Raw genomic sequence first — 57,671 nt, 5'->3', positions numbered from 1 at the left:
GGCCTACCACAGATTCCCACAGCTTCTGCATGCGGCTTTCGGCCATGCAGGACTTGAGCGTTTCCAGCCCGCCCACAATTTCCACCAGCAAAGCATTTTTTTGCATGTTCTGCTTGTAGCTGGCCTCGGCGCTCATGCGCGAACGGTGCTGAAGCAGCAGGCCAATGCCGATCATGATGGGCATTGCCCCAATGGACAGCAGCACCATAGGGCCGCCAATGAAGGCCGTAAGCAGCAGAAAAATAACCAGAAAAGGCAGGTCAATGCAGGCAAGCAGACTTGAGGAACTGAAAAATTCGCGCAACTGCTCAAATTCGCGCAGGTTGTTCACCAGCGCCCCCGTGGATTCGGGCTTGGCATCCAGCCGCATGGAAAGCACCTTTTCCACCAGCGAACTGGAAAGAACGATATCCGCATTGCGGCCCGCCACATCCACAAAATGCGTGCGCAGCGCCGAAAGCAGAAAATTGAACATGTAGATAATGCAGATGCCGCTGGCCAGAACCCACAATGTTTCTATGGCATTGTTGGGAACCACACGGTCATAGACATTCATGACAAACAGCGGGCTGCCCACGGCAATGAGGTTGATGACCACGCTGGCCAGGGCCACGTGCCTGTAGATGGGCGCGTAATACCGCAGCACATCCCAGAACCAGCGCTTGCCTCGGGCAATACTGAGACGTTCGGAACGGTCATCCGGCGCGGCTTCCACTGCTGCAAAGAGCGCATAGCCGGAGTATTCGTCCGTCAATGCCTCTACTGGCACCAACTGCGTGCTTTCGCTGGTTTCGGGAAAAATCACCTCGGCCATGTCGCCGTCAAGGGCTGTGAGCACGCACGAACGGTCGTGGGAGAGCAACAGAATGCACGGCAGCACAAGGCCTGGGATATCTGCGATATCAGGGCGATAGGCGATACGCCCGGCCAGCCCAGCCTTGCGGGCCGCCCGCAGGCAGGCCTGAGGCGTTACCTTGCTGCCCGAAAGCCCGGCCATGAGCACATGCGGCGACACTACCCGCCCGCGCAGGCGCATCAAGACCGAAAGGCTGCGCAACAAGCCGGGCATAAAGTCCACGTCTGAAGGCCGCAACGGCCCCATGGTCGGCGCTGCGCGCGGTACCTGGGTTGAGTTGTGTCCTGCAAGGCTGGAGGCTTGCTCCGGTGCCGTGTCTGCTTTTTTTTGCGGAGCCCGGCTGCCGCCGGATTCCTGTTCAGGTGATGTGAGCTGTGCCTTTTCTTCTGAATCCGCGGAAATTGTATCCATGCATATTCCATTGATGCTGATGGGGATAACTCAGCATCATCCTTTCGTTATCTTCGCGCAGAGCGGCAAATCCCGTCCCCCGAGGGGATTCCCTCTACAGGCCTGGGGCACAAGGCGCGCCGCATGGGTCAGCCAATGATCCCGACCTGGTAAAGAAGGATTTGCGCCCTTTAAAAAGCGCCGCATGCCCCGGCTTAACCGGGGCATGCGGAATGGTTTATCAGTTGAACCAGCCAGGAGCGAACTCCTCGCGGGGATCTTCCGGTTCCTTGGGCGCGCTGTGCCCAAGCGGGCCGGTGTTGATGGACATTTCTGGCAGCATATTGCCCGTGAGCGCCGAAAGCCTGTATGCGCCCACAAGAATATTGCCCCGGGCAGTTTCTGCCTGGGTTGCAGAATTGTACAGCTCACTTTCTGTATCCAGCACGTCCAGAATACTGCGCTTACCAATCTGGAACTGTTCAATATAGGCGGTGCGCGTGTACTTGTTGTACTCTATGGCTTTGGAATAGTGGTTGTACTGTTCCTGGGCAGCAAGATAGTTGACCCAGGTGCTGTCCACATCCAGCTTGAGATCATCAATAAAATTGTACATCACCTGACGCGACTGGCGCATGCGGGCTGAAGCGGCGCGGCGTTCAGCCACGTCTGCCCCACTGTTGAAGATATTCCAGCGCACAACGCCCATGACGTCAAAACTGTACACCCAGCGATCACTTGTGCCGCCAAGATTGGTATAGTTAGGGCCTGCTTCAAGATTGAGCTCGGGAGAAAAGGCCGCATCCGCCAGTTCACGCTCGGCGCGCGAAGCACGGATATCCTGCAAATAGGCGGCGAGTTTGGGATTGCTTTTTTTTGCCTTTTCCAGAACAGCCTGCGATGCGGGGTAAAGCTGGGGCGGCATGGTCACGGTCTGCAAGCGGCTGGCAGCTGGCAAGCCGGTAAGCCGGGTATAGGTTTCCTCGGCCACAAGCAGGGATGCCTTGGCTTCAGAAAGGCTTGAAAGCGCCCGCTGCAAGCGCGACTGCGCCTGGGTTACGTCTGCGGCAGTGTCCGCGCCAAGGCTGGCGCGATCCTGGGCCTGCCCCACAAGAGACTTGTGGTGGACCACGTTTTCTTCGGAAAGCTCGTAGATTTTTCTGCGGCGCAGCAAATCAATATGGGCGATAATCGCATCAAGAGAAAGCGATGTAGCCGTATCGAATACGCGGTATTTTTGGGATTCGAGAGTGGATTTGGCAGTGCGAACGCGCGAACGGGTGGCAAAACCATCCCATATGGGTTGCACAAGCTGGGCGCTATAGCCCACCTTGCCCCACATCTGCGAATCAAGATTCTGGCTGCGGGTGCTTGAATCGCTCAAGACGCTGCCGCCAGCCTGCCCTGTAACGTCAACGCGGGGGCCAAAGCCAGCCTGAGCGCGCGTTACCTCATGATCCAGCACCTCACGGTTTTCGATCATGCCCCGCAGATTGTGGTGATTACGCAGCACTCCATAGATGGAGTCCTCGACCGAAAGCGGCTTCCCCGCTGGCGGGGGTGGGGGATAACCGGTTTCAGCCGCAGTGGCCGCCGTTGCCAAAAGCAGGGAAAAAAGTGCTCCCCAGATAATCTGTTTCACGGTTGACTCCTCAGCTTGAAAAATGCACCGTCCGCATTCTCCCGCTTGTGGGCATATCGACCAGTATGGACCACATTACACAGATGGCAGAGTCCCTTCCCCACCCATATAACGACACGCCTTGTACTAGCTGTAACCAGTTAGTCCCAGTCCTGCAAGATATTTAGATACCTTTCAAATGGCCGGAAACAGCAAAAGACAACTGCCCCAACTATATTTACACGCAAAAACTTTGCATAGTAGATATTTGATTACTTTTCAAATCCAACAAGGCACGCATTAGCCATGCTGCCGCTCAACGGTGACGGCTCTGCGTCAGAAGCATGCCGCTTCGCAAAAAAAGCACCAGACCCAAAAGGCCTGGCGCTTGTGGTCGACGCAGTTCGACTGATACCTGTAGACAATAATTCAAGATAGTTACGGGGAAGACGTCATCTCGTCCGGTGAGTGCCTTTGGCACGCATCCCGTGCTGTCAGCAGCATTGTGCAAACGGGCAAGACAAAATCTCCCGGAGCCAATGCCGCCTAGAACGTGTAGTTAAGCTCTGCAAAGTAGGCCTTGGGATGCGCGCACGCGGGGCACATCTCGGGAGCGTGATCGCCCTCCACAAGACAGCCGCAGTTCAGGCAACGCCATACCGTGGGCTTGGTACGCATGAACATGCGCCCTTCCTTGATATCCTTGGCAAGCGTAAGAAAACGCTTTTCATGGTAGGCCTCGGCAACGGCAATCTGGCGCATGACTGCAGCGACCTCGGAAAAGCCTTCCTTGTCAGCCATAGCCGCAAATTCAGGATACATGACGGTGTGCTCGTGGTTTTCGCCACTGGCGGCTGCGATAAGATTGGCTTCGCTGTCAGCGATTACCCCGGCGGGGTACGCCGCCGTGATTTCTACATCCCCGCCTTCAAGAAATTTGAACAGGCGCTTGGCGTGTTCTTTTTCCTGCAAGGCAGTTTCTACAAAAATTTCCTGCACCAGCACAAATCCGTCATTCTTGGCCCGCCCGGCAAAGTAGTCGTAGCGGTTACGCGCCTGAGATTCACCAGCAAAGGCTGTAAGAATATTTTTTTCCGTCTGGCTGCCTTTCAGCGATTTCATAGCGTCTTCTCCTTGGAATGATTGGTGGCTGCGCGCCTATTGGCGCAACGGCAAAAAAGGGCACGAGCAACAGCGCCCCTCTTGTTGAATCACTCTAATTAGGAATAATTCCTATGTCAAGCAGAAGTCGACTCCGCTTCAGCAAGTTGTGCTTCAAGAGCTGCAATCTGCGACTCGAGCGACTGGATTTTGCTTTCCACCGCCGCGCTGGTGGCGCTGCCCGCGTGGCTGGCCAGGCTGGAAAGCTGGCTCTTTAAGGCCGCAATCTGCTTCTTGATCTTCTCGGCAGGATCGGAAGAACTGTCGTTACCGCCACCGCCGCCAGCGCCACCGGCCTTGGTTGCCCCCCCGCCACCGGCCTCGCCGGTTTCACCATCGGCAGTTTCGGCAGAAGTATCGCCCTTGTTTTCCGCAGATTGCGACGTCGCAGTCGTGGACGAACCCTTGTCATACATGTGGATCTTTTCAGAAAAGAGCTTCTTGGCTTCATCAGATATATCAACGGTGTCGCCTGAATCGGACGAATCGCTGCGTGTGCGAATGGTATTCGACCCCAGACCCACCTTGTAAACCGCCTCAGCGCTGCTGGAACCCAACAGATTACCAATCCCTGTTGTACTCATATGACGCCCCCCGCAGTAATCTTGGCTGCGAAATACCGCATCATTTTTAATAGTGGCTCCCCCACAAAACCCCTGGGTGCGGCTGCCCAACGGGTTTGCACCCGGCAAAACCTGCCGGATGCACCTTTCCGCAGGTAGTAGAGCAACAACCATGCCGCAGGCAGTCTTTACAGCCTTGGCCGCCTCTGGCAGCGTGGCCGCATGCCTGCCCGCAAAGTCTCTGTCGCCCCCCTGCACGATCTGCCCGCCACGGTAGAATTTACCCTGGCCGATGGCACGCGCCTGACGGCGTCAGTGCGCCTTTCACCCCGTGCGCGCAGGGCAAAACTGTCGCTCACGCCTCGGGGCGACCTTGTGCTGACTATCCCGCTGACCATGGGGCCAGCGCAGCTTCAATCAAGCCTGCCGCTCTTTTTGCCCTGGCTGGAGCGCGCCCGCACAACCCTGCTGCGCAGGGTGCCCGCCCCCCAGTTACCTCCAAGCATCACCCTGCCGCTCACGGGCGAAATTTTTGCCGTCACGCCCAGTGGCGACATGGCGGCAGGCCGCAAAGCCGCCACGGCGCAAACCGCCAAGACCGCCACAGTACAGGTTGCCAACGGCGCACGGCGTTTGCTGCTGGTGGAAAGCGCGGATCAGGTGCGCCTGTATGGCGCCGTAGATGACATATCCCTATGCGCGCAGGCCTTGCGCCAGTGGTGCCGCAAAAAAGCAGCCCGCCTGCTGCCGCCGTATCTGGAACAGCTTGCGGCCATGGAAGGGTTTGCCCTTGCAGGTGTGAGCGTGCGGGACCAGAGCGGGCGCTGGGGCAGTTGCGCCCGCCTGCGTCGGGGCCAACCCCCTCAGCCCGAAGCGCAGCGGTCAAAACTGCCGCAAGGGAATTTGGGTCGCCCCAGATCGCTGGAACAGCTCACCACGCGCATCCGCAACTTTTTTTCCACCCCGCCCCTGCCCGCCACACATGACGCGGCCCCATTCTTTGCCCAAAGCGGCTCATATCTCGCCCCTGCAAATCCTGAGGGACGCATCAGCCTCAACTGGCGCGCCTTGCTTCTGCCAGCCCCGCTGCTGGAGCACTTGTGCTGGCATGAGTTGTGCCACTTGCGCCAGATGGATCATTCCCCGGCTTACAGGGAGGAGCTCGCCCGCTTTTCGCCCCAATGGCCCGCGCATGAGAAGGCGCTTAACGCCGCATGGCGGGGCTTGCCCTGGTGGGCGCTCCCCGGCGAGGACGCCTCCCCCAGTCGCTGATTTTCCCCAAGCCTCGCCCCGCGCACAAGCATGCGCAACCCAGCATACGGCGGACAATATGAGCCACGCCGCACACCAACTACCAAGATGCTCCTAAACGCGCGACAGGTGCAAACCAGCGCGCGATGGCGGGTTATATAAAAAATATCCGGAGCATTCCGCAATGCCGCTTAAATATATTGTGTAAGTCCTCACTAAAAATGCACAATTTTCAATGAACCTCGGTCAAACACAAATGGACAAAGTTTATACTTTGAGCGATAAAAGATAGATAGGCATCCAATCTGCATCATCCCCTCACCACGCGCAGCCATTGCCTTCTGCGCACACCCTCTACTTGCCGCTGTGATGGTAAGGAGCGCGCCAATGCCCATAGACAAGCATGAATGGCCTGTGCTGATTGTTTCTGGTGAATTTGATGCGGCAACAGATGAAGGTTGCAGGCTGCGCGACCTGAAAAAGCAGCTTGTGGAAAACAAGGGCTGCTCTGTTCTCATATCCTTGCGATATGAAGACGCAATAAATATTTTTGCATCTCGCGCCGACCTTGGAACTGTCATAATAGACTGGGATATACAGCGTGAAGACCCCGGAGAACAGGCAACGGCAGCGGAGTTGCTTGAGGGCATCCGCCAGCGCAACAAAACCATCCCGGTCGTGCTGCTCACTGACCATTCCGAACTGGAGAATCTGCCCACGGATGTTCTTTCCAAGGTGGACGACTGCATCTGGAAGATAACAGATACCGTGGATTTTCTGGCCGGACGCATTGAAGTGCTGGTCAGCGATTACCTGCAAACGGTGTATCCGGCCTTTTTCGGCGGCATGGCCCGCTACGCCAATGAATACAAATACGCATGGCACACGCCTGGGCATATGGGCGGCGAGGGATTTCTCAAAAGCCCCGCAGGCGTGGCCATGCACAAATTTTTTGGCGAAAACGTCTTTCGCGCCGACCTTTCCATTTCCGTGCCCGAGCTTGGCTCCCTGCTTGACCACAACGGCCCGGTTGGCGATGCGGAAGAAAATTCCGCCAGAGTCTTTGGGGCGGACATAACTTTTTATGTGCTCAACGGCACCTCCAACGTCAACCAGATCATCTGGCGCAGCCAGGTGCTGCGCGACGACATCGCCTTTGTTGACCGCAACTGTCACAAATCGCTCAACTACGCCATGGTCATTACCGAGGCCTACCCCGTGTATATGACGCCACGGCGCAACCGGCGCGGCATCATCGGGCCGTGCAGGCTTTCCGAATTTTCAGAAAAAAGCATCCACAAAAAAATCGCCGCCAACAAGCTCATTCCTGACGAGCTGAAAAGCTGCCGGGTCAAGATGTCTGCCCTCACCAATTCCACCTATGACGGGCTGTGCTACAACGTAACCAACATCAAGAAGCAGCTCCGCAAGAGCGTGGACAACCTGCATTTTGACGAGGCGTGGTACGCCTACGCCCGATTCAGCCCCATGTATGAGAACCACTACGGCATGACGGATGCCGACAATGTGGCCGATCATCCGCCCATTTTCTGCTCGCAGTCCACCCACAAGCTGCTCACGGCCTTTTCACAGGCCTCCATGCTGCACGTAAAGCACGGCACGCATGTACGGATCAACCGCGATGAACTCAACGAATCCTACATGATGCACGGCTCCACATCGCCGCAATACAGCATGATCGCCTCGCTTGATGTGGCTACCAAAATGATGGACGACGACGGCGAGGTGCTGCTGCGCGACACCATTACCGAGGCCGTTCGCATCCGCCGCAAGATCACCCTCATGGAGCGGGAAATGACCGCCAGGGGCGACTGGTTTTTCAGCATGTGGCAGCCCATAAGGGTTCCTTACCAGAAGGGCATGCATGACTTTCTGGAAGTGCCCGCCGAGTATCTGGCAGAGAACCAGCTCCCCTGGGTGCTGAACAGCGACAACAACTGGCACGGTTTTGACGATATTGAGCCGGATTACGTCATGCTTGACCCCATCAAGCTGACCTTCATCACGCCCGGCCTCGCGGAAGACGGCACAATGGCGGATACGGGCATTCCTGCTGCCATTGTCACCAACTACCTGATCCGGCACCGCGTTGTGTGCGAAAAAACCGACTATTATTCCTTTTTGCTGCTCAACTCCATCGGCACTACCAAGGCCAAGGAAGGGGCGCTCATCTCGGGCCTGCTCAAATTCAAGCAACTCTATGACGCCAATGCCCCGCTGAGCGTGGCTCTGCCCGATCTTTATGCCGCCTTCCCTGAAACATACAAGGGTGTTGGCCTCAGAGACCACAGCAACGCCATCCACCGCCACTTCCGCGAACACAAACTACTGGACAAGATGCAGGCAGCCTTTCAGGGCATACCTGATCAGGTCATGCGGCCTGCGGAAGCCTACCATGAAGTGGTGCGCCACAATGTGGAATATGTGGAACTGGCCGACCTGCGCGGACGCGTTCCGGCTGTCATGATTGTGCCCTACCCACCAGGCATTCCCGTCATGATGGGCGGCGAAATCATGAACGAGGTTGCGGAACCCATATTTGCCTATCTTGAGGCGCGCCAGAACTTTGAAAATGCCTTTCCCGGTTATGAAAGCGACATCCACGGCGTAGAGCGCATAGAGCGCGACGGCAAAAAATACTTCAGCGTATTGTGCATAAAAAAGTAGCCATGTCCGCTGATTCCTGCCCCGGAGCGCCGGAGAGCAATTTTTAACCGCAGCAAAAGGACGGCAGCCATGACCACGCCGGGCACGAAAAAACTTGGTCTTTTCGCCTGCATCACTGTTGTGGCGGGCAACATGATGGGGTCTGGCATTGCTCTTTTGCCCGCAAACCTTGCGGGCATCGGCAGCATATCAGTCATAGGCTGGCTTGTGGCCATTCTGGGAGCCATGGGCCTGGCCTATGTATTTGCCCGGCTGGGCATGGAAGACCCGCAGGAGGGCGGCCCCATTGCCTATGCCAGCGAAATAGGGCCGGAGCTGGGCTATCAGACGGGCCTGCTCTATTATCACGCCAACTGGATAGGCAATCTGGCCGTAGCCATAACCGGCGTGGACTATCTTTCGGTATTCTTTCCCGCGCTGGAGCATCCCCTGTGGGCAGGCTTCGCATCACTGGCCCTTATCTGGATATTCACAGGCGTGAACATTCTGGGCGCGGCCTGGATAGGCAGGCTTGTTTCCATCGGGGTCGTCCTGCTGCTGATCCCCGTATTCATCACAGGCACCGTGGGCTGGCTGTATTTTGACCCTGCGGTGTTTTCCGCCAACTGGCTTGCCGGGGGCAAACCCGCAGGCAGCTCAGTCATGAGCGCCGTTGTGCTTTGCATCTGGAGCTTCATAGGGATTGAAAGCGCCTCGGTGAACACAGCAGTGGTGGAAAACCCCAAGCGCAACATTCCGCTTTCCACCCTCATTGGCACGGCTCTGGCCGGGCTTGTGTACATACTTTCCTGCACGGCCATATCGGGTATGTTTCCCGCAAAGCAGATGGCGGAATCCGGGGCGCCCTTTTCGCTGGCCATGGGCCATATCTGCGCAGGGCTGCCTCTGGCCCATCTGGTGCCGGACATGGTTTCGGCAGTGACCGCCTTTGCCTGCCTGGCCTCACTGGGGTCATGGATAATGCTTGTTTCCAACGCTGGCTGCCGTGCCGCGCAGGACGGCACCCTGCCGCCGATCTTTGGCAGAAAAAACGCCAAGGGCCAACCCGTGTCTGGGCTGGTTCTTTCTGCCTGCATGATGAGCGCCATGCTGCTTTTGATGATGGCTGTCAGCCGCTCCGGCGACACGCAGGATCTGTTCAACAGCATTACCAGCGTGGCAGTGCTGCTGACGCTCCCGGCCTATTATTACTCTGCTCTGGCGCTGCTCAAACGGTATGGCCTGCGCAACCGGGCCGCATGGCTTAAGGTGGCGGCATCGCTCGGCGCATGCATGTTCTGCCTCATCGCCTTTTCCGGCGCGGGAAAAAACGCCCTGTCCGGCGCTGTCATTGTCATGCTGGGCACGTTCATTTTCTATGTGGGCAAACCACGCCCTGCCCGTCAGGGATAAGACACAAAAAACGGCCTTCTCCGGTTCAGGGGAAGGCCGCTTTTTGTTCGTATCCGGCAATCTTGTCAGGCTCGGGAAAGTTTCGGGCCCGGTTCCGACATGACTCAGGGCTTGAGCATGCGCATGGAATCGGCCCTTCCCGCCACAACCAGAGAATCACCCTTGTGCAGAATTGTTGTGGCTGGCGGCACAAAAACAAAGGCGTTTTTTCCCGCCGGGCGAATCCCCATGACCATGACGTTGAACTGCTGTATCAGGTTCAATTCAATAAGGGTTTTCCCGTCCCACTCATCCACGCGCAGTTCCTGAATGGCAATGCCGCCGTACTTGGGGATAAGGTCGAGCATGCCGGGATGGGTCAACTGGTGGGCCGCCATGACGGCAGCCTCTGTTTCCGGCACCATTGCGCGGGTAACATGCAGGCGTTGCAGAATTTTTTTGTGTTCTTCGTTGGAAGCTTTTACCCATATTTTGGGGCCGTTCAGCTCCTGCACGTTGAGGGTGATGCTCAGTGACTGCTCCACGCTTTCCCCAACGCTGATCACCACCCAGTCCAGATCCTGCACGTGCAGCGACCGCAGCACGGCAATATTGGTGGCATCGGCCTTGTATACGGTATCCAGCGCTTCTTCCGCCCTTTGCACCCTGGCCTCGGACATATCAATGCCAAGCACTGTATGCCCCAGCGACACCAGGGTGGAGGCCATGCGCAGGCCAAATTTGCCAAGGCCAATAACGCCGATTTCCAGTTTCTTTTCCGCCATAATTACCTCTCTGACCGTCAGGCCACGACCGGGCAGGCCCGCCTACCCGATGGGAAGCTGGGCCTCTGCCACGCTGTAGGCCTTTTTTGACCGCAGGCTCTGCACCGCCATGAGCAGGCTCAAAATGCCCACCCGGCCCGCAAACATGCTGAAAATTATGATTCCCTTGCCCGCAGAACTCAAATCCTGAGTTAAATTTACGGAAAGCCCCACAGTGCCAAGTGCCGAAACTTCTTCAAACAGCAGGCGCAAAAAGGGCGCAGCCTGCGTGCCTGCTCCGGCAACAACATCGCCTTCCGTAATGGCAAGCAGAAAGACAGAAATCCCCACCAACATGGAGTAGGCAAAAAACAGGGTCAGCGCCCGGCTGACGTTCTCTGCCGACACGCCGCGTCCTTCAAGCACAATCTGGCTGTCTCCCCTGAACTGGGCGGCAATGTAGCCCGCAAGCACGCGAAAAGTCACAACCTTGATGCCGCCTGCGCACGAACCGGGGCCACCGCCGATAAACATCAGGGCTATCAACACCAGCAGGGTGGCATCGCCCAGCCCAGCGAGGTCAATGGAACTGAAGCCTGCGGTACGCGCCACCACCGAATGAAAAAACATGGTGATGCCAAGGTCGGCGCATCCATCCACGGTTCTCGGCACGCTCCCCCGCCAGAACTCGATGGCGAACATGCCCACCCAGCCGAGAACAATAAGAAGAAAACTTGTTTTGACTACCAGTCGGCTGAAGCGGCTGAGGCGGCGCACAGGCGCGCCCAGGCGCCCTCCCGTGCAGATGCCCAGAAATTCCCGCAGCACGCCAAAGCCTAGGCCGCCTAGCACGACACTAGCCGCAATAATGGCATTGACGGCCACGTCATCCCGAAAAAGAGCCAGGTTGGCTGTGCTCAAGGCAAAGCCTGCATTACAGAAGGCTGAAACAGCATGAAACACGGCACTGAATGGGTAGAAAAATACAGGGTCGTGCAGCCAGAGCAGGAATGCGGCCACAGCCTCAATGCCAAAAACCAGCCCGAGCACCTGCCGCAAAAATGCGGCAAGACTGAAGTCACCCCACAGCAGGGCCTGACTCACGGCTTCGCGGCTGTTGAAGGGCACGTTATTGCGCCACAACAGAAAAATGATGCTTGTGTAGGTCATGACCCCCAGCCCGCCGGTCTGGATGAGGCACAGCAGCACCCCCTTGCCGAAAGGACTGAGCACCTCGCTTATGTCCAGCGGCGAAAGACCGGTAACGCAGACAGCCGAGGTTGCGAGAAAGCAGGCGTCTATGGGGCTTATGCTCTGGCCCCTGGCCCAGCTTGAAGGCAGGCCGAGCAGTACTGACCCCGCAACGATAACCGCAAGGAATGACAACACCGGCCAGGTGAAGGGACTCAAAAAACGTTTTCTTGCCATAGCTCGTCTATGCCAGCCGGGGCAGGTAAATGCAAGGCATTGCAGGGCGGGCTTTACAGCGGGTGGCATACGGAGTATCCATGTAACCAGTGCTAGGGGAGCCGCGGATCGCAAGATCTGGCGGCTGAGAGTGGGATAAACCCAGACCCTATGAACCTGACGCAGTTCGCACTGCCGTAGGGAAGCCGCAGCCACGACGCTGTTCCGCTGCTTGTGGCTTTTTTTTGCGCCCTGCGTCGCAACCCGCGAGGCACAACCATGTCTGCATCTTTTCGTTCGCAGAATTCCGCTCTGAGCGGCCTGCTGGACAAACACCTCACCAATCTGGCCGAGGAAGAACAACTCACCCCCGAATCCATTGTTGAAGCCATCGAGGCGGGCACAATGGTGCTGCTGGGCAACCCCGCGCATCCCAACCTCAAGCCCATTCTTGTGGGCCAGCCCTCGCGCATCAAGGTGAACGCCAACATCGGCACTTCGCCCCTGTGCAACTGCCCCGCTACGGAAGAACGCAAAATCAAGGCTGCCCTTGATGCCGGAGCCGACACCGTGATGGATCTTTCCATCGCGGGCGACCTTGACTCCCTGCGCCTTGGCATGCTCAAGGCCTGCCCCCTGCCGCTCGGCACGGTGCCACTCTATGCCGTGGGCCAGCAGATTCTGGACGCGGAGCTGGATATCGCAACCATGCAGCCCGATGCCCTGTTTGCCGAAATCGCCAAGCAGGCAGAGCAGGGTGTAGACTTCATCACCGTGCATTGCGGCCTTTCCAAACGCGGCGCCGAAATGGCCGTCAAAAACAACCGCGTGCTGGGCATTGTTTCGCGCGGCGGCTCCATGCTCGCCCGCTGGATGCTTGAGAACAACCGCGAGAATCCGCTGCTGGAATACTACGACCGCCTGCTGGACATCTGCCGCCCCTACAACGTCACCCTGTCGCTGGGCGACGGCCTGCGCCCCGGCGCGGGCGTGGACGCTGGCGATGCCGCCCAGTGGGAAGAAGTCATCAATCTGGGCCAGCTTGCCAAATATGCCCTTGAACGCGGCGTGCAATGCATGATCGAAGGCCCTGGCCACGTGCCGCTCAATCAGGTGCGCACCCAGATTCAGGGCATCAAGCGCCTGACCAACAATGCCCCCCTGTATGTGCTCGGCCCCCTGTGCTGCGATAGCGCCCCCGGCTATGACCACATTGCCGGAGCCATCGGCGGCGCCATGGGCGTTGAGGCTGGCGTGGACTTTCTGTGCTACCTCACCCCTGCCGAACACCTCACCCTGCCTGACGAGGCGGACGTGCGCGCTGGCGTCATGGCCTCACGCGTGGCCGCCCATGTGGGCGAAGTGGCCCTTGGCCGCCCCGCCGCCGTTGCCCGCGAGGCTGCCATGAACGCAGCCCGCAAGGCTCTGGACTGGGAGGCCATGTCCAAGGCCGCCCTTGACCCGCAGATGCTTGAAAAACGCCGCGAAGACCACAAAACGGAAGAAGTCTGCGCCATGTGCGGCAAATTCTGCTCCGTCAAGATGCTGCGCGGCCATTAGAGCATTTAGCGCCTGAAATGCTCTCGTAAGGCGGACAAAAGCCTGTCTGCCCGCATTTCGCGCCAAGAGTTTTCAAAAAATCCTTGCAGAGCAGTTTCCCTGATTTACTGAAGGAGGCCCCCGCAAGGGAGCCTCCTTTTTTTGCCTCGGTGTGCAGCACGTGGCGGCATGCCATAAACCTTGATGACGACTCCGCCCACATCGGAACATGCCCTCTTCTCAAAGTTCTGAGCGCGCTGTGCAGCGCCGTTCTGCATGCCGCCGCCAGCTTCTGCCGCCAATAAAATTTGCATGAAAAATGTTTGTGCGCTCAAAGAGCTTTACTATCTGCCTGAAAGTTTTTATAAACATCACATGTGAAAAAAATAACAAAATTTCAATCAACCCGCCCTCGCGGCGGATACGTACCATAGCACACTGGAGGATCATATGTGGGATCAAGCTGCCGATTACAAGAATGTGCGCGAAATTCGCGTTAAGACAACTACCTATCTGGGCGTTGGGGCCATTGATAAAATAGACGATATCCTTGCCCAGCTTAAGAGCGAGGGCATCACGTCCATACTCTGCGTTTGCGGCGGGCGTTCATACAAAATCACCGGCGCTTGGGACAAGGTTGAAGCCGCAGCACAAAAGCACGGCGTCACGCTCGCGCTCTACAACCGCGTCACCCCCAACCCCACTACCGACAGCGTGGACGAGGCCGCAGCCTTGGGCCGTTCAGTCAATGCGGGCGCAGTGTTGGCCATAGGCGGCGGCAGCCCCATCGACTGCGGTAAGAGCGCCGCCATCCTGCTGGCAAACCCCGGCAAGACTGGCGATGATCTGTACTGCTTCCGCTTTACGCCGCAAGCGGCCCTGCCCATCATTGCCATCAACCTTACCCACGGCACCGGCAGTGAAGTCAACCGCTTTGCCGTGGCAACTGTGACCAAGCTGAACTACAAGCCCGCCATCGCTTACGATTGCATTTATCCCCGCTTTGCCATTGACGACCCCGCGCTCATGACTGGGCTTTCGCCCGACCAGACGCGTTATGTGTCCATTGACGCCGTCAACCATGTGGTGGAAGCCGCCACCACCACGGTCACCAACCCCTTTGCCATTTCGCTTGCGGCAGAAACCATCCGGCTCGTGCACCAGTGGCTGCCCGCCGCCCTCGCCGACCCCGGCGACCTCAAGGCCCGCTACCAGCTGTGCTACGCCGCCATGCAGGCAGGCGTGGCATTTGATAACGGTCTGCTGCACTTCACGCATGCGCTTGAGCACCCCCTGAGCGCCGTCAGCCCCGACCTGTCGCACGGCCTTGGCCTTGCCGTTCTGCTGCCCGCAGTCATTCTGGAATGCTACCCCGCCCGGCCCGATGTGCTGGCGCATATTCTTGCGCCCCTGGCCCCCGGCCTCAAGGGCCTGCCGGAAGAAGCCCCGCAGGCCGCCAAGGCTGTGGAGCAGTGGCTTGCCAGTGTGGGCGTGCCGCAGAAGCTTGACGACATCGGCGTGACCGCTGCTGACGTGGACAAGTTCTGTGATCTGGTGGAACAGACCCCTTCGCTGGGCCTGCTGATTTCCGTTGCGCCTGTGGAAGGTACGCGGGAACGCGTGGCGCGCATCTATAACAATTCTCTCAAGCACATGGCTTAAGACAGATCGCCATTGCCAACGCTTAGTGCGTTGCAATTGAAAGAGGTCAGCGCGTGAGTGCTGGCCTCTTTTTTGGACGCCTGCGCGGCGCACATTTTTGCTGCGTGGCGTGGAGTTATGAGTAGTTGCTGCCCTTCGGGCACGGTGTTTCGCCCTCCGGCGGAGTTTGGGACGCCTGCGCGGCGCGCGATTTCGCCTCCCCGGCGTGGTGTTGTGAACAGTTGCTGCCCTTCGGGCACGGCGTTTCGCCCTCCGGCGAAGTTTGAGACGCCTGTGCGGCGCGCAGCAAGGCGGGGCCGGTTATGGGGCTGCGCCCCCTTCTCGGCCCCCCTTGCATCCCCCCGAAGCACCCCCAAGATGAGCTTTCCAAATTCCTTAGCATGACGAGGGCAACACGGCATCTGCTGCGGAAGCTTCCCTCGCTCGCTGCGCTCGCTCAGGTGATCTCCCTCCGCGCCGCGTTAATGCCAGAGGACGCTTTCGCTTTGAATGTGAGTCCGTTTCAGCCAATAACTTCAGACACCGTTGATAATTAAAAATTTGCGCGCAACGTGAACCCCACCCCGTCACCAGAAGATGGTCGTGGCGTTGCCTTCCTTAAACTCGCCGGAGCGGATGCGGAGGCGATGGCTGGTGTTGGGCGAATTTGCAAAATACGCTTTTTGCGACCTGAAAAGGAAGCGCCGGAATTTTGAGCGCAGCGTACTCATGTACGTGAGCATCAAAATCCCGGCGCTGACGCATTCAGGGCGCAAAAGTCGGGTTTGCGTAAATCAGCCTGACAGGCTCACTCACCCCGCAAAAACTCTCCCCCGGCCTTTGCCTTTTCTTTCGCTGCCTTTCTGCGTTACTTGCCTTTTCCCAAGTTGCCCACACGTCAAAAGAGGCCAACACTTACGTGCTGGCCTCTTTCAGCGGGGTTGCCTGAGGAGGGCATTGGAGGAAGAGAAAGGGGCTGTGTCTGCGTGTGGGAAATATCTGCCTAGATCTTGCCTACAAGATCAAGGCCGGGCTTAAGGGTAGCGCTGCCGGGCTTCCAGCGGGCGGGGCAAACCTGATCGCCGTGTTCGGCCACAAACTGCGCTGCTTCCAGCTTGCGCAGCAATTCTTCAACATTGCGGCCAATAGGCGTGTCGTGGATTTCATAGGCCTTGATGACGCCATCGGGATTTACCAGAAAACTGCCGCGCAAAGCCTGCCCTGCGCCTTCAATCATGACGCCGAACGCGTTGGAGAGCGTTCCGGCGCAGTCTGCCAGCATGGGGTAGCGAATCTTGGCAATACTGGGCGAGGCATCTGCCCAGGCTTTGTGCACAAAAGCGCTGTCTGTCGATACGGAATAGACTTCGCAATTGAGCTTTTTGAACTGCTCGTAGTTGTCTGCCAAATCTTCCAGCTCCGTGGGGCACACAAAGGTAAAGTCAGCTGGATAGAAAAAGAAGACGGACCAGTGGCCTTTGATATCTGCTTCGGTAACCGTTTTCAGCTCGCCACCGTGAAAAGCCTTTACATTGAAAGCTTCAACCGCTTTATTGATGAGATTTCCCATGATTGTATCCTTATGGCGAAGCGTGACGCTCCGGCAGAGGTTGCTGCAAGTTTGTTTTGAAAACAGTATTCAATCCTATTTAATCTGTCAAGAAATTACGGCTGAAAAATCTCTTTTTTTCGCACACGCCCTTGCTCTCCACGCGCCACAACCCTACCATAGTTTGAAGGGCAGTAAAACTGTGCGCAATCGCCTTTTAGGCGCTGCATTGCTTTTTGCCATTTTTTAGGCCAAAAGGTATCCTACATGCTGGCGACTGCAAGCCCTGAGCGCATCGACAGTTTTGACAAACGCACACTTGTTATTTGGGGGTGGGCATATATATGACAACACAGCAAAACAATGCCGGTCTTTCGGAATTTCTGGATTTCATGAGCCGCAAAGGCCTGAACACCACATCCCAGCGCCGCATCATAGCCGAGGCTTTTTTTGAGTTGCCTGGGCACCACTCGCTTGAAGAATTTTATCAGCACGTAATCAAGCGCGATTCCGGCATCGGCCAAACCACCGTATACCGTACGCTCAAGCTGCTTTGCGATGCGGGCCTTGCCATGGAAATCCACTTCAGCGACGGCATCACCCGCTACGAAATTGCCAAGCCGGACAGCCATCACGATCACCTTGTCTGCCTTGACTGCGGCAAGATTGTGGAGATCTGCGATCCGCGCATTGAAAAACTCCAGCGCGAAATGGCTGAAAAATACGGCTTCAAGCTGCGCGGTCATGTGCATAACCTGTACGGCATCTGCAAGGATTGCCGAGACAAGGCCGCCAAGGACGACTAAGACCCACGGTTCGAGCTTTAGCGATTTTTTCGGGCTGCCCTTGGGCAGCCCTTTTTTATTCCTTTGAGGATGAATGTGTGCTTTTCACCCGAGAAGAATTTTTGTCGTCGGCCAAAATGAAGTTGACATTCATTTTCTATTGGGGCAGACTACTCGCACATCCTCCCTGCGCCGCAAGGAAGTTGGGGAGACAAGAGGTGAAGACATGGATATTCAACTGATTATCGTCATACTGTGCATAATTGCTGCTGCATATTACTTTGGCCGCAGGATTTATACGGCGGTCAGCAAGGGCAAATGCGGCTGTTGTGATGGCGGCTGCGGAGATGGCAAAAAAAGCTCATGCGGCTGCACTCCCAACGATGCCGAAGCGCAGCGCCTTGAAAGCAAACGACTGAAACTTGATCCCAAAAAGTAGAGAGCAAGGCAAGCCCCACCCACACACGCCCCCTCCTCCGGTTCGTCATGTAAGCAGAACGCGAACCGGCTCAGCCCCGGACCTGGCCTGTACCAGGTGCCGGGGCTTTTTTCATACTGCCCAATGAGACCGCAAAAAGTCACCGACCTCATCGGCCAGCGGCGCTACGGTGCAAACCCCGCCTGCTCCAATGCTTTGCGGCCTTTCAGCGTCAGGGCTATGCAGGCAGCGACAAAGGGCAGGCAGATCAGCATATTGATGGCAAGGGCAAGACCTGCATACTGGATGACAAGCCCAACAAGGCCAACGCCAAGTCCACCAATGCCGATGCCAAATCCCAGTGAAAATCCTGAGGCCATTGCGGCCTGCCGGAAAAGCAGCTCTTGCGCCAGCACCACAATGGGCGAGAAGGACGAAAGAAGCGTCGCCCCGGCCAGGGCAAACACTACAGGTTGCAGGCCTGCGCCAACATGCAGAAAGAGGTAGAAAAAAATGGGGGAGAGGGCCAGGGACAAGAAAATAACAATGGTTTTACCGAACCTGTCTGAAAGATAACCGCCCGCTATGCCGCCTGCTGCGCCAGAAAGCAGCAGAATAAACAGCAAGTGGGAGCAGACGGACAAGCTCATGCCCTGCTGTTGCAGGTACAGAGGAAGAAAGGCCACAAGGCCGGAATAGGTCAGTGTGCGGACAGCAATAATCAGCACCAGCTTGCTCAGCTCTTTCCAGGCGGGGCGCAGGGTCTCCATCATCGGCACTGTTTCTGCCTGCGATCTTGCGGGGGTTTTCTGAGCCTTGAAGGCCAATAATATCGTAACAATAATGCCCGGCACCACAAAGTAGGGCGTGACGCTCAGGCCAAACCGTTCCACCAGCGGGATGACAAACAGGGGAGTCAGCGCCCAGCCAAGATTCCCCGAAGCACCAAAAACGGCCTGATACATCCCCTTTTTCTGCCCGCTCGCGGCACTAACCATAGCCGATGCCTGCGGATGAAAAGCCGCAGCTCCAAGACCGGCAAGGGCCGCAAGCGCAATCAGCATGGTGGAGCTGTGGGTCAGACCTATGCAGCTCAGCAGTATCGCCAGCCAGGCCGTGCCCACATATATCATCCAGCTCTGGTTTTTTCTGTCCACCATATAGCCAATAAGCGGCTGCGAAAGCGATGAGGTAATGGTAAAGGCGGAAATGGCAAACGAAACCTCCCCAATACCAAAACCAGCCGCAATGAGAAATGGCGTAAGTATAGGAATAATATTCATATACCAGTCATTCAGCATATGCGCGAACGATATGGAATACACAACGCCTTTTCTGACTGTTGCTGAATTCATTATAGTATTCTCCATTATTCATCTTTCTCGCAATTTGTGTAAATCTGTTCAAAACCGCGTTCAACAAATGCGTTAATATCCATGAGGAAACGCAGTATTATCGCCTGTTCATCTTCATCATATTTATCTACGATGCAGACCTTTTCACCAAATGTCTTGTCATGGTTGATTTTGTGGGCTTCAAATATTTTTTTCCCGCCATCTGCAACCCTGAAATAGATATTTTTGTTATTTTCCGGTTCCTGATAACTTTCGATAAAGTTTTTTTTCAGCAGCTTTTTGCATATTTTACTTATGGCCCCACGCGTCATGCCCATCTCGTTAGAAACCTTTGTCACATTGGCATGATCAAGAGTTCCTATCCAATGGATGCAATGAACCTCCGTGAGGTTCAGGTCATCAAAAAAGTCTTCTCTCCCATGCCTGAAGGCATCGGCATGCTCAGAAATTTTGATGAGCTCGGCTACAATCCTGTGAGGCTGATTCATGACTGCTCCTTTTTGTTGACATGGAAACAATCGTAAAAAATTGTTTCCATGTCAACAAAAATTCTGAACGAACATATGACCCGATCCATTCACTCACTCCCGGGATGGCTGACAAAAAAAGCGCATCCGGTAAACCGGATGCGCCCAACAAGGCCGTCATGCAACAGGGCATTACGGCAGTCTGACAGTTTATTTTATTTGAGGATGTTATTCCCGTCTGCGCTTGAGCCTGTCCAGCCGCTCCTGCATGAGGAAGCGCCCGGTGACGGAATTGGGGTCGGCCACTATGGCCTCGGGCGTTCCGGCAGAGACTATCTGCCCGCCGTTTTCTCCGCCGCCGGGGCCCATATCCAGCACATGGTCGGATGCCAGAATCATGTCTGTATTGTGCTCGATAACCACCACGCTTGCTCCCCTGTCCACCAGCGCATGCAGCACCTTGATGAGCTTGCCCACCTCGTGCATGTGCAGGCCCGTGGTTGGCTCGTCAAGAATGTACATGGTTCCCGGCAGGGACCGCTTGCCCAGCTCGCGCGAAATCTTGATGCGCTGGGCTTCGCCGCCCGAAAGCGTTGTGGCGGGCTGCCCCAGCCGCAGATATTCCAGCCCCACCTCTTCCAGCACGGCAAGGCGGCGCTCCAGCGAGGGATAGTTTTCAAAGAGCTGGCGGGCCTGATGCACGGTCAGGTCGAGCACCTCGGCGATGTTCAGCCCCTTGTAGCGCACTTCAAGGGTTTCGTGGTTATAGCGCTTGCCCTTGCACACGTCGCAAGTCACATACACATCGGGCAAAAAGTGCATTTCAACACGAATCTGCCCGTCGCCGCCGCAGGCCTCGCAACGGCCCCCGCGCACGTTAAAGCTGAAACGCCCCGGCTTGTAGCCGCGTTTGCGGGCGTCCTGCGTCATGGCAAAAATATTGCGAATCTCGTCAAAAATCTTGGTGTAGGTGGCGGGATTGGAACGCGGCGTACGTCCAATGGGGGTCTGGTCAATGGCCACTATGCGCTCCACAGGCGCGGAGCCTTTTTCGTATTCCAGCCCGCCGATGGTGCCGGGCTGATCCACGCGCAGGCCAAGGTTGAGGGCCACATGCTTGTAGAGCGTATCCACCACCAGCGAACTCTTGCCGGAGCCGGAAACCCCGGTCACGCAGGTGAGCACGCCCAGAGGAATGCGGCAATCAATATCGCGCAGATTGTTGGTGGTGATGCCGTGCATGACCAGCGCCCCCTGCCCTTCGCGCCGCTCGTCCGGCAGGGCGATCACGTCATCGCCACGCAGGTAACGGGCCGTGAGGGTATCCGCCTTGCCGAGCAGGTCGTCCACCCGCCCCTGAAACATGATTTCGCCGCCCTGTGAACCGGAGCCGGGGCCAAGCTCAATGACCGTATCCGCCGCGCAGATGGTGGCCTCGTCATGCTCCACCACGAGCACGGTATTGCCGCGCGCCTGGAGTGAACGCAGGGTTCCCAGCAGCCGCTCGTTATCACGCGGATGCAAACCGATGGAGGGTTCGTCCAGCACGTAGGTAACGCCCACAAGGCCCGAGCCGAGCTGCGATGCCAGACGGATGCGCTGGGCCTCGCCGCCCGAAAGCGTGGACATGGAGCGCCCCAGCGAAAGATACTCAAGCCCCACGCTGCGCATAAACGACAGGCGGTGGGTCAGTTCCTTCATGAGTGGTTCGGCAATGACAACATGCCGCCCTGTAAATTCGCGTTTTTCCAGCCATTCCAGCGCGCGCTCAACCGAAAGGTTGCAGAACTGCGCGATATTCAGATCGTCCACCCGCACGGAAAGCGCGTTGGTGTTCAGCCGTGCTCCGTGGCAGTCCGGGCAGTCCATGGTCTGCCGATAACGAGACAGGGCCTCGCGCCAGGCATCGCCGTACTGCATACCGCTTTCAAGCAGAGGAATAACGCCGGGCCAGCGTTTTTCGCTCACGCCCACCTGCCCCTGCGCACGCAGTGCGTCAGAAAAATGCTCGCTCTGATAATCGCCGCCAGCACCAAGGGCAACGCTGCCGCCCATCCAGTTGCGGCGCAGGCCCAACGAGGCGCGCGCTGGGCGGCCCTGTTCATCCTCTCCGTAAAAAAGAGCGGAAAGCGCATCTTCACTAAACTGCTCCAGCGGCGTGGAAAGCTGAAATTTGAAGCGCTTGCCCAGAGCCTTGAGGGAGTCCTCATAGCGGCTGAACATTTTGTCCGTGGCCCAGGGCAACAGCGCGCCCGTGTTCAGCGAAAGGCCCATGTTGGGCGCAATGAGGCGCGGCTCAAAATAATCCACGCCGCCGAGGCCCACGCAACGCGGGCAGGCGCCCTGCGGCCCGTTGAACGAAAACAGCTGCGGGCTGGGCGCGGGCAGAGAAATACGGCAATGCGCGCATACCGAGGTGGTGGAATGCACTGTGTCTGCATCCTGCCCTGCGGCGGCTTTGTCCGGCTCGTGCAGCACAAGTCGGCCCTCCCCGTAGCGCAGGGCCAGCTCAACCGAATCCGCCAGACGCCCCCGAATGCCCTCCTTGTTCACCAGGCGGTCAACCACCAGATCAATGGAGTGCTTCTTGTTCTTGTCCAGCGTGGGCACATCGTCCAGCGTATAAAACTCGCCGTTGACGCGCACACGGGCAAAGCCTTCGGCCTTGAGCTTTTTGAACTTGTCCTGGTGCGTGCCCTTCTGAAGTTCCACCAGCGGAGCCATGACCATAAACTTGGTGCCCTGCGGCAGGGCCATGATATCGCCAATGATTTCATCTGCTGCGCGGGCCTCGATGGGCCGCCCGCACTGGGGGCAATACATGCGCCCAAGCCGGGCAAAAAATACGCGCAAAAAGTCGTAAATTTCCGTGACCGTTCCCACGGTTGAACGCGGGTTGCGCGAAACGCTCTGCTGTTCAAGCGAGATTGCGGGCGAAAGCCCCTCGATCTTTTCCACGTCCGGCTTGTCCATCTGGGGCAAAAACTGGCGGGCGTAGGCAGACAGCGATTCCACATAGCGGCGCTGGCCTTCGGCGTACACGATATCGAACGCCAGCGTTGACTTGCCGGAACCTGACGGGCCGCAAATCACCACCAGCTCGTCGCGGGGGATGTCCAGGCTGATGTTTTTGAGATTGTGCTGGCGGGCCTTTTCGATGTGGATGCAGGGCTTGCTTGTGTTCATGAAAGCATATGTAAGCGGCCCAAGGGGCATTGGCAAGGGCAGAGCCAGCGTATTTTTGCGCGCGCCAGCCGCTGCAAAATGCGCCCGCCGCCGCCCAACCGCCCGGATCGCGCAATCCTTTGCCTGCGTGCATGGACAAGCCTTGCCGAAAGCGGTATAAAAATTTTTACAGCACGTCTGTTTCTGCAACCATCTGTCTGCGGGAGGATGTATGCCGCGTCATATACATTGTTTACTGATTGTTCTGTTGCTTGCCGCACTGTCGGATTCTGCGCAGGCCACCGAAAGCGAGGTCAATGCCCGCAGTATCTTTGCACTGCTGCCCGAAAGTATTTTTGAAAACACTCCTGAAGGTCTGAGCCCGCAGGAAAAGCAGAAACTGCTTTCCGCAGGGCATTCGGAATTTTGGGAGATCGCCGGAGAAACGGAGGACGTTCTGGTGTTCGCCTCCATGCCGTTCAGGGATACAGCCGTTGCCCTGCGCCTGTTCCGCAACGCCACGGACGGCTCCGTACTTGCCGCATTCGGCACTCTGGGCGGCGCTGTGTGCACCCTTGAGCTGTGGCGGGTTGACACATCAGGCCGCGCCGTGCCTGTGGACACCCCGCAAGAGCCGGACATAAGCGCCTTTTTTGCCCCGGGCCGCAAAATGCCGCCCGATGTCCAGGCTACGGTCATGATCTGCCTTGGCCTTGGCGGCCTCAAGGCGCAGCCCATGTTCTGGACCAATACGGGCATGGCCCATGTTCCGGTAGACAATGACGTAAGTTTTCAGTGGAATGGCAAAAGTTTTGACAAGCTGGTGCAGCCGCAGGCTGATTAGCAGCTCAGCATAAAAATCAGGGTTGGGTTCCCGCAAGGGAAAGGCCCGTTTCTGCCGGAAACATCCAGCAGAAACGGGCCTTGTTTTTGTGTAAAAAGTCAACGTGGCGGCAACAGCTACATGGCTATTTTATTCTCTGACGTTGCCAGAAAGCAAAAGAACCGTTTAGCCCCGCTTGCCCGCAAGGCTGAACAGTACCAAAGCCCCCATGATGATCGCCCCGCCCGCAAAGGTGGAGGCCTCAGGCAGGCCGCCCGTCACCACGAAATCAAGCAGCATGGACAAAAAGGGCGTCAGGAACATGTAGTTGGTCACAAGGCTTGTGCGCGGGGCAAGGGCAAGGGCTTTTGTCCAGAGCAGATAGGCAGCCGCGCTGGGGAAAATCCCCAGAAAAAGCGCAAGCCAGAGCGCCCTGGCGGGCGCAGCCTGGACCTGGGGCACGGTTTGCGGCAGGCAGTACAGCAAAAAGAGCGTACCCGCAAAGAAACTCCAGGCCGCGATTTCCATGGATCCGTAGTGCCGCGACAATGTGCGCTGCGTAATATTATACAGGCTTATGAGCACTGCGGCCACCAGCACCCAGCCCATGCCGGGAGCCAGCATAAATCCGCGCCCGCCGCCGTTCATCACCACTACGCCGCCAAATGCCAGGGCAAGCGCAAGCCAGCGCAGCACGGGCAAACGCTCGCTGAAGAACAGGCGTGCCAGCGCCGCCGTCAGAATGGGTGCTGTGGAAATGACAATGCAGTTGGTGGTGGGATTGAGGGAGATGGAACCCTCATTGAAGGCCAGCAGATACAGCGTGAAACCGCTCAGCCCTGACGCCGCAAACAGGGGCAGATGCCGGACAGAAGGAACAAAAAATCCCCCGCTCGCCCTGCCCCTTGCCAGCAGAATCCCAACAAATGCCAGCGATGCCACCGCGCACCGCACAAGGCCCAGCGGCCCCGGCGTAAAAAACGCCAGCGCAACCTTGGTGTACACATAGGCGGTTGACCACAGTACAACAGTGGCAAAAGCATAGGCCTGACAGATCAACGCGGGATTGTTCATGACTATTCATTGGCGAATAGTTACATGCGGCGGAAGCCCGAAGTATCGCCCGCATACGCCGCGCGGGCGGCCCAGGCTTTCGTGGCCGGATATCGGCCAGTTCGGGCTATCGCTATTTTTCCAGCCACTCCCCAAGACGGGTTGCGAGAGTTGCCTCATCAAAGCGCGGGGTGGCGTACATGCCTGCGGCCTCGCGCTGGCGGGCTGCTTCTGCAAGAATAATGGCCGAAGCCACAGACACGTTGAAGCTCTGGATCATGCCGTACATGGGGATGTACAGCTCGCCATCGGCGGCGGCCAGCAGTTCCGGCTCAACGCCGCTGTGCTCGTTGCCCATAATCACTGCTGTGGGGCAGGTAAAATCCCATTCCCGCATGGGGCGGGCCTTTTCTGTAAACGAGGTAGCAAGCACCTGCATGCCCTGACCGCGCAGGTCGGCAAGCATGTCTTCGCTGGTTTTATGGCGCACGCTTTCCACCCACTTGCGGGCAGAGGCAGAGGTCTTGCGCCCCAGCGCGGGAAAAGCCGTGTTGGTGTAATACAGGTGCACACGGCTGACGCCAAAGGCATCGCACGAGCGGTAAATGGCCGAAACGTTGTGCGGGTCGTGAATATTGGCAAGCACCAGCGTTAGGTCCGGCTGGCGGTGACTCAGCACTTCCAGAAAGCGGGCCTTGCGCCGTGCCGTAGGTTCTTTGGGCATAGCTGATTCCTTACACTATTGTAATTGATTGCTGCCCTTGTGTGGCAGAAAACGGCCTTTCAGGCAAGTGCGCCGATCTGCAGGGATGGACGGATAATGCCAATTCGGGTACATTTAATGCACTAGTCTTGGCCGATTTTTCTTATCGGCCTGCAATCCATTCACTTTTTTCAGGAGCAACATGAATCTACTCCGCCTCTCTGCATATGCTCTGAGCGCACTGCTGCTTACTCCCTACACGGCTCTTGCCGCCGCCGACCATCTTACAGTTCCCGGCACCCTCTCCGCATGGTGGATCATCCCTTTTGCGGGCATGCTGCTTTCCATAGCCATACTGCCGCTGACCGCCCATGTTTTCTGGGAACATCATCGAGGCAAGATTTCCATTTTCTGGGCGCTCACCTTTCTTGTCCCATGCCTTGCGGCCTATGGCCCCGGCGTGACCTTCTATGAATTCTGCCACATCATCCTGCTGGATTACGTGCCTTTCCTTGTACTCCTTTTTTCGCTGTACACGGTTGCGGGCGGGGTACGCCTTAAAGGCTCCCTCACAGGCACTCCGCCAGTGAATCTGGGCATTCTCGCCATAGGAACCGTGCTGGCAAGCTGGATGGGCACCACAGGAGCCGCCATGCTGCTTGTGCGCCCGTTGCTGCGGGCCAATGCGCACCGCAAGTACCGCGTGCATTCTGTGGTATTTTTCATTTTTCTGGTGGCAAACATCGGCGGTTCCCTCTCGCCCCTGGGCGATCCGCCGCTGTTTCTGGGTTTTTTGAAGGGCGTGGACTTTTTCTGGACTACCTCGCACCTGTTTTTGAAAACCCTGAGCCTGTCCACAGCCCTGCTGGCAATCTATTTTGTTCTGGACATGGTGCTCTATAACAAGGAAGGCCGCCCCGTACCGCCGAGCAGCCCTGCTGACGCCGCGCCAGAGAGGCCGGGGCAGGTACTGCCCAGCCAGGAAAAACTCGGACTTGACGGCAAGATCAACCTGCTGTTTCTGCTTGGCGTGGTGCTTGCCGTGCTGCTTTCCGGTCTGTTCCCGCTGGGAACCATCGCCACGGTGGGCGGTGTGCCGCTGGAAGCGCAAAACGTGCTGCGCGATGCCGCCCTGCTCTTCCTGGCGTGGCTTTCCATGCGCCATACCAGCCGCAGATGCCGCGAACTGAACGGTTTTTCGTGGGGGCCCATTGAAGAAGTGGCCCAACTGTTCTTTGGTATTTTTGTCAGCATGATTCCGGCCATGGCCATTCTCAAGGCAGGAACCTCCGGCGCGCTGGCCCCGCTGGTGGAACTGGTCTCGCGCGATGGGCAGCCGGTCAATGCCATGTACTTCTGGCTGACGGGCATTCTTTCCAGTTTTCTGGATAACGCCCCGACCTACATGGTCTTTTTCAACACGGCGGGGGGTGATGCGCAAACGCTCATGCACCATATGCCCGAAACTCTGGCGGCCATTTCGGCTGGCGCGGTCTTTATGGGCGCATGCAGCTACATAGGCAACGCGCCCAACTTTATGGTGCGAGCCATTGCGGAAGATCAGGGCGTGCGTATGCCCGGATTTTTCGGCTACATTCTGTGGTCGGTCTGCATTCTTGTGCCGCTGTTCGCTCTGCTGACCTGGTTTTTCTTTACTTAGTGTGGATAGGCTGGCCGGGGAGCTGACTGCTGACACAACCTGACAACGCCAACACACAAAAAGGCGGGCATGAAGCCCGACTGATACTGATCAAACGCCGCTTTGCGGCATTTGCGCCGCCAGCGTCAGCAAAGCCGCCGGGCGGAATACACGGAAACCAGTCGCTCATCGGTGCGGCAAAGCCGCAACCGGCTCCTGATTTCCGACTGTGTTGACGCTGTCAACACGCAAAAAGGCGGGCATAAAGCCCGCCTTTTTGCGTTAATAACAGAGTACGCTCGCCGTTGAGGGTTTTATCTGCAAGCGGTCTGTTAAATGAATTCGTCAATACGGCCAGCGCGCACCTTGGTCAGCAGCCTCTTGGCCGCGCCAAGCTCACCCGTGGTCATCCTGTCCATTTTTTCGGCCAACAGCTGTTCGCCAATCATGCGCGTATAAGGCGTTGCGTAGTGCAGCAGAAATTCCAGGAACGACGCCGCAGAGTTGGGGCCGCACTGGTTTTTCATGCCGCACTCGCGCACCATGGAAAGGAACTCCTCGCCCGTGCGCCCCAACCGGGGGCAGGCCGCGCAAAATGACGGCAGGTGGCGAGCTTCTTCCAGCAGAAAACGCACCACTTCATCCACATGGCAGTCTTCGCCAATGGGGTAGGGAACCTTGTGCTCGGGATTGTCAATCCAGTTGCCGTAGGGGTTGGCAACGCTGCCTGTGAGCAGTTGCGAAGCGCCCGCGCTACAGCCATCGCGCCACAGGCCCGCAGGTTCCTTGGTGGTCAGGATGATGCCAGCGTAAGGAACCGCCAGCCGGGCAATGGCCACGCAGCGCAGGTAGTCGGCATCGCTCACGGGATAGGGCGTTTGCATGTTGCTGCCGGGGGCGCAACGCATGCGGTGCAGGCTCAGGGTGCGGCAGCCGGTGTCATAGGCCCGCAACAAGTGCGCCTGATGCTGCACAATACCCAGCAGGTCATACTGCCAGGGGCCAAGACCCAGCATCAGGCCGCCGCCCACGTCCGGCACACCCGCCTGAAAGGCAACATCTGCGGCGTTCAGCCGGGCGTAGTAATCACTCTTGGGGCCAGAGATGTGGGCCGCGCGATAACTGGCCTCGTGGTAGGTGTCCTGATAGATCAGCACGGTTCCCACATACGATTCCAGCAGGGCGGCATACTCGTGCGATTCCAGAGCGCCCACGTTTACGTTGACGCTGTGCACTTCGCCCACGCCGTCAAAGGCTGTGTACAGGATGCTGATGGCCTCGGCCAGATATTCAATATCGGCATTGGGCAACTGCCCGCTGACAAGGAAAATACGTTTGTGCCCCTGACGGATAAGCTTGAGGGCTGCCTCGCGCATTTCAGGCGAGGTCATGTACTTGCGCTCAACGGCCTTGTTGCTTTTGCGGTTGGCGCAATACAGGCATTCGCTGCCGCAGTGGTTGGAGATGTGCAGGGGTGCAGAAAGCACAATGCGGTCGCCGTAAACCTTTTGCTTAACTTCATCGGCGGCAGCCATGATGCGGCCAACGCCCACCCCGTCCTGCACACGCATGAGGGCAACGGTTTCCGCCAAGGTTAAAGGCTGCAATTCAAGTGACTTGTTGAGGATATCCCGAAGCTCTGCGGCGTCAGGTGCTGTTTCCCTTTCCAGAGCTGTACCAATGGCCTGGGCATCAAACCAGCGAGGCTGTGCATCAACAGACATGGGAACCTTCCTTGCAATAATTTTCAATAATTTCAGCAGAATTATCGCAATAACAATCCTGCACTTCATGTTACTTTGTTCACAAGCAACACGTTATTTATTTCACATTCGCAAGTCAAGGTGTGTACGTTAACTTGTTTGATTAATCAAACTATAAATTTTGCTGACAACAACAAAATAAGTTAAATTAAACTTGATGGATATAATTGGCGGCATTCAGCCTTATTAAAAAATTAAACACATAAAAAAATTTTGCATTTATTTGCGCACTGTCCGCCAGCAGATGTTCTTGCGCCGCAAAAGCCACAGCGATATATTGCGCATGGCGAAAAAGGCGCGGTCTGCCTGCCCAAAACCTTAAAAAACAACTCCCGCTGCCCGCACATTCATTCCAAGGAAAATCCATGTTCTCACTCCGCCCCGTGTCCCTTATGCTGACACTTCTGCTCTTCCTTTGCCTTGGCTTTTCCCAGCCCGCCCATTGCGCTGGCGCCGAAAAGCCGCAAGGCCCCTTGCGCGTGGCCCTGTTGCTTGAAACGCCTACGGGCGACAACGACTGGAACGACAGCCTTGTTGACGGCCTGAGGCAGGCCGAGCGCGAACTGGGCATCAAGGCCGCAGTGATTACAGCCCAGCCAGGGCATGACGAGGCGGCGCTTCAGGAAATGTTTCGTACGGCTTCGGGCAACAATGATCTGGTGCTGGTGGCCTCCAATGGCCTGCACGAAGTGCTGCGCAACAACGCCGCAAACTTTCGCCGCACCATGTTTGGCTGCATTGATGCCGGCATCCGCGCGCCCAATATAATGTCCGTAACCTTTGCCGACGAGCAGGCGGCCTATCTTGCCGGGGCGGCTGCGGCCATGCTTGCGCGCCAGACCGGCATGCCCGGCATAAGCGGACGCAAGATTATCGGCTGGATAACGGGCGAGGACTGCCCCTCCATGCGCTCCCTGCTGGGAGGATTCACAGAGGGCGCGCGCGTGATTGATCCTGAGGTGCGTGTCGTCAACACGGTTACAGGTTCTTTTGCCAATGCGGAGGCTGGCCGCGCCGCAGCGAAGAATCTGCTCGACCAGGGAGCGGACATCCTGGTGCTGGCCAGCGGCATGGGCAACGGCCCTGCCTTGCAGGAGGTTAAAGCGCGCAACGCCTACGCCGTGGGCCTGAACACCGACAAGGACAATCTGCTGCCCGGCCATGTGCTCACCTCCATCCTCAAGCACCCCAACAAGGCCACGTACGACATCATAGCCGCTACGGCATCCGGCCACTTTGCAGGCAAGGAAATCCTCGTGCGCGATCTGCAAAACGGCGGTGTGGACATTACGTCCATGGAGCCTTTCAAGGCTGCGGCTGGCAAGAATCTTCCCCCGGATATGGATCGCCGGCTGCGCGAACTGCGGGGCGAAATCCTCAACGGCGGCATCCGGCTCAAATCATTGCGGGAACGCACCTTGTGCGATTGCCTGTAAGAACACTCCGCAAAACATTGCAATTTTATTGCTGATAAACGGGAAAAAATATACGATTTCATATCGGGCGGATCAGGCCGCCCGCAAGGCGTCATCCCCCCCGCGCCCCAGACCATGGAAGAAGCATGCCCCCGCGTGATCGGCATTGCCGGTTTCGCCACAACCATAAGCTTGCGAGGACTATCCATGATTATTGGCGTCACCAAGGAGATCAAGGCCGATGAATACCGTGTGGGCATCACGCCCGCCGGGGTCAAGGCGCTCACTGACCACGGGCACAAGGTTCTGGTAGAAAGCGGCGCAGGGCTTGGCAGCCGTATTGGCGATGACGAATTTGCCAAGGCTGGCGCGAGCATGCTGCCAGTGGGCGATGTATGGGCCAAGGCTGAAATGATCATGAAGGTCAAGGAACCACTGCCCAGCGAATACAAATATTTTCGCCCCGGTCTGCTGCTCTTTACTTACCTGCACCTTGCGGCGGACAAGAAACTTACCGACGCCCTGCTCAATTCCGGGGTGGTGGGCCTTGCCTACGAAACCGTACAGCCCAAGGATCGCAGCCTGCCGCTGCTGGCCCCCATGTCTGAAGTAGCGGGCCGTATGGCCGTGCAGATGGGTTCCTACATCCTGACCAAACAGGCAGGCGGCGCGGGTATGCTGCTGGGCGGCGTGGCTGGTGTGCAGCGCGCCAGGGTCGCCATTGTGGGCGGCGGCACCGTGGGTACGGAAGCCGCCAAGATGGCCATGGGCCTTGGCGCGGAAGTTACCATTCTGGACAACAATCTGAACCGCCTGCGCTATCTGGGCGACATTTTCTCTTCCCGCGTCCAGACCCTTGCTTCCAATGAATACAATATCGCCGGGGCTGTTCAGGAGTCCGACCTTGTTATCGGCTCCGTGCTTATTCCCGGCGCCATGGCCCCGAAACTGGTGACAGAAGCCATGATCAAAACCATGCGCCCCGGCAGCGTGGTGGTGGACGTGGCCATTGACCAGGGCGGTTCGTTTGAAACCACGGCGGGCAGGCCCACAACCCACCACGAACCCACCTATGAAAAGCACGGCGTCATCCACTATGCCGTTGCCAACATTCCCGGCGCCGTGCCGGTCACTTCAACCTATGCCTTGACCAACGCGACCCTGCCCTTTGCCCTGGAACTGGCGGACAAAGGCTGGAAGAACGCCTGCCGCGAAAATATCGCCCTTGAGCGCGGCCTGAATACGGTTGATGGGCAGTGCACCTTTGCTGGCGTGGCCGAAGCCTTTGGCCTGCCCTGCGCCTCCACTGCCCAGATTCTGCGTTAACTGCAAAAGATTCAAAAAAATTCAGGCCCGTTTCAGGGAGAGCAAATGCTCCACCACCTGAAACGGGCCTGTCTGCGTGCAATGGGTGAAAATAGCGGGCCGCTGCCCTCACCAAACCTTTTACTTAACCGGGCTTCCATCCACCCGCTGCGAAAAGCGCGGCACAGACATGTGGCATACGCCCCGCCCCGTGCGGCGGGCAAAATCCTGGTGGTAGGCCTCGGCCTCATAAAAAGGCCCGGCAGGCGCAATCTGCGTAACCATCTTGTAGCCAAGCTCCCGCAGGCGGGCCACCAGCTTTTCTGCCACAGCCTTTTGCTCCGCCCCCTTATAAAAGACCGCAGAGCGGTACTGCTCGCCCCAGTCCGGCCCCTGCCTGTTGAGCTGGGTTGGGTCGTGAATTTCAAAAAAGCGGCGCAAAATCTGCTCGTAGCCCACGCGCGAGGGGTTATAGCGCACCAGCACGGACTCCGCATGGCCGGTATCGCCCCGGCACACGTCTTCATAACTGGGGTTGACCGTGTGACCGCCCGTATAACCCGATATCGCCTCGCACACTCCCGGTATTTTCTGAAAAGCGTCTTCCACCCCCCAGAAGCAGCCGCCAGCCACAATAGCTGTGGCCGTGCATCCTCCAGAGGCAACGTCCTGCTCCGAAGCTCCCACATCCGCCAGCGGAGCGCCTCCGGCAGCGGAGGTTTCCTTTTGGGCAGCCAGCCGCCCCAGAGCCGCTTTTTCCGCATCGCTGCCCGCAGGGGCAAAACTCATGGACAGCGAATTGACGCAATGGCGCGTGTTTTTTTCTGTGAATCCTTCGCCCTCAAACACATGCCCCAGATGCCCACCGCAGTTGGCGCAGATAATCTCAACCCTGCGGCCATCGGCATCGGGCACACGGCGCACCGCACCAGGCACTGCCGTGTCAAAGCTGGGCCAGCCGCAGCCGGACTCGAACTTGTCGTCAGAATGATAGAGCGGCATGCCGCACTGGCGGCAGATATAGGTGCCCGCCTCATGATTGTTGACATATTTGCCCGTATTGGGCGGCTCTGTGGCCTTGCGCAACAGCACGTCCGCCTCAAGGCCTGAAAGCGGCGGCATGGGATATGTGTTTTGCATCGAAACCTCCGAAGCTGAGGGCGAAGCTCCAAAGACCGCCAGCGGCAGACCCGGCAGCAGAGCCAACAGCATGAATGTGCAAATAAGGAGACAACTCGTTCGTCCTAATCTGGGCATGGGTTCCTCCCGGCGCAGGCAGCGCATACGTTTTACATAAGCACAAGGGCGATCATGTCGAGGGGGATGCACGGTCTGCCCTTCCGGCGCACCGCACAAAAAGCGCCCATCCGCAGAGCGGACAGGCGCAAGACAGTTGCGGCGCAAACCGGCATGTTATTCGGCAAACCCATCTGGATTACGCGAATGCCAACTCCAGGCCGAGGCGATGATGCTGTCTATATCAGCGCGCGCTGTCCAGCCCAGCACCTCGGCGGCGCGCTGGGCGGAGGCCACCAGCCGTGCCGGATCGCCGGGGCGGCGAGCGCCGATGCTGACGGCAATGTCGCGCCCGGTCACACGGCGCGCGGCTTCCACCATCTGCCGCACAGAAAATCCCGTGCCGTTGCCCAGGTTGCACACTTCGCTGCCGCCGCCGCCACGCAGGTAATCCACAGCGCGCAGATGCGCGTCGGCAAGTTCCATCACGTCCAGGTAGTCGCGAATGCACGTACCGTCCGGTGTGGGATAATCATCGCCAAAAATGGTGACATGGGGTCTTTTGCCCAGCGGCACCTGAAGAATGATGGGGATAAGGTGACTTTCCGGCCTGTGATCCTCGCCAATAAGGCCCTGAGGCCATGCGCCCGCCACATTGAAATAACGCAGGATAACAGAGCGGATACCGTGCGCCCTTCCCACCCAATGCATCATCCGCTCCATGGCGAGCTTGCTTTCGCCATAGGGATTGGTGGGCCGCAGGGGCGCGTGCTCGGGAATGGGAACGACATCAGGTTCGCCATAGACCGAAGCCGTGGACGAGAAAACGATCTTGTCCACCCCGTGGCGCGCCATGGCTTCAAGCAGCTCCATCATGCCATGTATGTTGTTCTGAAAATATTTGAGCGGCTGCTCCATGCTCTCACCCACAAGGGAGCAGGCGGCAAAGTGCATCACGGCCTCAATGGGCTGTTCTGAAAATACGGCATCAAGCAATGCCGGATCACGCATATCGCCGGAATAGAGGCGCACATCCTGCGGAACAGAACCACGATGGCCCGTAAGAAAATTGTCAAGCACCACAGGTGTTTCGCCACGCTCCAAAAGGGCGCGCACATTGTGGGAACCAATATACCCGGCACCGCCGCAAACCAGAATTGCCATGAACTCCTCGCTTGTCCGTTACGTTTCGCTCCTGCGAACGATAATTTTGCACTTGACGTAAGGGTTTGGCAAGAGGCGCAATGCCTTGTCTGCGCACCGGTTCAACCAGAGCGTAGGACACGGGGAAAAGCTGCGCTATGAACGCAAAGAAAAAAGCCCGCTGGCTTCAGGGCAGACATGACACTGACCTGAAACACAGCGGGCCCATATGACGCAGCCGGAAGGCTTAACGCCGTGCGCAGCAGAATTTTACAGCTGCTTGAGCACATCCTCGGCAAACGATGCCACGGCTTCGGGGTCGTTGGAGGCATCGCCTTCCATCTTGAGCCCCTCGGCAATGATGGTCGCGCCCAGTTCCTTGGCGCGCTCTTCAATGGCAGGCACCGCGCCGCAAAAATGTTCATATTCCTGGTCGCCGGATGCAAAGGCGGCTACCTTGCGGCCAGCCAGCCCGATGCGGTCAAATTCCTCAAACAGGGATAAAAAGTCGTCCTGCATTTCCAGATCTTCCATGCCCCAGGCCGAGCAGCCAAACAGCACTGCATCATAACCGTCAGCCAGATTTTCTGCCGAGGCGTCCGCCGCGTTAAGCAGCGTGACTTCGTGCCCGCCAGCGGCAATCAGTTCTTCAAGCTTCTGGGCGATGCTTTCCGTATTGCCGGTGCTGGAACCAAAAACAATCAGTACCTTACTCATGACATTCTCCTTCGTTGCGTCTTATTTTAAAATTGAAATTCATTTTCTAAATGGATAGGGATGTTCGATTCACCTGTCAAGGGAAAGAATCATCAAGACTTTTTTTGCTGCATCCCTGCCGTCTGTGCCCGCTGATTTTCGGGCAGATTGTGCGGAAATCACACCCTACGCAACTTCACCTCAGCACTGCTAGCAGGAAAAAACTGTGATATCGGTCACAAAAATAAACAAAGGCGAAAAAAAATCGGAGCCCCGCACAACTTGCAAGGCTCCGAAAATGTTAACCGGCAGAATACGCTAATTATTCGCTGTCTGAACCGTTGCGCGAGTCCTCTTCCGCCCCGGCGTCCAGCCCATCTTCCGTTGCCGCTTCTCTGGCGCGCGGGGCTGGCATTGTCCATTCTCCCGGCATGGGCGCGGCAAGTTCGGCCTTTTCACCCAGATAGGGGTTAAAATAGCCGTAACGCAGCCAGGGGCAGAGCTTTTTGAGGCGCTTCATGAACGATGTCAGCCCCATGCTGGGCGAGAGTTCCAGTTTCTGCTGCCCCTCGCCGCCGCTCATGAGTTTGAAGTACCATTCGGGATCAATATTGAGGTTGCGCCACTGGATCATGCTCACGCCGTTTTCGCCCACCAGACGCGCCAGAGCGTCCAGTTCTTCTTCCGTATCCGTAACACCGGGGAAGACTAGCAGGTTCAGCGAAACCCAGATGCCACGGCTGCGGGCCTCGCGGATGGAGGCGCGCACATCGTCAAAAGAATAGCCGGATGGCCTGTAATAGCGCTCATAGAGGCCGCCTCGGGCGCTGTTCAGGCTCACGCGCATGCTGGTCAGCCCGGCTTCCGCGAGGCGGATCACAGCCTCGGGCCGGGAGGCGTTGGTATTGCAATTGACCGTGCCTGGGCCTTCGCCCGCGCGGAACTGGCGCACGCTCTCCACCAGAAGATCGGGGTTCATGAGCGGATCGCCCTCGCAACCCTGCCCAAAAGAATAAATGGGCGTACGGGTTTCGCGCCCGGAATGGACGCGCATGACCTCGGCCAGCTCTTCCGGGCTGGGCGTAAAGGCAAGGCGGCACTGCGGCGTTGACTGAATGGGCGAATCCTTCTCCTGCGCGGAAATACAGCCAATACAGCTGGCGTTGCAGGCGCGGGACGACGGCAACGGGGCCTCGTAGCGGCCCAGAGCAAAGTTGCGGCCCGCAGGGCAATCGTAGCGCGCCACGCAGTTGTCCATAATATGCCGGATAAGCCTGTTCTTGGGGTAATCGCGCAGCAGGGCGCGGGCGCCCTGTTCAATGCGGCCACGCGGAATATTGCTGAAAATCTGCCGGGGTTCGGTATCCACCCTGCGGGCGCAGATATAGAACCGCCCTCTGGCGAACCCCACGGCCCCATAGGCAAACAGGGGCAACATGGGCGCGTTTTCGCCGCTTTCATAGGCAGGATGGGCCGAAAGCGTGTAGCCGGGTGCGGCAAAAGCCGCCACGGCAAGCTGGGCCTCTCCCTCTGGGGGCGCGATGTGCCCGGTTTCGGGGTCAAGGCCAACAGCCTGCCTGCCAGGCAACAGAAAAAACTCGCTTTCCTCCGGCAGGGGAATCAGTTCGTCCGGACGCGGCAGCCCCCACTGCGCGCCACGCCGACAGACCATGAGCAGATCGGGATCGTCATAGATATTGCCGCGCTCGTCTGCCATTACAAGATGCGGTTCAATATGTTGCGCGGCCATAAAAGCTCCTTGCCCAAGAAGTGTTGAACGTATATAAAAACTGCTGGCCGGGCCTTCCCGGCCCGTATTTTTGGAGGCCTGCCATGTTTTCCATCATGCTTTTCATTTTTTTGTGTTTTTTCGGAATACTGGCCGTGCTGTATCACATGCTGCGCAGCCAGGAAAAACTTTGCAGGGCGCTGCACGAAGAGCACGCCCAGATGCGTGTGCTGCTGCGCTCGCTGGAATCACGCCTTGACGCGCTGGACGTGACGGAACCTGCCGATGCAGAGTTCACCCCAAGGGGAGCCGCTCGCCTTGCGCCCCGCCCTGCGCCGCAGCCAGCGCAAGACCCCCTGCTGCATCTGAGTTTTGATGAACCCGCACAGAGCGTCAGCGTTGCGCCCGATGTAGACCCGGCGCTGGATCTGCATTTTGACCCGGCTGTGGGCATCCCTGCTTCATCGGGCAGGAACAGCAGAAATTAAACACCATCAACGTTGAGAATACCCATCCTCAACGTTTTTTTTAATGCTCATTCCCGCCCTGTCAGACCGAATTTCCCCTTGGCAGCCGCCAGATATGCCTCGCTCAACCCGGTACCGCGCAACTCCTCGGCCCAATGCAAATAGGGCAAACGCAGATAATCCTTGCGGATGGCTGCGGCCCTGCCCCTGCGGCGCGCAACGCACTGCGGGTCGCTGGTCAGGAGGGCGCGCACCCTGTCGCTGAATGCTCTTGCGCGGTGCACCGCCCTATGGCCTCCGTCTATGCAGGCCAGCGCGGCCTGCCCCATGCGCGCAGCAACATCCGGATGCTCAAGCAGATAGCGCACATGAGCCACAGCCTCGCCAGCAGCGGTGGCAGCATCTACAATGCTGCCATTGTCCGCCGTATCCGCCCCATAGCAGAGCATGTGCTCGCCCTCGGCAAAAATATCCGTCAGCCCGTGCCCGATGCGTGGGGTCACAAGGCAACTGCCGCAGCCCAAGGCCTCAAAAACCCGAAAGTTCAGGTCGCCGTGCTCGCAGTGGTTCAGCACCACCCGCGCCCTTGCGTATAAATGGCGGTAGGAGCCGGTTACAATCTGCAATTCCGGCAATCCGCTGCGGCACTTTTCCAGAAAGGCCGTGCGGCACGGCAGATTGGCATTGACCGTGCCCACAAACACGCAGTCCATATCCTTGGCAGTCTGCGGCTCGGGCGCATCCTGAGCCCAGGCAAAGGCAGGTGACCACCACACCCGATCTGCGGGCAGATATGGCCCTGCAAAACGCGGCAAATGATCGCGCAAAGACGCAATGCATACATCAAAAGCCTGAGCGTAATACGGTTGCCACGAATGGATGTGAGAATCCACGCTGTAGAACACAGTGAGGCACGGAAAGTCCTCTACGCCAAGCACATAGGGAGCGCGGCTTTTGTCGGCCACTACCAGCACGTCTGGCTCAAAACCCGCGATACGCACCAGATCATGCCAGCCAAACACGGCGGCATGCTCAAAATTGTGCCGGGCCACAGCATCCCAGCCGCAGGAAGAAAGGGCGTCGCTAAAAAAAGGACTGCCTATCCACAAAAGCCGCTTCATGCGCCCCCGGCAACAGTAATGTGGTTCTGCGCTAACTGCGCACAGTGCTTGGCATCTCATGCCTGACAGTTGCCAACAGGCCCGATTTGCAATAGGTTCAAAACCTAGCCTCGACGCCCCAAGGCGTCAAGACGCGAGAATGCACATGCTGCTCAACCCTAGCCGACTTCGCCTTATCACGCGCATTTTTCTGGCGCTTCTGTTAACCCTGTCGGCTATGTCGGCGGCGGTCTTTTGGCTATTGCAACGCAATCCCGAGGCGCTGGCCCAACATTATATTGAACAGATTGCCGCCAGCACCGGCCTGGATATTACTGTTGAATCGGTCAATGTGGCCCTTTTGCCGCTGCCCTCCCTGGCTGTCAGCAATGCCAGCGTGGAGGGCAAGAACTTTAATTTTACCGTTGCCTACGCCACACTCCGGCCCGACTTTCTGGCGCTGCTGCGCGGCGAACTGCTGCCCCGCAATATCACCCTGCTGCGCCCCCGCCTCAAGGGCGAACTGCCCGTGGCGCTCAGCTTGCCCTATCTGTTCCCAGACGATGCCGAAGCCGCCCAACCGACTGAAGCTCAGGCCGTGCAAGAAAAGAGCGCAACCCCCCAAAAGGCGTCCCCAAAATCTGCCTCTCAACCTGCCGCATCCCCAGCGGCAAAGGCCAGCAATCCACCGACACAAGATGCAACAATCCCGGCCGTAACCGATGCGGCGGCCCCCCTGCAAAACGCTGCCGCGCAAGAGCAGCCCCCTGCGCAGGACTCCGTGCAATCATGGCTGGCCCGGCTTGCCGGGGACACTACTGGAGGCACGGCTCTTTTGCCGGGCATTTTGCCGGGTCGGTTCAGGCTGGCTGTTTCGCAGGGCGAAGTGGACATCACAGGCGAGGACAAAACACAGCTGACGGCAAGCGGGCTGCAATGCGATGTGGAAACAGCCTCGGCCACTCGCCTTGAGGGCAACTTTTTTTGCGCCACAGCGATTCTTCAGCCAGAAGGTCAAACGCCAGCCCGGATTGAACACCTCAATCTGGAAGGCAAGACAGACCTCTCGGCCCCACTGGCAAGAACGCCGCAACTGGCGGTCAAGGGCACCATGCAGTTGCCCAACTGGCTGGCCCGCCTCAACTTTGCGCTGGGTCTCAAGGCTGATGCCAATGGCTGGAGCCTGACCAGCGACCTTGAAGGCGAACTGCGCAAGGATGAAGTGCTGCTGCCTGCCCATGTGACCGGCACCGTGGCCCAACGCAACAAGGAAGATCAAGGCATCAGCCTTGAAAACCTGCGCCTGCGGCTTGGGCAGGATGATGTGAACGTCAACGGTATGCTGCGCCTGGGCGGGCCGGACACATTCAGGATTGAAGGCCGCCTGCAGCTGCAGCGCGCAAGCCTGACGGAGTGGCTGGGCTTTGCCCGCAATCTGGCGCCCGGCCTTCAGGTGGCGCTGGACGAAGTAACCCTTGGCACTCTTGATTTTTCAGTGGACGGCAAAGGGCTGCGCGTTCCGCATATTGATGTAACCGCCGCGGGCAGCCGCTTTTTGGGTTCCGGCGGCGTTGCGAGCTGGGCCAGGCCAGAACTGCTGCTGGATCTCAAGGCCGAGACTGTGAATCTGGGGCGCGCCATCCCTGAATCGGTTGGGGTATTGCCTGCCGAACCGCGATATGGCCACGGGCCGATCACCCCCATGCCCGGCAAACCGGTCGAACCCGGCGAAATAGGTCTTGATTACAACATCCGCCTGGGCGCAACCCAGGTGAACTACGGCCCCATTGTCATCAACGACGCGCTGGTCGTCATTAAGCAGGGGCTGGTCGACCAGGTCACGCATTTTGAAGACACGCTGCTGATTGTTGACGCCACTTTGTACGGCGGCAGCGTCAAGGGCGACACCATCATGGGCGGTCACCCGGATACCCCCTACGCCATCCGCCTGCACATGCGTGACGTTAACGGCGATAATCTGGCAAAAGACCTCCCGGTCATGCCCGTGAGCGGCGGCAAGCTGCGCGGTGATGTGGACGTTATGAGCCAGGGGCGGGAGCTGGATGTTTTTCTGGGCAAGTTGCGCGGCACGGTAAGCGCCCGGGCCGAAAAAGGCCAGTTGCGCCCGCCGAACAATATCCCCGGCAAGGCCTCCCCCGGCGCAGTGGGCTTTAAAGCGCTTGATGTAAGCCTTAAAGCCCGCACGGCGGCCTGGGAGCAAAGCCGTCTGGGCCTTGAAGGCCAGTGGACCGCCACCATTGAAGATGAAGGCATTGATGCCAGCGTGGGCCTTAACGGCAGGCTCTGGTTCAGCGGCGATGGCCAGGGCGGCGGCAACATGGATTTTCAAAACCTGCCCGGCACCATCAGCCTGAGCCTCAGCCCGGAAAAATCCTTCCAGCCAGACGGCCTGCAAGCGCAGATCAGCGGCAAATTCAGTTGTCAGGCGGCGCGCAACCAGCTTTCGGCAACAGACATGCACGTGAACGCCCTTGGGGCGGACATTTCCGGCGCTGGGCAACTGGGCATGGGCAAGGACGGCATGGTCTGGCAGGGCAAGGTTTCCGCCTTTATCCCGGACAGCACAAAAACACTGCGTCTGCTTGGCGCTGCCAACCCCAATGTGCCCCAACCCCTTCGCCGGATCGAGCTGGACACTGCCTTCAAGGGCGATAGCGGATCCCTGGCGCTGTCAGAGTTCCGAGCCAAGGTGGATCAAAACGATATTTCCGGCAGTATCAGCCTTGACTGGCGCAAGGAGCTGGCCCTGCGATTCAAGCTCTCCGCTCCGCAGATTGATCTTGACCGCTATGTGGGCGACAAGCCCGCCGGGCAGGCAGATGGCGGCAAGAACAAAAAAAAGGCTGAGAGCAAACCGTGGGATCTGCGCTTCATGCGGGCGTTTTCCGCTGAGGGCGAAGCGCACGTTGGCCAGCTCACCCTGTGGAAACTGCGCACCGATGACCTGCGCCTTAAAGCCAGGATGGAGAACGGAACCCTGCGTTATGAAAGCCAGGGCGGCAAATTTTATGGCTCGCCCGTGTCTGCGCATGGTGAAATGCGCTTCAACAAAGGGATGGGTTTTGCCAATGCCCTGTCCATCGAGGGCTTTGACCTTGCCGCAGCAAGCAAGGATCGCGGCGGCAGCGCTGCCCTTGGCGGGCGCGCGAGCATAAGCTCCGAGGTTGACGCGGAACTGACAGGGGCAAACCAGTTGCCTGCACGCCTTAACGGCAAATGGCGCTTCAACGTTCATAATGGCTTTTACCAGTCGCGCGACAAAGACGGTCAGCTCAAGGGCAAACCCACCCGCTTTGATGCTGCGGGCAGCTCCGGCGCAATCACCAACGGCATTGCAAAAAGTGGTGATTTTTATCTCAAGGGGCAGGATATCACTGTTACCGGCGGCGGATGGATAGACCTCAACAGTGAGACCCTTGACTGTAACTTTACCGTAAACATGAAGAATCTTCCAGAATTCCCCATGCGCCTTTATGGCAGCCTGGACAACAGCAAAACATCCATTGGCGCTGGCAAGCTGCTGCTCAACACCATTGGCGGCATCACCCAGGGTTTTGTGGATGTGCTCGGCAGCGTGGTGGAAGGCACCTGGAAGCTCTTTCGTTAGGCAGCGGCCCGTGGGCTGCAACATGTCGAGCATTCTTCCCAGCACCCGTTGACAGGGCCTATTTTAGGGGATAGGGTGCCAGTTGTGTTCTTTTTTGCACAAACTAACTCGGTTCCGGCAAGGAGAGTACCAGTGAATATCCTTATTTTTGGCCCCAACGGCAGCGGCAAAGGCACTCAGGGCGACCTGATCAAGCAGAAGTACAACCTCGCCCACATCGAATCCGGGGCCATCTTCCGTGAACACATCGGCGGCGGCACCGAGCTGGGCAAAAAAGCCAAGGCTTACATTGATCGCGGCGACCTCGTGCCCGATGACATCACCATTCCCATGGTGCTGGAAACCCTGAAAACCAAGGGGCAGCAGGGCTGGCTGCTTGATGGCTTCCCCCGCAATACCGTGCAGGCCCAGAAGCTGTGGGACGCCCTTCAGAAAGAAGGCATGCAGCTTGACTACGTGATTGAAATTCTTCTGCCCCGCGAAGTGGCCAAAAACCGCATCATGGGCCGCCGCCTCTGCAAGAATAACAACAACCACCCCAACAACATCTTTATTGACGCCATCAAGCCCAACGGCGATGTCTGCCGCGTCTGTGGCGGCGCGCTTTCCAGCCGTTCCGACGACCAGGACGAAACCGCCATCAACAAGCGTCACGACATTTACTACAACACCACCGATGGCACCCTGGCCGCCGCTTACTTCTACAAGGACCTCGCTGGCGCTGGCAAGACCAAATACATCGAACTGAATGGCGAAGGCAGCATTGATTCCATCAAGGAAACCCTGCTCTCCAAGCTTGCCTAGTTTACCATTCTACAGGCAAGAGCGCCTGCCTCGGCGGTCTGCCAGACAAACATCTTGCTGTATAGCGGTTATGTATAGAAAAGGCCCTGCTTTTGCAGGGCCTTTTGCTGTTTTTGCCAAGCTGTAATGTGATTGCCTCACATGGGGCAGATCACATCCCGCCATTGCAAATTGGGCCTCGACAATATTTTTAACAGTTAATCCATTGTGTTATAGTTCGCTGCAAATAAACAATATTATCCAGACCATATATGTTGACAACATCTGGAAACCGCACGTAAACTCTAGAAAATATCACGACTGCTAATACTGATTGCACTTTCCTTATGCATAACAGGGAATGTACAGACAGAAGAATTTTCTCTTTCCCGGCTTTTGGCAATGATACAGAGACTCCCACGATACAGCTGGAACATCAGCAACTGATACTCAGCGGCTCTTTTGACGCACCGTGCAGATACAAACTCCCGGGCCATGCCCAGGGGTTCTTTCGTCTCAACGGCCTACCCTGGTTCAAAAACCACGGATAATGAGACATGTCAGATATCTCCAAGCCTCTCATATCATTTGCCGTTCTTGTTCTCTTATTTCTTGCCCCCATTTTTTTTATTCATGATTACGCAAGCGATATTACATCAACCATCTCTGCCACTACGCTTACGCGCCTTGCCGAGGTGAACGCCCGCGCGGGCAACAATTTTTATCAGTCTGTTCGCAGCAGCATGATGGAAATGAGCGGCATGACCAAGTATCTGGCGCAGCAGGAATACCGCGTCAGCAGGGAATACGTGCTTGCCCTTGCCCCCCTGTTTTACGCCCATGGCGTAAGGCGTTTCAGCATTGTTGATGCAGAAGGAAAGGGCTTTGACGGCGGAGGGGCGCAGACAGACTACAGCAACGACCCGATCTTTTTACGCGCACGCCAGGGCTTGACCCATGTTGCCACCGCTGGCGGCACCACCAGCCCACGGGTTCTGATCATTGCCAACCCGCTGGTTGCCCACGGCAGCGTACAAGCGGTTCTTATCAGCGAATTCCCGGCAGAAGCCATAGAAACCAATATGGAAACGTGGGCGTTCAGCAACAACACCTACAACATGGTTTTTGACGATTCAGGCCAGCCCCTGTTCTGGTCGCCGCCCCCCGGCAAGGCCATGGATGACCTCTTTGCTTCGTTCACCGCATGCGGACTTCCCCCGAATGTTGCGGCCATATTGCGGCAAAAATTTGCAGACGGCGCACAGCAGTCCATGACTTTTTTTGACAAAGCCACGGGCCTTTTCATCGCCACAGCGCCTGTTGAACGTTTTGGCTGGCGCATGGTTTCCTTTGTTCCGCAGCAAGCAGGCAATGCGGCAGCTTCAAAACAGTCGCTCATCACCAACGAGCTTGTCTGGCGGCTGGTCATTCTGGCTGGCATAATCCTTACATTCCTGCTGTTGCTCGAGCGCAACTCCTCCCGCAAGCTGCGCCGCCAGCAGGAGGATTACCGCTCCATCATCACCAGCATGTCCGGCGGGGTGCTCAAGTTTTTCAGTCCTGACGGCATATTCCTTTTTGTCAGCCCCAATTATGTAAAAATGCTCGGCTTTACCGAGGCGGAATTTAAAAAAACATACGGCAACAGTTTTTCTGCCACAGTGTATGAACAAGACCGTGAATCCACGCTGCGCACCATGCGCAAGCAGATGAAAAACAGCCAGCCCATAGATGTGGAATACCGCACCCGCACCAAGAGCGGAGCATTGATATGGCTGTACCACAAAGGATCCGTGGTCAACATTGAACACGGCCGATCGTACATACAAAGCATTGTCTTTGACATTACCCACAATAAAGAAGCGGCGCTTTCCAAGCGCATATCCGATGAACGTTACCAGTTTATTCTGGAACAGCACGACATCAACATATTTGAACAAAATCTGGTCAACGGCTATTTTTCCTGTTCGGCCCAATGGCTGCACACCTTCGGCGCTGTTTTCAATATCCTCGAGAACGACCCGGCCATCCCGCTGTTTCCTGACGATCAGGAACGCCTGGTGGCTTTTCAAAAAGAAGTGCGCCTTGCGCCGCACCAGCATAAATGCACCCTTGAAGCCCGTTTGCGTGATGCCGAGGGGGAATACCGCTGGTTTCGCATTGAGGCCTCCAACATTGCCAATACCCAGGGTGCCCCTATCTACTCCATTGGCATTATTACAGATATCGACAAACAGAAATCTCTGGAGCTGCAATTACGCACCCAGGCCACGCGCGACAGCGGCACCGGCATGCGCAACAAGATGTCTACGGAGAAAGCCGTATCGCAATTTCTGGAAACGCACGAATCCCCCCTGCCGCAATTCTACGCCATGTTCATGGTTGATTTTGACAATTTCAAAGGCGTCAATGACCGTTTCGGCCATGCCAGGGGCGACAAGGCCCTCTTTGACATGGCCCAAATCATCCGCCGCAATTTCCGTGGCGTGGACATTGTGGGACGCATCGGCGGCGATGAATTTCTGGTTTTCTGTACAGAAAAGATGTCGCTGCACGGCATACGCGAGCGCGCCCACATACTTGTGGAACAACTGCACACCCAATGCTGCGACCAGCACTCATGCCTCACCCTGACCGCCAGCGTTGGCGTGGCATGCAGCCCACGGGACGGCACAACCTATGCCGAACTGTTCAATAAGGCAGACAAGGCCACCTATGCGGCAAAAAAACTGGGCAGAAACAGATGCGTGTTTTATAAAGAAATGAACGGCGATGCGCAGCAGGGCGACCCACTGCAATAAGGCTTGTTGCCTGATACTCAAGGATGCGGCTGTTCCAGAGAACAGCCGCATCCTTGTTTCATGCATTCACAGGACAGATGCCCAAGTTGGCGCAGATCAACGTGCCGTTTCCGCACTCCGCTGCCTCATGGCCTGCAATATCTCCGCTCCCAGAGCTATGGCATGCGAAATGGCCTTTTCGTTGTTCACGCTCACAGCAACGGCATAGCCTGTCTGACGGTCATAAAAATACGCCGTGCCAAAGCCGGGGAATAATCCAAGCTTGCCTGTCAGATCTATGCTGGGTTCGTTGAATAAAAAGAGTGTGCAACCATCAAGTTCACTGCTGACATAGTGATTATTCTTTGAGATGGATACGGCCTCCTTTCCATCTGGCAAAACCAGAGGCCTGAGAGGCAACGATTCAAGAACGTTGTTTTTCAGCACGCGGTCAAGATTTACAAGGCGCACCACATCATCCGGGGCGGCTTCAAGGTTGCCTGTGCCCTTGGCAATGGCAATACTGGCTGCCAGTGGCAGTTGCATTTCGCTCCCGTTAGAAGTGTAACCATTTGCCAGGCGAGTGACCACCGCTCCGTCCACGCCCACCATCAGGGACTTCATGCCCAGCTTGCCCACAAACATGTCGAGCACCTGCTCCCCATAGGGGCGGCCAGTAATTTTTTCGGCAATAACAGCAAGCATGAGGAAACCGGTATTACAATATTGCTGCCGTGTGCCGGGCCGGAACAGAGGCGGCTGCTTTGCCGCCATGTCAATAAGCTCCACTGCTGACCAGTAACGGGCCAAATTCTGCTGCACCTGCACAAGGGCAAGCATTTCCGGCATGCCCGACGTGTGCTCCAGCAGATTGCGCACGGTAATATTCTTGCCGTTGGGATAGGTGGGGAAAAATCGACTTATGGGTGTGTTGTAGTCCAGCTTGCCCTCTTCAATAAGGCGATGGATAAGCGTAGCCGTAAAAACCTTGGTTACAGAGCCTATTTTAAACCGCGAGGCTGTAGTCATGGGCGTGGGATTTTCCAGCGAGGTATTGCCAAAGGCAGCGCACACGGGGGTATCCTCCCCCTTGCGCAGCAAGGCAACCGAAAGCCCAGGAACTTCCGGCAAGGCTGCTTTTTTTGCAGCCAGCGCCACTACCGTGCTACGGAGATCATCTGCTTCACGCGTTTTTATGCCAGCGCAGGCAACCATCATGAGACACGCCACGCCAAGGATGACCGACAGACAAGCAACACGTGGAACTTGAGAAAACCGGGACGAAACAGCGCGGCGGTAGATCATAATTCCCCCAAGGTATGTGGTGCAGGCCGCCCAGGGATTCAGCGTATGGCTGTGGGCATAGTGCCAAATCATAAGACACCCCTTATGCCTTGGCAATGCCATCAATACAGGCATCGCCCTCCCCCAGCAAAAAAACTGCCGCGCCCCGTTCAAACACGGAGCGCGGCATAACTAGCTTTCAGCCCATAAAGAGCGGTAAAACGCCTAGGCCCAGAGGATATTATCCGTTTCCAGCGGCGAAGCCTGCGCCGGATGCACGGGCATGATGCGTACGCCGTATCGGTAATGACCGCTGAACGTTGGAATGTAACTTGCGGTATAGCGCATGCATTCCTGTCCGTTTTCTCCTGCTCTTGGTTCAAGCCGCAATATTTCCGGCTTGTCGCGGAAGCTGCCGTTAATGAGCGCCTGCCCGATCACAAGCTGCACCAGAATTTCCTGCGGCTTCATTTCGCCAAGGTGCATGCGCAGTTGCACACTCACGGGTTCGCCGCAGATCATGGTATTGTTTTCCACACCGCTGATGGTCAGTTCGTCCACCTTGACCGTGCCAAAGCGCGCGGGCAAATCACTCTGCCATGCGGCAAGGGCACGGCAGGCCTCCCAGTTGTTGTCGCGCAGCATGTTGCGCCTGCGCGCTGCCCGCAGATAAAACTGGCGTATATAATCATTGAGCATGCGGTTGCTGCTGTACATGGCCGTGAGACTTTTAAGTGAACGCTTGGCCGTGGCAATCCATTCCAGGGGCAGGCCTTCTGCATCGCGCTCAAAGTACAGGGGTACAACAGCGTTTTCCAGTAGTGAATACAGGTCCTCGGCATCGGCGTAGTCATTCTGCTCGCTGCTGGGCAGTTCTGTGGAAACCACCGGACCAATGGTCCAGCCGTTCTGCCGGTTATAGCCCTCGCACCACCAGCCGTCAGAAATACTCAGGTTGATGCCGCCGTTGACGGGCAGTTTCATACCGCTGGTGCCCGAGGCCTCGTGCGGCCTGCGCGGCGTATTGAGCCAGACATCGCAGCCCTGCGCCATAATGCGCGATACAGCCAGACTGTAGTTTTCCACAAAGAATATGCGGCCCAGAAAGCGCTCGTCGCGGCACATGCGCAGCACTTCCTGAATCATGTTGATGCCCGCCTCGTCCGCTGGATGCGCCTTGCCGGAAAATACCAGCACCACAGGCCGATTGGTATTGCTGAGTATGCGGGCCAACCTGTCCGGGTCTGCAAAAATCAGCGTGGCGCGCTTGTAGGGGGCGAATCTGCGGGCAAAACCGATGATGAGGGTATCGGGTTTGAGCATGGATTCCATGTGCTTGCGCTCATCCGCTGACAGATGAAACTTCTGGATAAATTCCGGGATCCGGCGGCGCAGGTCGTCAAGCAGGGCTTCCTTCTGGTGCATGCGGGCCGCCCAGAAGGCCTCGTCAGGAATCTGGTCCACCTTGTCCCATACGCCGGAACCGGGAGGCGACTGCATCCAGCCAGAACCAAGGTACTGGTGCAGCAGTTCATGCATCCAGCTGCCCACATAGGACGGCATGTGAATACCGTTGGTAACGTGCCCGATGGGCGTTTCCGCCACGGGCAGGCTTTTCCAGAGGTTGTTCCACATGTGGCGCGAAACAACACCGTGCAGACGGCTCACACCGTTGGCCCAGCACGAATGCCGCAAAGCCAGCACCGTCATTTCAAAGGAATTGCTGTTGCCGCCCTCTATCTGCCCAAGCTGCACAAATTGCTGCCAGGACAAACCAAGGTTGGCGGCGATCCCGCTGAAATACCGTTCCATCAGCTCCAGAGAAAACGATTCGTTGCCAGCAGGCACGGGCGTGTGCGTGGTAAAGACCGTATTGGAGCGCACTCGCACAGTTGCCTCGGTATAGTTCATGCCCATGCTCAGGCATTCCTGAAGGCGTTCCATTGCCATAAAGGCCGAGTGCCCTTCATTCATATGAAAAACGCTGGGCATTATGCGCATCGTGCGCAGCAGCCGCATGCCGCCCATGCCCAGCAGCATTTCCTGCAACAGGCGTACCTCGCGGTTGGCCTCATAGAGCTTGTCGGTAATGCGGCGGTCTTCATCAGTATTGCGACGGGTGTCCGTATCCATGAGGTACAGGGTTATGCGGCCCACGGCCAGTTTCCACACCCTTGCAAACAGCAGACGGCCCGGCAGTTCAAGCTGCACATAGACCGGCTGATTGTCCGCATCGTACACCATCGAAATGGGCATGAGGCCGAAGTTGTTGACGGGATACTGGGCCACCTGCCGCCCATCGGCGTCTATATCCTGCCGGAAGTACCCGTTTTTGTATAAAAGCCCAACGCCCACCAGGGGGATAGCCATGTCCGAGGCTGACTTGAGGTGATCGCCAGAGAGGACGCCCAGCCCGCCGGAATAAATGGGGATGGATTCGCTCAGGCCGTATTCTGTGGAAAAGTAGGCAATGGGGGCTTCTGGCGTCACATCCGTGCTGAGCGAACGGATGGGCTCGGCCATGTAGGCGTCAAACTTGGCGACGACCTCACGGTAAAGATTCATGTAGTCTTCATTTTCCAGCAGATCGCGGAAGCGCTCCGGATCGGCCTGCTCCAGCACTCTGAGAGGATTACGCCAGTTTTCCCAATGGGAGGGGCTCAGGGCCATGAACAGGGCCTTGGCCTTGTCGTGCCAGCACCACCACACGTTGCGGGCAATGTCGCGCAGGCGGGAAAGCTCTTCCGGCACCTCGGCAACAGCCATTATGGGCCGCAAAAATGGCGTGGCAGAACACGATGTGGAAAGCACCCTCGCCAGAGCCGCATGCCCGCAATCACAGTTAATCCGGGTGGAGGCTTTTTTGAAGGCTATTTCAAAGGCTCTGACGTAGTTTTCAAAAAAGAACTGCCACGATGATTTTTCCGCCAGCGCACGCGCCTCCGCGCGCCATTGGGGCAAATCATCCACTGCGCAGGTGGCGGCGCGGATCAGATGCTCGTGCAGCACTGTGGCGCTTTGCTCAAGGTTCATGCCCCGGCGGGGCATGACGCACACGCCCTTGGGCGCAGCGGCCCCCTCCTGCAACTGTGTGCGCGCCCACATGCCAAAACCTGAAAGATCAGTGGTAATGGTGGGCACGGCCCAGGCCGCGCTTTCCTGCGGCGTATACCCCCACGGCTCGTACCAGGAGGGGAAGCAACCCACATCGCAGGCCGACATGACATCATCGTAGGGCATATTCAAAAAGCCGTCTTCCCCATTGAGCATGGCTGGCACAAAGATGACCTTGACCCTGTTTTCCGGCCTGTTGTTCAGACCCAACCGATGGCAGGCATTGAGAATCGGATCTTGCGGCGCGTTCCAGGCGAAATGCGTGCAGATAAAGGGCAGGCCGTTGTCGTTGGCCTCGGGGTCGCCAGAAACCGCAGCGGCATTAACGCCCGTATGCCCGCCCATGACAAGGCACAGGGCCAGAATGGAAGCGTCCGTGCCCGCGAGGCTTTGCTCAAGTTTTGCCAGGGCATCAAGAAAGATGTCCACGCCCTTGTTGTGCATTTCATAGCGGCCAGAAATGGCAAAAATGCGTGTGTTTGCGGGCAGTTCGCAACGTAGAAAGCGGTTGGAGGCCTCCACTATGCGCGCCCGGTGTTCAGTGGGGCGGGAGCGGTCTACGGAATAATCGGGGATAACCCGCATATCCAGACCGTTGGTGGTGATGACATCAGGCTGCCGCCCCAGCAGCACCGTTGATTCCTCCCCGGTGATGGGGCTGACGGTGGTGAACACGTCCGCCTCGCGCGCGCTGGCCCCCTCAAGCGACCACTTGGCCGTGATGTTCAGGGCTGCGGCCTCGTTGGCGGGGTTGATGCTGCGCAGGTTGGAATAGATATCCCGCCCGGTTCCGGCCATGGCCCGCCCAAGCATGGTGGCATGGGTGGTGAATACCGTGCCTATGCCGGGTGACATTTTTTTGAGTGAAAGCAGGCCCGCGCCGCACATCCATTCGTGGAACAGGGCAACGCTACGTCCCTCAAGGGGTTCTACACGGCTTTCATGAATGGCCGCGATAACCGCACTGCAGGCCGTGGCGAACATGACGGGTTCAATATAGTCCCATCCTCCGGAAAGCGAATCCACACCGTAATTTTTCCACAGATCGTACAAAAGCTGGTTACTGGAATATCTCTTGGCAAAATCCACCAGAATGGCCTTGGGGCGACCGGGGATATTCCAGCGGCCCATACGGCATTTGAGATCCTTTGTAGCAAATGCAAGACGGAGCGAATCCCAGATATTCTCGTCAGTTTCTTCAAAACCCACATTCTCCGCCAGGGACGGGCCAAGGAGAAAATAGTCCTCGCCAAACTGCTCTACAGCCTGCAATGCCTTGCTGCTGACCACAGAGTAGATGCCCCCCACCTTGTTGCAGACTTCCCAACTGACCTCAAACAACGTGACGGTGGTATTATCGAAATTCATGCTTTCTCCTTATGGAAAGGCCGATTGGCTTAAACGGACGCATTAGTGCCGGAACGGAGGCTGTTCTTGCGTGCCCTGCGGGGCTTGAGTTCCTTGCCTGCCAGTTCTGCGGCTTCAAGACGCAGCTCAAAATCTGCCAGCACATTCATATAGGTGATATAGGCATCATAGGGGCTGTCAAAGGGGCTGGGTCTGTCCTGCCGAGGGCCGGAAAACCACTTGGTGGACATGTGCCGGAAATGGTCGGCGGTTTGCAGGCGCTCATAGTCGTGCAGCAGCATCTTGTCGCCGCTGGCCCTCACCAGGGCGGCCAGGCTGTAAAGCGTATGGATGGCGTCTTTCTGCATGTCGTTGCCAAGCCACGAGGTCAGGTCATGGCCGCTTTCTTCCCACGACACGAACTGGGGCACGTCCACCTCTCCGGCGGGGGCGCGCTTTCCGGCAATGGAGCCGGGCGTGGCAAACCTGAAGCGGTTGTCGCGCAGCAGGGCCTCGGGCAGGGCCGACATAAAATCGAAGATGCCCGAATCCTGCCCATGACGCAGGCCGAATATATGAAAATCATTGTAAATATTGATCACATCCGCCTTGTCGCCCAGGCTGTGGCACCACGAGGCGAACTTGTCGGCTGTGAGCGGCCAGTCGCTCCAGCCCCTGTCGCCAAAGCGCAGGCCCATGTCGTCAGAAAGGGCCGTATTGCGCAGTAAAAGATTCATCTTGGGGCCGGAAACCGGGCGGTACACCCAGTTGGGGCTGCGCCAGCCAAGCACCTGATCCGCACCCTCGGCCAGCGCGGTTTTAAAACCAAGCTGTTGCAAGGCGGCGGCAAGGTCATTGTTGAACACGCATTCCGTATGCATGAAGGTGGTGGGCTTTTTGCCAAACAGTTTTTTGATGCGCGCGCTCTGCGCCTTGACCTGTCTGTCAAATTCCTCGCGTGAATACAGAAAGGCCAGCGAATGCGCCGAGGTTTCGGCAACAAATTCCACGCAGCCCGTAGCCGCGAGGGCGCACAGGCTTTCTGTGACTTCAGGGGTGTACTGCTCAAAAAGATCCAGAGCGGTGCCCGAAACGCACAGCGATACCGCAAACGCGCCTTCATGACGGCGCACAAGCCTGAGCAGCATTTCTGCGGCTGGCAGATAACATAGGCGCGCCGCGCGCAGCATGGTTTCGCAGTTGCGGTCATCGTCTTCGTAAACGGAGCTCTGCCCCATATCGAAAACCGTGTAGCGGCGGAACTGGTACGGCTCATGTATATTGAAACACAGACATAGCGCAGGCATCAGTGACCTCCAAGGACATCCCGGTAAATGGTCAGCAATTGGTCGGCGGCATTTTCCCATCTAATGGATTTCATTTCTTCGCGGCAGTTTTTCACCAGTTCGGCGGCAAGGCAGGGGTAACGCAGCACGGCGCAGATTTTGTCGGCCATGTCGCGCGTATCCCAAAAATCAGCCTTGAGGGCGTGCTCCAGCACTTCTGAAACGCCCGACTGGCGCGAGAGCAGCACCGGCACATCGTAAAGCATGGCCTCCAGCGGCGTTATGCCGAAAGGCTCGGAGACTGAAGGCATGACATAAAGATCGCTGAGGGCGAACATGCGGTCCACATCCTCGCCGCGCAAAAATCCGGCAAAATGGAAGCGCCGCCCCATGCGCAACTGCCCTGCCCTGCGGATCAACGCCGGCAGCATGTCTCCGCTGCCAGCCATGAAAAAGCGGACATTGGGGATTTTTTGCAGCACAAGGCGGGCCGCTTCCATGAAGTATTCCGGCCCTTTCTGGAATGTCACCCGGCCGAGGAACAACACGCGCTTTTCATGCCGTATGCGTTGCGGCACAAGATAGCAGCGCCCGGCCTCATGCCGCGCAACGGCATTGTGCACTACCACCACCTTTTCGGGGGCTACGCCGTAGCGTTCAATGACTGTTTTTCGGGTTAGACGGCTTACGGCCACCACCACATCGGCGGCATTCAGCCCGGCGCGTTCTATGCCCGCCACCTGCTCGTTGATGTTCAGGCCGCTGCGGTCGTATTCCGTGGCGTGAATATGCGCCACCAGGGGTTTGCCCGTCAGCGCCCGGGCCATCATGCCCGCAGGATAGGTCATCCAGTCGTGCACGTGGATGACGTCAAACTGTTCCTGCACGGCAATGGCCCCGGCCAGACGGCTGTAACGCTGCACCTCGGCCAAGAGGTCAGCTCCATAACCGCCGTGCAGTTCAAACGTAATTTCGCCTTCGCAGGCGGCATGGCCCGCATGCGGCGCAAAAGCGCGCGTACTCGCCGCATTGCCTGGCTCATGCCGCAGATTTTCCAGCGCTTCGGCATAGCCCTGCGGCGTGAGGTAGGGAACAAGCGGGCTTTCCACCGGCAGGCAGCGGATGCTGCTGGCCCAGAGTTCATGCCCGGCCTGCGCCATACTTTCCGCAAGCTGGGCCGCAACCGGAGTGCCGGAAGCCCCCCGCAGTCGCAAAAAGCTGTTCTGCCCGCTGCCGCCGTCCACGCGGGGCAGTACAAAAACGATCTCCGCCCCTTTTTTCGCCAAAGCCTGCGTCATGCCAAAGCATGCCGTTCCCAGGCCTCCACTGATATGGGGCGGAAATTCCCAGCCAAACATAAGCACTCGCATGGCAAAACCCTTATTCTTCACTGCCGGACGCTGACACGCCCAGAGTCATGGTTGCCCTGCATATGCCGGTTTTGTCGCCGGATGCGGGATGGGCCAGACAATGCGCCACCCTTTGCTCCCAATGGGCGTAAACATCCGGCGCGGCCTTTTGCAGTTTTTTGAGCATGCGCAGGCACTCGGCCACGCTCCAGGCCTGGGCGGTGCAGCCGCCGGGATTGTATGGCGGGGAACCGTCAAACACTTCTGAAATGCTGCCAAGCCCGGCTTCGCAGAGATGCTGGCAAAACAGGGGCGTAACCATATCAAGCAAACCCTGAACAGCGCCGTTCATATCCCAGGCCGTGTGCAGCAGTGCATCCGCATAATGGCCCAGCAGCCAGGGCCAGACAGTGCCCTGGTGGTAGGCTGCGTCGCGGCTCTCGCCGTTGCCTTCGTACCTGCCTTTGTATGCGGCGGCATCAGGGGCAAGGGTGCGCAGGCCAAAAGGTGTGAGCAGCCTGTTGCGCACACATTCCACAACCTGCGGCTGAAAATCGTCCGCAAGCACGGCATGCGGCAGGGACACGGCAAATATCTGATTGGGACGCACGCTTCGGTCGAGCTGTCCGTTGCGCCACACGTCACCCAGATAGCCGCCCTCCTCGGTTGCCCAGAAGCGGCGCAAAAACGCATCGCGCATGGCGGCACGCTGGCGCTCGCCCGTGAGCAGCGGCTCCTGAAATGCGGCGGCAAGGCTGTCGGCAAAGGCAAGCGTGTTGTACCAGAGGGCGTTGATTTCCACAGGGCAGCCATGCCGGGGCGTAACCGGGCAGCCGTTCACCTGGGCATCCATCCAGGTAAGCTGGGTGTGGGCATCGCCCGCATGCAGCAGGCCCTCGGCATCCACAAAGATGCCCATGCCCGGCCCCTTGCGGTAGCCCTTGATGATGGCTTTCAGGGCGTCCCAGGCATGTTGCCGCACCCAGGCCAGACCATCAGGAACAGCGGCCAGCACCTGTTGCAGGGCAAAGGCATACCACAGGGACGCGTCCACAGAATTGTAGGCTTGCTCACCCGACTCCGAAAACATGTTGGGCACAAGGCCGTTGCGGATATGCCGCCCCACCTCGGCCAGAACGTGCAGCCCAAATTCTTCGCGTCCTGCGTAAAAGGTCAGCCCCGGCAGGCTGATAAGCGTGTCGCGCCCCCAGTCGTCAAACCAGGGATATCCGGCAATCACGGTGGCTCGGCCGGACGGCGTCGTAATGCAGAACTGGCCGCCAGCCTGCGCCAGTTGCCCGGCAAGGCCACCCCCCGCAAGGTGAGCATCTGTGCGGGCGCGGCTCTCTGCCTCCCACAGGGTGCGCAGGTTTTCACCGCAGGCGTCCGTACCAGCCGCCACATACACGTAGCCGCCCTGCGGCAACGGCGGCAGAGCTATTTCAAGCGTGCCGGGCATAAAGAGGTCTTCACTGTCGTCAAAACCGCGCTCACGCTCTTCAAAATATTCCACATTGCGGCACCAGTCCGGCTCGGCCAAAAAACTGGCGGCGGCATGCGGCCCGCATTTTTCGCTGGTCGCCGCGCCCTCGGCATTTACAGCCCTCGTGCAAGCCTTGCCGGAATCCCCGGCGGCCTGAATATACAGGGGGGGCAAGCTCTCATACGGGCGAGCGGCAAAACCGCCAGCCACAAGGAGGGTATCAGTTCGCAAGGCCGGGTTTGCCCGGGTGAGCGCGTGAATATTGCGGTAGGCAAGCAAAGGCTTGATGCGCAGGGTAAGCGGAGGGATATCCTCCGGACCGCGCAGTTCATAACGCAGCAACAGCAGGCTTTTATTCCGCGCAAGCAGCACCTCGCGGCTCAGGCTTACTTCGCCCACCCGATAGGTGCTCTGCGGCCACTGATCGAGCTGAAAAGCTTCAAGATACTCGTGCCCGTTGGGATAGAGCGTGCCGGGATGCTGGCGGGTAGAAAAAAAGAATTCCCTGCCGCCGCCGCACACCGATTCCTCAAGGGCAGAAAGCAGTACATGCCTGCCATACGGCGTGTTGACGGCTAGCAAGCCGTGGTATTTGCGCGTGTTGCAGCACAAAATGCTGCTGCCGGAGCAGTCGCCCCGTTCGTTGGTGAGCAGCCACTCCCGGTGCAGCGCCCTGCGCGTATTCTGGCAGGCTGCCTTGTCAAAGCTGAACCGCATACGGCCTCCTTGGCGCCCATATGGAGCGCGACGGCGAATGCTGCGGGTAGGACGAAGGGTGCAATCGCCGCCTGACCGCCAGACAATGCTGGGCGGCCCAAGTTGCGGCAATGTTTGCGGAAGGGGTACGGCGGAAAGGGCGCAGAGAGAAACTGAAACAGCCGAACCTCTGACCGCGAAAACCGCAACAGAAAAACATTTAAGAAAATAAAGGTGTTCTCTGTTTTTACAGCTTTACCTTATCCCATTATTTGGGGGCTGTCGAGCGCGTGCCACTTTTGTTTTCAGGTTTATCGCCTTATCGATGTGCGAAACACGACGTGCTTGTTAGCTGGCTAATAATATATGAAGAATTTGACCAATCTGAAATCATCGTGTGAGCATCGCGTTACAATCGTGCAAGTTACCGTGGTCGCCTGAACAGGTTCACAATGCTTTGCAGTATAAACACGGCGCATGTACTCACAAGTGATTACAACTGCCGCGCAAGCTGTTTGGTTACAACGCAGCCCTGCCGCCCTCGCTGGCTTGCATCTGTTTGCGCCAATGCGCGGCCCGGCTGTACTGGGGGCTTTTTCTTTCTTCCTTTTTAGGGTACGCTTGTTCGTTGCTCACAATATTTGCATACCTGACGGGGGTAGTTCATGAAAGCACTTGGTCGTTGGCTTGGGGCTCTGGCCCTTACCCTGCTTGTGCCTGTTGCGGCGCTGGCTGGTGACATCAAGGTTGGCCTTATGTGCCCGCTTACGGGTAAATGGGCTTCCGAAGGCCTGGATATGAAGAACATCGTTACCCTGCTGGTTGACGATGTGAATGCCAAGGGCGGCATCAAGGGCCGCAAGGTTCAGCTGGTTGTCGAAGACGACGCGGGCGATCCGCGCACTGCCGCTCTGGCCGCGCAGAAGCTTGCTTCCGCCGGTGTTGTGGCCGTTATCGGCACGTATGGCTCCGCCGTGACCGAGGCCAGCCAGAGCATTCTGGACGAGGCGGAACTGGTGCAGATCGGCACTGGCTCCACCAGCGTGCGCCTTACGGAAAAGGGCTTGAAGCTCTTTTTCCGCACCTGCCCGCGTGACGACGCGCAGGGCAAATCCGCCGCCGAAGCCATCAAGAAGGGCGGATACAAGGCCGTGGCCCTGCTGCACGACAATTCTTCGTATGCCAAGGGCCTGGCGGAAGAAACCAAGGCAGTGCTTGAAAAAGACGGTATGAAAGTGGTGTTTTACGATGCTCTTACCCCCGGAGAGCGCGACTACACCGCCATCCTGACCAAGCTTAAGGCTGCCAATCCCGACCTTGTGTTCTTTACCGGTTACTACCCGGAAACCGGCATGCTGTTGCGGCAGAAGAGGGAAATGGGCTGGAACGTTCCCATGATGGGCGGCGATGCCGCCAACCATCAGGATCTGGTAAAAATTGCCGGAACTGAAGCCGCCACGGGCTATTTCTTCATCAGCCCGCCGCTGCCGCAGGACATGGATACGCCTGAAGCCAGGGAATTTCTCAAGGCCTTCAAGGCCAAGTACAATACCGTGCCTGTTTCCGTGTGGGCCGTGCTGGCTGGCGATGCTTTCAAGGTTATTGAAGGCGCGCTTGAAGCCGGAAAGGACACCCCCAAGGAAATGGCCGCATGGCTCAAGGAACTCAAGGGTATGCCCGGCCTTTCCGGCAACCTGGGGTTTGACGCCAAGGGCGACCGCGTGGGTGAGTTCTACCGCACCTACAAGGTTGACGCCACGGGCAACTTCGTTTTGCAGCCCAAGTAATGCGGCGCGGTCATTAGCCGCGCCCATGTTGCACAGATACACACCCGGGGCATGAACGCCCCGGCGAAAAG

The 57,671-nt window shown here is 57.6% G+C and carries 40 protein-coding genes and 1 riboswitch (1 of these 41 running past the window's edge); of the genes, 16 read left to right on the top strand and 24 right to left on the bottom strand.

The genetic code is table 11. The features are described 5' to 3' along the window. From G449_RS16985 to G449_RS16980, 4 genes are all read right to left on the bottom strand, one after another. Nucleotides 1-1,267, bottom strand: partial view of a type I secretion system permease/ATPase gene (locus tag G449_RS16985; RefSeq protein WP_022659516.1) — the 5' portion only. It extends 1,097 nt beyond the left edge of the window; the window shows 1,267 of its 2,364 coding nt (coding positions 1-1,267); the start codon lies at nt 1,265-1,267; its stop codon lies off the left edge, out of view. Between the two features lie 220 nt (nt 1,268-1,487). Further along, on the bottom strand, nt 1,488-2,888 hold the full coding sequence (locus tag G449_RS0111770) for a TolC family protein (protein ID WP_022659515.1): 1,401 nt from the start codon (nt 2,886-2,888) through the stop codon (nt 1,488-1,490). 525 nt (nt 2,889-3,413) lie between these two features. After that, nucleotides 3,414-3,989: a rubrerythrin gene (gene rbr / locus G449_RS0111765; RefSeq protein WP_022659514.1), complete on the bottom strand. Its 576-nt coding sequence runs from the start codon at nt 3,987-3,989 to the stop codon at nt 3,414-3,416. A 116-nt stretch (nt 3,990-4,105) separates the two neighbouring features. Next, nucleotides 4,106-4,612 carry a FlxA-like family protein gene (locus G449_RS16980; protein WP_051135444.1) on the bottom strand — a complete coding sequence of 169 codons (507 nt, stop codon included), beginning with the start codon at nt 4,610-4,612 and terminating at the stop codon, nt 4,106-4,108. Between the two features lie 201 nt (nt 4,613-4,813). Here G449_RS16980 and G449_RS0111755 point away from each other — a divergent pair, with 201 nt between their 5' ends. The 3 genes from G449_RS0111755 to G449_RS0111745 all read left to right on the top strand — a co-directional run bounded on the left by G449_RS0111755 (nt 4,814) and on the right by G449_RS0111745 (nt 9,922). Then, nucleotides 4,814-5,863 (top strand): M48 family metallopeptidase, encoded by a 1,050-nt coding sequence (locus G449_RS0111755; protein WP_022659512.1) that lies wholly within the window; start codon nt 4,814-4,816, stop codon nt 5,861-5,863. 366 nt (nt 5,864-6,229) lie between these two features. Then, complete coding sequence (locus G449_RS0111750; protein WP_022659511.1) at nt 6,230-8,530, top strand: Orn/Lys/Arg family decarboxylase; 2,301 nt, start codon at nt 6,230-6,232, stop codon at nt 8,528-8,530. A gap of 69 nt (nt 8,531-8,599) precedes the next feature. Continuing rightward, entirely contained in the window at nt 8,600-9,922 is a 1,323-nt protein-coding gene (locus tag G449_RS0111745) for an amino acid permease (RefSeq protein WP_022659510.1), read from the top strand. 104 nt (nt 9,923-10,026) lie between these two features. Here the strand turns inward: G449_RS0111745 and G449_RS0111740 are convergent, their stop codons facing one another. Beyond that, nucleotides 10,027-10,686, bottom strand: a complete 660-nt coding sequence (locus G449_RS0111740; protein WP_022659509.1) for a potassium channel family protein — start codon at nt 10,684-10,686, stop codon at nt 10,027-10,029. Nucleotides 10,687-10,728: 42 nt separating this feature from the next. Beyond that, a complete protein-coding gene (locus tag G449_RS0111735) occupies nt 10,729-12,093 on the bottom strand; it encodes a TrkH family potassium uptake protein (protein ID WP_022659508.1) in 1,365 nt (454 codons plus the stop codon). Nucleotides 12,094-12,177: 84 nt separating this feature from the next. Then, nucleotides 12,178-12,293: riboswitch (TPP riboswitch) on the top strand. 58 nt (nt 12,294-12,351) lie between these two features. On the opposite strand from G449_RS0111735, the gene thiC reads away from it, so the two are divergent. Next, nucleotides 12,352-13,632: a phosphomethylpyrimidine synthase ThiC gene (gene thiC / locus G449_RS0111730; protein ID WP_022659507.1), complete on the top strand. Its 1,281-nt coding sequence runs from the start codon at nt 12,352-12,354 to the stop codon at nt 13,630-13,632. A 429-nt stretch (nt 13,633-14,061) separates the two neighbouring features. Then, entirely contained in the window at nt 14,062-15,273 is a 1,212-nt protein-coding gene (locus G449_RS0111720; RefSeq protein ID WP_022659505.1) for an iron-containing alcohol dehydrogenase, read from the top strand. A 982-nt stretch (nt 15,274-16,255) separates the two neighbouring features. On the opposite strand, the gene ahpC is transcribed toward G449_RS0111720, so the two are convergent. Beyond that, nucleotides 16,256-16,822 carry an alkyl hydroperoxide reductase subunit C gene (ahpC, locus tag G449_RS0111705; protein WP_022659502.1) on the bottom strand — a complete coding sequence of 189 codons (567 nt, stop codon included), beginning with the start codon at nt 16,820-16,822 and terminating at the stop codon, nt 16,256-16,258. 323 nt (nt 16,823-17,145) lie between these two features. Between ahpC and G449_RS0111700 the strand changes: the two genes are divergently transcribed. Together G449_RS0111700 and G449_RS18580 are read left to right on the top strand one after the other, a co-directional pair. Further along, on the top strand, nt 17,146-17,607 hold the full coding sequence (locus G449_RS0111700; protein WP_022659501.1) for a Fur family transcriptional regulator: 462 nt from the start codon (nt 17,146-17,148) through the stop codon (nt 17,605-17,607). A 73-nt stretch (nt 17,608-17,680) separates the two neighbouring features. Next, complete coding sequence (locus tag G449_RS18580) at nt 17,681-18,025, top strand: hypothetical protein (protein WP_209818011.1); 345 nt, start codon at nt 17,681-17,683, stop codon at nt 18,023-18,025. 164 nt (nt 18,026-18,189) lie between these two features. Here the strand turns inward: G449_RS18580 and G449_RS0111690 are convergent, their stop codons facing one another. The 3 genes from G449_RS0111690 to uvrA form a co-directional block, all read right to left on the bottom strand. Then, on the bottom strand, nt 18,190-19,305 hold the full coding sequence (locus G449_RS0111690) for an MFS transporter (RefSeq protein ID WP_281166555.1): 1,116 nt from the start codon (nt 19,303-19,305) through the stop codon (nt 18,190-18,192). A gap of 68 nt (nt 19,306-19,373) precedes the next feature. Continuing rightward, nucleotides 19,374-19,847 (bottom strand): MarR family transcriptional regulator, encoded by a 474-nt coding sequence (locus tag G449_RS0111685; RefSeq protein ID WP_022659498.1) that lies wholly within the window; start codon nt 19,845-19,847, stop codon nt 19,374-19,376. Between the two features lie 207 nt (nt 19,848-20,054). Continuing rightward, complete coding sequence (uvrA, locus tag G449_RS0111680; protein ID WP_027180956.1) at nt 20,055-23,012, bottom strand: excinuclease ABC subunit UvrA; 2,958 nt, start codon at nt 23,010-23,012, stop codon at nt 20,055-20,057. Between the two features lie 211 nt (nt 23,013-23,223). Here uvrA and G449_RS0111675 point away from each other — a divergent pair, with 211 nt between their 5' ends. Next, on the top strand, nt 23,224-23,835 hold the full coding sequence (locus G449_RS0111675; RefSeq protein WP_027180955.1) for a hypothetical protein: 612 nt from the start codon (nt 23,224-23,226) through the stop codon (nt 23,833-23,835). 165 nt (nt 23,836-24,000) lie between these two features. On the opposite strand, the gene G449_RS0111670 is transcribed toward G449_RS0111675, so the two are convergent. Next, nucleotides 24,001-24,888, bottom strand: coding sequence for a DMT family transporter (locus tag G449_RS0111670; protein WP_027180954.1), 888 nt, complete (start codon nt 24,886-24,888; stop codon nt 24,001-24,003). Between the two features lie 112 nt (nt 24,889-25,000). Continuing rightward, nucleotides 25,001-25,591 carry a TrmH family RNA methyltransferase gene (locus G449_RS0111665; RefSeq protein ID WP_022659495.1) on the bottom strand — a complete coding sequence of 197 codons (591 nt, stop codon included), beginning with the start codon at nt 25,589-25,591 and terminating at the stop codon, nt 25,001-25,003. Between the two features lie 181 nt (nt 25,592-25,772). On the opposite strand from G449_RS0111665, the gene G449_RS0111660 reads away from it, so the two are divergent. After that, nucleotides 25,773-27,230, top strand: a complete 1,458-nt coding sequence (locus G449_RS0111660) for a sodium:proton antiporter (protein ID WP_022659494.1) — start codon at nt 25,773-25,775, stop codon at nt 27,228-27,230. 311 nt (nt 27,231-27,541) lie between these two features. Here the strand turns inward: G449_RS0111660 and G449_RS0111655 are convergent, their stop codons facing one another. Then, nucleotides 27,542-28,933: a radical SAM protein gene (locus G449_RS0111655; RefSeq protein WP_022659493.1), complete on the bottom strand. Its 1,392-nt coding sequence runs from the start codon at nt 28,931-28,933 to the stop codon at nt 27,542-27,544. A 187-nt stretch (nt 28,934-29,120) separates the two neighbouring features. Then, nucleotides 29,121-29,339, bottom strand: a complete 219-nt coding sequence (locus G449_RS0111650; protein ID WP_022659492.1) for a hypothetical protein — start codon at nt 29,337-29,339, stop codon at nt 29,121-29,123. On the opposite strand from G449_RS0111650, the gene G449_RS0111645 reads away from it, so the two are divergent. Beyond that, the gene (locus G449_RS0111645) at nt 29,338-30,408 is read left to right on the top strand and encodes a BMP family lipoprotein (RefSeq protein WP_022659491.1); all 1,071 of its coding nucleotides are present in this window, start codon (nt 29,338-29,340) and stop codon (nt 30,406-30,408) included. The genes G449_RS0111650 and G449_RS0111645 overlap by 2 nt on opposite strands. 186 nt (nt 30,409-30,594) lie before the next feature. Beyond that, entirely contained in the window at nt 30,595-31,713 is a 1,119-nt protein-coding gene (gene ald, locus G449_RS0111640; RefSeq protein WP_027180952.1) for an alanine dehydrogenase, read from the top strand. Nucleotides 31,714-31,833: 120 nt separating this feature from the next. On the opposite strand, the gene G449_RS0111635 is transcribed toward ald, so the two are convergent. From G449_RS0111635 to G449_RS0111620, 4 genes are all read right to left on the bottom strand, one after another. Continuing rightward, nucleotides 31,834-32,832 carry a bifunctional methionine sulfoxide reductase B/A protein gene (locus tag G449_RS0111635; protein WP_245559867.1) on the bottom strand — a complete coding sequence of 333 codons (999 nt, stop codon included), beginning with the start codon at nt 32,830-32,832 and terminating at the stop codon, nt 31,834-31,836. 273 nt (nt 32,833-33,105) lie between these two features. Beyond that, nucleotides 33,106-34,092 (bottom strand): UDP-glucose 4-epimerase GalE, encoded by a 987-nt coding sequence (galE, locus tag G449_RS0111630; RefSeq protein WP_022659488.1) that lies wholly within the window; start codon nt 34,090-34,092, stop codon nt 33,106-33,108. 249 nt (nt 34,093-34,341) lie between these two features. Next, the gene (locus G449_RS0111625) at nt 34,342-34,788 is read right to left on the bottom strand and encodes a flavodoxin (protein ID WP_022659487.1); all 447 of its coding nucleotides are present in this window, start codon (nt 34,786-34,788) and stop codon (nt 34,342-34,344) included. Between the two features lie 301 nt (nt 34,789-35,089). Beyond that, nucleotides 35,090-36,517, bottom strand: coding sequence for a radical SAM family protein (locus G449_RS0111620; RefSeq protein ID WP_022659486.1), 1,428 nt, complete (start codon nt 36,515-36,517; stop codon nt 35,090-35,092). Between the two features lie 83 nt (nt 36,518-36,600). Here G449_RS0111620 and G449_RS16970 point away from each other — a divergent pair, with 83 nt between their 5' ends. Next, nucleotides 36,601-36,984 (top strand): hypothetical protein, encoded by a 384-nt coding sequence (locus tag G449_RS16970; protein ID WP_022659485.1) that lies wholly within the window; start codon nt 36,601-36,603, stop codon nt 36,982-36,984. Between the two features lie 47 nt (nt 36,985-37,031). On the opposite strand, the gene G449_RS0111610 is transcribed toward G449_RS16970, so the two are convergent. Further along, on the bottom strand, nt 37,032-38,084 hold the full coding sequence (locus G449_RS0111610; RefSeq protein ID WP_022659484.1) for a glycosyltransferase family protein: 1,053 nt from the start codon (nt 38,082-38,084) through the stop codon (nt 37,032-37,034). Between the two features lie 145 nt (nt 38,085-38,229). Here G449_RS0111610 and G449_RS16965 point away from each other — a divergent pair, with 145 nt between their 5' ends. From G449_RS16965 to G449_RS16960, 3 genes are all read left to right on the top strand, one after another. Further along, nucleotides 38,230-41,691: an AsmA family protein gene (locus G449_RS16965; RefSeq protein ID WP_159060471.1), complete on the top strand. Its 3,462-nt coding sequence runs from the start codon at nt 38,230-38,232 to the stop codon at nt 41,689-41,691. A gap of 132 nt (nt 41,692-41,823) precedes the next feature. Next, nucleotides 41,824-42,495 carry an adenylate kinase gene (locus G449_RS0111600; protein WP_022659482.1) on the top strand — a complete coding sequence of 224 codons (672 nt, stop codon included), beginning with the start codon at nt 41,824-41,826 and terminating at the stop codon, nt 42,493-42,495. A 536-nt stretch (nt 42,496-43,031) separates the two neighbouring features. Next, a complete protein-coding gene (locus G449_RS16960; protein WP_022659481.1) occupies nt 43,032-45,275 on the top strand; it encodes a sensor domain-containing diguanylate cyclase in 2,244 nt (747 codons plus the stop codon). A 96-nt stretch (nt 45,276-45,371) separates the two neighbouring features. Here the strand turns inward: G449_RS16960 and G449_RS17855 are convergent, their stop codons facing one another. From G449_RS17855 to G449_RS0111565, 5 genes are all read right to left on the bottom strand, one after another. Beyond that, nucleotides 45,372-46,631 (bottom strand): serine hydrolase domain-containing protein, encoded by a 1,260-nt coding sequence (locus tag G449_RS17855; protein ID WP_022659480.1) that lies wholly within the window; start codon nt 46,629-46,631, stop codon nt 45,372-45,374. Between the two features lie 132 nt (nt 46,632-46,763). Further along, entirely contained in the window at nt 46,764-51,020 is a 4,257-nt protein-coding gene (glgP, locus tag G449_RS0111580) for an alpha-glucan family phosphorylase (RefSeq protein ID WP_022659479.1), read from the bottom strand. A gap of 29 nt (nt 51,021-51,049) precedes the next feature. Further along, complete coding sequence (locus tag G449_RS16950) at nt 51,050-52,306, bottom strand: glycoside hydrolase family 57 protein (protein WP_022659478.1); 1,257 nt, start codon at nt 52,304-52,306, stop codon at nt 51,050-51,052. Further along, the gene (locus G449_RS0111570) at nt 52,306-53,655 is read right to left on the bottom strand and encodes a glycosyltransferase family 4 protein (protein ID WP_022659477.1); all 1,350 of its coding nucleotides are present in this window, start codon (nt 53,653-53,655) and stop codon (nt 52,306-52,308) included. Before G449_RS0111570 ends, G449_RS16950 begins: the two co-directional genes overlap by 1 nt. 10 nt (nt 53,656-53,665) lie before the next feature. Beyond that, on the bottom strand, nt 53,666-55,834 hold the full coding sequence (locus G449_RS0111565) for an amylo-alpha-1,6-glucosidase (RefSeq protein WP_022659476.1): 2,169 nt from the start codon (nt 55,832-55,834) through the stop codon (nt 53,666-53,668). Between the two features lie 644 nt (nt 55,835-56,478). Between G449_RS0111565 and G449_RS0111560 the strand changes: the two genes are divergently transcribed. Next, on the top strand, nt 56,479-57,600 hold the full coding sequence (locus G449_RS0111560; protein ID WP_022659475.1) for a branched-chain amino acid ABC transporter substrate-binding protein: 1,122 nt from the start codon (nt 56,479-56,481) through the stop codon (nt 57,598-57,600). Nucleotides 57,601-57,671: the final 71 nt, after the last annotated feature.

This window comes from Desulfovibrio desulfuricans DSM 642, assembly GCF_000420465.1.
Lineage (GTDB): Bacteria > Desulfobacterota > Desulfovibrionia > Desulfovibrionales > Desulfovibrionaceae > Desulfovibrio > Desulfovibrio desulfuricans.
Note: the sequence above shows the minus strand (reverse complement) of the source record. Positions and strands in the feature narration are given on the sequence as shown.

Bases quoted from the DNA above. Each gene is read 5' to 3' on its own strand.
- G449_RS0111745 (WP_022659510.1), top strand. From the start codon at position 8,600: ATGACCACGCCGGGCACGAAAAAACTTGGTCTTTTCGCCTGCATCACT.
- G449_RS0111685 (WP_022659498.1), bottom strand. From the start codon at position 19,847: ATGAATCAGCCTCACAGGATTGTAGCCGAGCTCATCAAAATTTCTGAG.
- G449_RS0111570 (WP_022659477.1), bottom strand. From the start codon at position 53,655: ATGCGAGTGCTTATGTTTGGCTGGGAATTTCCGCCCCATATCAGTGGA.
- G449_RS16980 (WP_051135444.1), bottom strand. From the start codon at position 4,612: ATGAGTACAACAGGGATTGGTAATCTGTTGGGTTCCAGCAGCGCTGAG.
- G449_RS16960 (WP_022659481.1), top strand. From the start codon at position 43,032: ATGTCAGATATCTCCAAGCCTCTCATATCATTTGCCGTTCTTGTTCTC.
- G449_RS0111620 (WP_022659486.1), bottom strand. From the start codon at position 36,517: ATGGCCGCGCAACATATTGAACCGCATCTTGTAATGGCAGACGAGCGC.
- G449_RS0111610 (WP_022659484.1), bottom strand. From the start codon at position 38,084: ATGAAGCGGCTTTTGTGGATAGGCAGTCCTTTTTTTAGCGACGCCCTT.
- G449_RS0111635 (WP_245559867.1), bottom strand. From the start codon at position 32,832: ATGCAAAACACATATCCCATGCCGCCGCTTTCAGGCCTTGAGGCGGAC.
- G449_RS0111720 (WP_022659505.1), top strand. From the start codon at position 14,062: ATGTGGGATCAAGCTGCCGATTACAAGAATGTGCGCGAAATTCGCGTT.
- G449_RS18580 (WP_209818011.1), top strand. From the start codon at position 17,681: ATGTGTGCTTTTCACCCGAGAAGAATTTTTGTCGTCGGCCAAAATGAA.
- ahpC (WP_022659502.1), bottom strand. From the start codon at position 16,822: ATGGGAAATCTCATCAATAAAGCGGTTGAAGCTTTCAATGTAAAGGCT.
- G449_RS0111735 (WP_022659508.1), bottom strand. From the start codon at position 12,093: ATGGCAAGAAAACGTTTTTTGAGTCCCTTCACCTGGCCGGTGTTGTCA.
- G449_RS17855 (WP_022659480.1), bottom strand. From the start codon at position 46,631: ATGATTTGGCACTATGCCCACAGCCATACGCTGAATCCCTGGGCGGCC.
- G449_RS0111665 (WP_022659495.1), bottom strand. From the start codon at position 25,591: ATGCCCAAAGAACCTACGGCACGGCGCAAGGCCCGCTTTCTGGAAGTG.
- G449_RS0111690 (WP_281166555.1), bottom strand. From the start codon at position 19,305: ATGCTGAATGACTGGTATATGAATATTATTCCTATACTTACGCCATTT.
- G449_RS0111625 (WP_022659487.1), bottom strand. From the start codon at position 34,788: ATGAGTAAGGTACTGATTGTTTTTGGTTCCAGCACCGGCAATACGGAA.
- thiC (WP_022659507.1), top strand. From the start codon at position 12,352: ATGTCTGCATCTTTTCGTTCGCAGAATTCCGCTCTGAGCGGCCTGCTG.
- G449_RS0111670 (WP_027180954.1), bottom strand. From the start codon at position 24,888: ATGAACAATCCCGCGTTGATCTGTCAGGCCTATGCTTTTGCCACTGTT.
- G449_RS0111645 (WP_022659491.1), top strand. From the start codon at position 29,338: ATGTTCTCACTCCGCCCCGTGTCCCTTATGCTGACACTTCTGCTCTTC.
- G449_RS16965 (WP_159060471.1), top strand. From the start codon at position 38,230: ATGCTGCTCAACCCTAGCCGACTTCGCCTTATCACGCGCATTTTTCTG.
- G449_RS0111650 (WP_022659492.1), bottom strand. From the start codon at position 29,339: ATGGATTTTCCTTGGAATGAATGTGCGGGCAGCGGGAGTTGTTTTTTA.
- G449_RS0111740 (WP_022659509.1), bottom strand. From the start codon at position 10,686: ATGGCGGAAAAGAAACTGGAAATCGGCGTTATTGGCCTTGGCAAATTT.
- G449_RS0111755 (WP_022659512.1), top strand. From the start codon at position 4,814: ATGCCTGCCCGCAAAGTCTCTGTCGCCCCCCTGCACGATCTGCCCGCC.
- G449_RS16950 (WP_022659478.1), bottom strand. From the start codon at position 52,306: ATGCCTGCGCTATGTCTGTGTTTCAATATACATGAGCCGTACCAGTTC.
- G449_RS0111675 (WP_027180955.1), top strand. From the start codon at position 23,224: ATGCCGCGTCATATACATTGTTTACTGATTGTTCTGTTGCTTGCCGCA.
- G449_RS0111700 (WP_022659501.1), top strand. From the start codon at position 17,146: ATGACAACACAGCAAAACAATGCCGGTCTTTCGGAATTTCTGGATTTC.
- glgP (WP_022659479.1), bottom strand. From the start codon at position 51,020: ATGAATTTCGATAATACCACCGTCACGTTGTTTGAGGTCAGTTGGGAA.
- galE (WP_022659488.1), bottom strand. From the start codon at position 34,092: ATGGCAATTCTGGTTTGCGGCGGTGCCGGGTATATTGGTTCCCACAAT.
- G449_RS0111655 (WP_022659493.1), bottom strand. From the start codon at position 28,933: ATGTCTGTTGATGCACAGCCTCGCTGGTTTGATGCCCAGGCCATTGGT.
- G449_RS16970 (WP_022659485.1), top strand. From the start codon at position 36,601: ATGTTTTCCATCATGCTTTTCATTTTTTTGTGTTTTTTCGGAATACTG.
- ald (WP_027180952.1), top strand. From the start codon at position 30,595: ATGATTATTGGCGTCACCAAGGAGATCAAGGCCGATGAATACCGTGTG.
- G449_RS0111750 (WP_022659511.1), top strand. From the start codon at position 6,230: ATGCCCATAGACAAGCATGAATGGCCTGTGCTGATTGTTTCTGGTGAA.
- uvrA (WP_027180956.1), bottom strand. From the start codon at position 23,012: ATGAACACAAGCAAGCCCTGCATCCACATCGAAAAGGCCCGCCAGCAC.
- G449_RS0111660 (WP_022659494.1), top strand. From the start codon at position 25,773: ATGAATCTACTCCGCCTCTCTGCATATGCTCTGAGCGCACTGCTGCTT.
- G449_RS0111560 (WP_022659475.1), top strand. From the start codon at position 56,479: ATGAAAGCACTTGGTCGTTGGCTTGGGGCTCTGGCCCTTACCCTGCTT.
- rbr (WP_022659514.1), bottom strand. From the start codon at position 3,989: ATGAAATCGCTGAAAGGCAGCCAGACGGAAAAAAATATTCTTACAGCC.
- G449_RS0111565 (WP_022659476.1), bottom strand. From the start codon at position 55,834: ATGCGGTTCAGCTTTGACAAGGCAGCCTGCCAGAATACGCGCAGGGCG.